This is a genomic window from Mycobacterium intermedium (genome assembly GCF_002086275.1).
GTDB classification, from domain to species: domain Bacteria; phylum Actinomycetota; class Actinomycetes; order Mycobacteriales; family Mycobacteriaceae; genus Mycobacterium; species Mycobacterium intermedium.
In genome coordinates this window covers 1-57,671 of the sequence record NZ_MVHT01000027.1, presented here as the reverse complement: position 1 = coordinate 57,671, position 57,671 = coordinate 1, and the positions used below count along the sequence as shown (strand labels likewise).

Here is a 57,671-nt window from a genome sequence, read left to right as displayed (position 1 = left end):
TGATCGTGTACCCGCACGCCTTGACATCGATGACCAGGTTCCACACCGCGCTCAGCGCCCGCTGGCAGGTCCAACCGCGCGCATTCTGCCGCGAATACGTCATCGCTATGGTCGGCACGTCTCCCACAAAATCGCCGAAGGTCCACCGGGTGGTGACGCCCCCAAGGGTGTCGTTAACGCTCTTCCCAGCGCAGGATTTCCACTTGGGGGCTGAGGCTTTCACAAACGCCAGGGCTTGTTGTGCTGACGGAAATGTCACCGCGGCCTGCTCGATATTGTGGGTGTACCGGTTTCCGGGCTGGTGCAGCACGTCGAACCTGATCGCCGTGTAGCCGCTGCCCGAATACACCGCAGGCTGCACAATATGGGCTGCGCCGAGACAATCCGGGATCGACGTGGTGAACAGGTTGGTGTCGGCGCCGTTGAAGCTGCCCTGGTCCTGCATGCCGGTGGCGCCCATGATGGCGTTGGCTTCGGCCGGAGTGACCAGAATCGTCCCCAAGCGATTGGGCCCCACCAGTGGCGGCGGCGAGGTGGGCGGCCGCGTGGTGGGCGGCGGCGGTTTGATAGCGCTTGAGGTGCCCGAGGTGCCTGAAGCCCCAGTCGCTCCCGACGTCGCCGGTGGCGCCGTCGCCTTCGGTGTCACTTTCTGTTCTTCCGGCCACGCGAGGTAGCCGGTGGCGCCGGCAACGACCGCGACGCTGACCACGATCCCGCCCGCGATCAAGCGCTTTCGCCTCTGATCGGGCTTACCCTGCTGCGCAGCAGCTCCGCCCCGGGGCAGGGTCTTGTCTAGTTTGAAAGGAACGGTTCGTCGCATTTCCAGCGGTAGGGTCCGCGGGAGTAAGAATGGCTCCGTCTTCGCGGTCGCGAGGCCAGGCAGGTTCTCGGTGAAGCCGAATCGGTCATGCAGGCGCACCAAAGGTTTCGGTGCCCACCAGTTGACCCGGCCGAGCACATGCATGAAGGCCGGGACCAGCAGCATCCGCACCAGCGTCGCGTCGGCCAGTACCGCCACCGTGAGCCCGAACCCGAACAAGCGCATGAACGACACCTGTGCGGCCATCAAGGCCGAGAACGAGATCGCCATGATGAGCGCCGCGGCGGTGATCACCCGCGCGGTATGCGCAACACCGAGCGCGACGCTCTCGTCGTTGGCGTCGGGACCGCGGTCTGAGGCCGCCCAGTATTCGCGGATCCGCGAGATCAGGAACACCTCGTAGTCCATCGACAGGCCAAAAGCGATGCAGAACAACAACACCGGAAGCTGCACCCCTAGTGTGCCTGTCGCCGCGGTGCCCAGCCCGCCCAGGTGGCCCTCCTGAAACACCCACACCAGCGCACCGAAGGCCGCGGTCAACGACAGGGTGTTCATCAGCACGGCCTTGGCGGGTAACACCGCGCTACCCGTGAGCAGGAAGACCAACACCATGGTGATCACCGCGATGAGCGTGAGGACCACCGGCAGGCGTGACGAGATGGCGTGCACGCTGTCCCGGTTGCTCTGCGCAACGCCGGTCAGTTGCACCGCGACGCCGCCGGGGGTCGGCACGGCGTGCAGCCGGTCCAGCTGAGCATCGGCCGCCGCCGTGTACGGGGGCGCCTCCGTGCCGATCGTCACGAATGCGCTGCCGTCCTTGATCGCGCCCGGCGCCGAGGCCGGACCATGGCGGCCGCCATCGACGAACGTGCCGCCCGGCGCGGACACCCACAGCACTTGCGGTACCCGCGACAGCGCCGCCGCATAGGCGTCCAACTCCGCCGGGCTCAAGTTGGGTGCGTCCGGTAGCACCGCGGTGATGTTGGGAATCCCCCGGTCCGGGAAGTTGTTTCGCAGCTCGTCGCCGACTTGGCGCGCCGACGCGGAGCTGGGCAGTATCCGGTCGTCCGCAAATCCCCAGCGCACGTTGAGAAATGGTGATCCCAGCAGCAACAGCAGGGCCGTGATCGCTACGCCGATCGGGACGGAGCGACGCATCACGGCTTTGGTCCACCGATACCAGGACCACCGCTCGGTCTTCCGCTGGTCTGATCCGAGGCGAACACGGGCCACCCACCGGCGGATGTTGAGCGAATCGAGCCGACTGCCCAACAGCATGATCGCCGCCGGCGTCACCACGATCGCCGCCGCCGCGGCGAACGCGACCACCGCGACCCCCGCGTAGGCAAAGGATTTCAGAAAGAACTGGGGAAACAGCACCAACGTCGCCATCGACAACGCGACCGTCATAGCGGAGAACAAGACGGTGCGCCCCGCCGTCAGCATCGTGCGGGCCAGTGCCCTGTCCCGTGAGTGGCCCGCGGCCAACTCATCCCGAAACCGGCTCAGGATCAGCAACGTATAGTCGACGGCCAATGCCATGCCCATCGCCACGGTCAGGTTCAACGAGAAGATCGACACGTCGGTGAAGAGCGCAATCAGGCGCAGCGACGCCAAGGCGCCGAGGATCGCGGAAATGCCCACGGCCACCGGCAATGCGCCGGCGACGAGGCCGCCGAACACCCAGACGAGAACCACGAAACTCATTGGCAGGGCCAACGCTTCCATGAAGAACAGGTCTCTTTGCGTCTGTGCGTTCACCTGCCAGTTGATCACGGCTTCCCCGCCGGCGCGCAGGGTCACCCCGTCCCGGTCGTGGACGAGCTCTTCAACCAGGCGCTTGGCGGTCAACTGGGCATCGGTCTCACTGCCGGAGATGCCGGCACTGATCAGCCCCGTCTTGCCGTCCTTGCTGACCAGTGATGACGCCGTCTCCGCCGGCACGGTCCACGTCGAGGAGACCTGTCGGACATGCTCCCAGTTCTGCAGTCGGTGAACGAGATCCATACCGACGGCCTTGGCCTGCGGTCCCAGCGCTCCGCCGTCGGAGGTGACGGTGATCAGTATGCCGGCGCCGCCCTGGTCGAACTTCTCGGACAGCAACGCCGACGCCCGCGACGATTCCGCGCCCGGATCGAGTCCACCGCCGGCCGACAGCGACTTGACCACCGGCACTCCGAAGATCGCTGCAGCGATGATCACCAACATCGCCCCGAGGATGACCCGGCGCGGGACGGTGATGGCCAGGCCGGCGATTCGCTGCAGCACGAGGCTCCTTCGCTAGTGTCCGGTGAGTTCGTGCTCGATGAGTTCGCGGTAGATCGGCTCGCGCAAGAGTTCGGTGTGAGTGCCCCTTGCCTGGATTCGACCCTGCCGGAGAACGAGGATCTGATCGGCGTTGGTGACCGTCGAGAGTCGGTGGGCGACGACGAGGACACTGCGCTCCTCGCGTGCCTGCAACAGATTGCTCATGACGTCGTACTCGTTGGCGCGGTCGAGGTGGGCGGTCGGTTCGTCCATGAGTATCAGCTGCGAGCGGGACAGAAATGCGCGTGCCAGGGCCAATCGTTGGCGTTGACCTCCGGAGAGGCTGCGCCCGCGTTCGAGCACCGGGGTGTCGAGTTGTTCCGGCAGGCGGGCTATTTCGTCGGCGAGGTTCACCTGCCGCAGGACGCGCCACAGGTCGTCTTCGTCGGCGTCCGGATTGGCGATGAGCAGGTTGTCGCGGATGGTTCCGTGCAGCACGGGCGCATCCTGTTCCAGCAGTCCGAGTCGGCGGCGCAGTTCCCGCACGGGGATGCCGCGAATGTCTTCTCCTGCCCACCGCAGCTGCCCGGCGGTGGGGTGGTGGAAGCGGCACAGCAAGGCCAGGATGGTCGATTTGCCGGCGCCGGACGGACCGATCAGCGCGGTGATTTGATTTCGGCCGAGGGTGAACGACACGTCGTCCAGGACAGGATGCGGCCCATAGGTGAACGACACCCGGTCGAACTCGACCAGCGCGCCGGCGGCGTGGGCGCTCTGGGCCGCCGTCGGATCGGCGGCGACGGCGGGTGGCGGCGAATCGTCTTCCGGCAGTTCCCGCAGCGTCGCCGTGAGGTGTTGACAGGCCCCGGCCGCGGTGCGCAACGCGGTCAACGCGATGAACGCGGCGTTGATGGGAAAGATCGCGTAGACGGCGAAGGCGAACAGGCTGACGAACTGGCCGACGGAGAGCTCTCCCCCGGCGACGCGGCGGCCGTCGACGATCATGATCGCCAGGAACGAACCGGTGATGCCCAACCGCACAATGCCGATGTTGATGGCGGTGGCGGATGCGACGCGGACGCCGGATTCATAGGCGGCGCGGGCGCGGGCGCCGATCGACCGCGCTTCGCGTTCCTCGGCGCCGAAAAGTTTGACGGTGCGCGCGGCGCCCAGCGCGCGGTCCAGGCCCGCTGTGTAATCGCCCAGCGCGGCTTGGCGATTCAACGATGCTCGCTGGATCAGGGTCAGGAACGGATTGCCCGCGCTGAAGGCCACCACCAGCGCCACGACGACAACGCCCACGGTGACCGGATCGATGGTCAGCATGAAAATCGTTGCGCCGAGCAATGTCAGCAGCCCGAACACCACATCGGCAACGGCGCGTGGCATATCACGCAGCAGACCCGCGTCGCTGGTTCCGCGCGCGAGCAGGTCTCCGGTGCGGCTCCGATCCAACAACCCGATGGGCAGGCGCACAACATGGTTGGTGAAGTCGTCCCGCAGCCCCAACACGATCTTCTCGCCGGTGCGATCGAGCCGGAAATGTCCCAACGACTCGAGCAGGAGTTGCCCGGCAAGCATGACCACCAAAGCGACGGTCAAACCGGAGATTGGTGCGCCGGCCGTGGCCCGGTCGACCAGTCGTCCTGCCAGCAGCGGCTGCAGCAGCGTCAGTGTGGTCGCCCCGGCGAGCAAGAACATGCTGGCGACCATCGAAACACGATGTGCGCGAAGCAAAGTCAGCATCGTCCGGCCTAAAGCAGCCCGAGACGCCGCAAGTCGGTGACGTACTTGATGATGATCGGCGCGCAGACGTGCGGGATGTCGCGGTCAGGGCCGATTTTCGCGTCCTGCACCGCCCGGCGGAACCGATCCGTGGGGGCGTAGGAACCGCGGGTCGACTTGAGGGGCTGCACTCGCCCGGAACTGCGCAGCAACAACATCTGCAGCACCGAGTGGCGACGCTGCCGCTCCGGCAGGGCGCGCAGTGCGGCCTCGAAGCGCGGCAGCCACTCGTGGAAGCCACCGACGCGCTCGATGGGGTAGCCGGCTTCGATCAACCAGTCGACGTACTCGTCGAGGCCGATGCCGTCGTCGTGCGGGTTCATGACGTGATAAGTGTGGAAACCCAGTGGGGACGAGGCGACCTGCGCTCCGAGCGTGGCAATGGCTTCGGCGACGAACCCGACCGGCAGCCCGTCGAAATGGGCGCGCCGCCGGTGACCGTCGGCGTCGAGCTCGTAGAAAGAGTCGGGCGCGATGCCGGTGGCCATCAGGCTCAACACCATCCGGGTGACGGTGTCGGAAATGTTGAGCTGACCCGCGAATGTCTCGTCGGCCAGGATCATGTCGCAGCGAAACACCGCCACCGGCAGTGCGCACAGGTCGTGCGCTTCACGCAACAGCACCTCGCCGGCCCACTTGCTGTTGCCATAGCCGTTGGCAAGGCTGCCGTCGATGGCGCGAGCGGGGCTGATGATCCGGATATCGGCGTCTTCGGTGAAGACTGATGGCTCGATCTGGTTGCCTACGTCGGCGGTCGACACATACGTGTAGGGCTTGAGCTTGGTGGTGAGCGCGATCCGGAGCAGTTCGGCGGTGCCGACGACGTTGGGCCCGAAGAGTTCGCCATAGGACAACACGGCGTTCACCACGGCCGCGGAGTCGACGATGACATCGACGGTGTCCGCCAGTCGTTGCCAGGTAGCCCGGTCCAGGCCCAGATTGGCCTCACCCTTGTCGCCGGCCAGGACCTCGAGGTGGTCGGTGGCCAAATCCTGGTAAAGCCAAAGCATTTCCGGATCGGCGGCAAACGTCTCGTGGAGCCGGCGTCGCGCGTCCTCGTCGGACTCGGCCCGCACCAGACAGATCAGCGTGCCGTCCACCAACTCCATCTGCTTGAGCCATTCCAGCACCAGGTAGCGACCCAGGAAGCCGGTCGCGCCCGTGAGCAGGACGGTCCGCACCTGCGCGCTCGGTCCGGGCAGCCGTGCAGCTTCCGCCAGCGTCGACGCGTCGAGGAACTTGTCCAGCGTGAGGTCGGCGGCACGCGCCTCGCGGGCATCGCTACCGTGCACCGACACGACGCGGGAATCCACCGGGATGGCGACGCTCAACTGCCGTCTCAAGGCGCGCACGGAGGGGGCACCCAGCAGGGTACGCACGGTGAGTTCGGCGTCGAGTGCGTTGTTGATGGCGGTTATTGCGCGCATCGCCGAAATGCTGTCGCCGCCGAGGTCGAAGAAGGAGTCGTCGACGCCGACGCGATCAACGCCCAGCACCTGGCTGTAGATGCCCGCCAAGATCTCTTCCGTCGCGCTGGTCGGAGCCCGGTAGGCGTCCGTGTCACGGTATTCCGGTGCCGGGAGGGCGCGGGAGTCGAGTTTGCCGTTGACGGTGAGCGGCAACGCATCCAGCTTCACTACGGCGGCCGGCACCATGTAGGACGGCAGCCGTTCGGCTATCGCCGGGCGGACCGCTGCGGGGTCAGCCGTCCCGGTGACGTAAGCGACCAGGCGCTTGTCTCCGGGGCGGTCCTCGCGGGCGATCACCGCGGCCTGATCCACTCCGTCCAAAGCGGCGAGCGTAGCGCGGATCTCGCCCAATTCGACTCGGAATCCCCGGATCTGGACCTGGTCGTCGGCGCGTCCGACGTAGCGCAGTTGACCGTCGACGCCCCAGTAGACCAGATCGCCGGTGCGATACATCCGCATACCGGGGCGACCGAAGGGGCTGGCGACGAACCGCGCGGCCGTCAGTGCACCGCGGCGCCAATAGCCCAGGCCGACGCCATCACCCGCCACATACAGTTCGCCGACCACACCCGCCGGTACCGGACGTAACCACCCGTCCAGCACGAACAGCGCGGCGCCGGGAACCGGCGACCCGATCGGCACAACCGAACCCGACGACTCCGCCGAGCTGGGCTGCCACGGCGTGCTTCGCGCCGCGTCCACGGTGGTCTCGGTCGGGCCGTAGGCATTGATCGCCACTCGCCCATCGGCGGCCCACCGGTCCGCTACGTCGGGCGGGCAGTTTTCACCGCCCAGTACCAACGTGAGCGATTCCAATCCCTCCGGCGAGAGTACCCCCGCGGCCGACGGGCTCAGGTCGAGGACGGTGACCTGTTCGGCGACCAGCAGCGCGTGAAAGTCGGTGGGCGACTCCATGATCGACTCGGGGACCACGACCAGTCGCCCGCCGCGCAACAGCGCACCCCAGATCTCCCACACCGAGACGTCGAACGCGTACGAGTGGCACTGTGCCCACACTCCCCCGCGTGGCAGCGACGCATCGAGCGATTCCGCCAACCGCGTGACGTTCTGGTGCGTTACGGCCACCCCCTTCGGCGGCCCGGTGGTGCCCGAGGTGTAGACGACGTAGGCGAGGTCGTCGGCGGCGGGTGCCGGCAAGTTCGTGCTCGGGTAGCTGTGCTGCCGCGGATCGTCGACATCGACGACCGGGAGGCCGTGGCCGTCGAGCCGTTCGGCCAGCTCGGCGGTGGTGATCGCGGCGACCGGTGCGGCGTCGGTGAGCATCTGATCGAGTCGTGCCGCCGGCAGCGCTGGGTCGATCGGCAGATACGCCGCACCGGTCTTGAGCACCGCCGCAATGGCCACCACCGCCTGGCTCGATCGTGAAAACAGCAGTGCGACAATAGTTCCGGGTCCAGCACCGTGATCGGCCAGCAGCCGGGCCAACCGGTTGGACGCCTCGTCGAGTTCGCGGTAGGTCATCGACGAGCCCGCGCAGGTCAGCGCCACCGCATCTGGGGTGCGCGCAACCTGGGCGGCGAATGCCTCGGGAACCGACGTGGTGACTGCGGTTGCGTGCAGCAACGCCGCCCGGCTGGCCCACTCATCCAGTTGGGCACGCTCGGCCACCTCCAGCGGATCCAGTGCCGACAGCGCGAGCCCCGGCTTGTCGGTCATCGCGGCCAACGTTCGCTGCAACCGCCCTGCCAGCGCCTCGATGGTCGCCACGTCGAACACATCGCTGCGATAGTCGAGGCGAAGGCTCAGTTCCGGACCGGCCGCGGGCGAGGCCGCCAGCACCAGGGGATAGTGCGTGTGTTCCCGGGTTGTCACCCCGGTGACGACGAGTCCGTCGTCACCCAACAGCGCGCCGGGGTCGACGGGATAGTTCTCATAGACGCACAGGGTGTCGAAAAGCCGGTGCTGACCGGTGATGCGGTGCATGTCGCGCAACGCCAGATGCTGATGCTCGACCGTTCGCTGGTGCAGGGAGTGCAACTGCTCCAGCAAACCCGCGGTGCTGGTCGACGCGGTGACGGTCACTCGCACCGGAATTGTGTTGATGAACAGCCCAACCATCGAATCGGCGCCGGCCAGTTCGGCGGGTCGCCCCGAGACCGGCACACCGAAGGCGACGTCCTGCCGACCTGTCAACCCCATCAGCAGCAGCGCCCACGCCGCCTGCAGCACGGTGCTGACGGTGGTCTGACGCTTGCGTGCCAGCTCGGTCAGCGCCCGGGTGGTGGCTGCGGGCACGCGAACGTGCACGACGGCCCGTGGGCCCAGCCCCAGCCGGTCCGACGGGCCGACCAGGGTCGGCGTGTCGAACCCGGCCAGCGCGTCGAGCCAGGCCGCCGTGGCGGCGTCCAGGTCCCGCGCGGCGACCCAGCTGACGAATCGGCGATACGGCGCCGCCGCGGGCAGCCGGTGCCGGTGGTAGCCGGCGAAGATCTCCCGCAGCAGGATCGCCATCGACCAGCCGTCGAGCACGATGTGATGGTTTGTCAGCACGAACCGGTAGCTGTGCGCAGCGGTGCGGATCAACATCACCCGAAACGCCTGTCCCCCATCGAGATTGCACACCGCGGCACGTTCGTCGGCGCAAAGTCGCTGAATCCGATCCTCGCCGTCGAGGGCATCGAGTTCCTCGTACCGCCACGGGGCCACGGGATCGGCCGTGATGATCTGCACCGGCTCGTCGAACTGCGCGCTGAAGCGGGCCACCAGGTGGGGATGCCGGCGAACGACCGCCTGCGCGGCCGCGCGCAGGCGGTCGGGGTCCACCGCACCGCGCAGCGCGATGTCCAGTTGCACCGTGTACAGCTCGCCCTCGTCCGCCGAGCGCGGCGCACTGCCGGAGTGAAACAGCAGCCCCTGCTGCATCGGGGTCAGCCGCAGCACGTCAACGATCGGGTGTTGGCGCTGTAGCTCGTCGATCTGGTACTGGTTCAGCCGGGCCGGAGCGATGTCCGACGGCGTCAAACCGCCGCCCCCGCGCCGCACATGAGCACAAATGCCGGCGAGGGCATCGAACCACAGTTGGTTGAGCCGGTTGATTTGTGTGGCATCGACTTTCGACGTGGCGTAAGTCCAGTTGGCGCGCAGCCGCGGTCCTGCGCCGCCCTCCACGGTGGCGGCGTTGACCTCGACGGTGTGCATAAGCGGCATGGCGATCGCAGTCGCGGCACCGGCCACCGGCGCGCCGTCCGGGCAGACCCGCCATTGAGTGCCGTCGCCCTGAGCGTAAGCGCCTAGGCGGCCAAGGTAATTGAAGCCGATCGACGGGTCGGGTCCGGCCAGGTCGACGTCGGGGTTCAGGTAACGCAACGCCCCGTAGCTCAGCGCATCCGGCACGGCGCGGAGCTGTTCCTTGGCGCTCTTGAACGCGACCCCGAGCGCCGCGTCGCCGCTGAGCACTTGCGCCCAGGACAGTCCCCCTACGCCCAGCGACACCGGGTACTTGGTGGTAAACCACCCGACCGTGCGGGACAGGTCGAGATCGGCGGCCAGCTCCTCGTGACGTCCATGGCCCTCGACATCGATGCCGATCGGCTGACCCGTGGTGCCCAGGAACTCGGCCCACGCCAACCCGAAAGCGATCAACAAAATGTCCTGCACCCCAACATGAAACGCCGTCGGCACCACACCGAGCAGCATGCTGGTGGTGTCGGCGTCCAACCATTCCGTCAGGTGTCCGGCGGTGACCAAGGTGTCCAGCGATGGCTGCACCGCCGGTAGCCCCGGCGCGGCCGCCGCTATGTTCCGCCAGGTGTCGGCGTGGCTCACCACCGCGGCCGAGCTCGCGTACTCCCCCAGCAGCGACGACCACCGCTGGAACGATGTGGCCGGCGCCGGCAACATGACCCGCTGGCCGCCGCGAAGCTGAGCCCACGCGATATTGACGTCTTCCAACAGGATCCGCCAGGACACCCCGTCGACAGCCAGGTGATGGATGAGCAAGGCCAGCTGGCCCGTTGGCGGCACCCATACCGCACTGACCACTGCCCCGGCAGCCGGATTCAGCCGCGACCGCGCCGCCACCAGTGCCTCGTCGGACAGCGCGTCCACCGTTTGCAGGCAGTCGCGCGCATCGACGGATCCCGGCGGCGGCACGGTCAGGGACCAACCCTCGTCGACCCGCAACCGCAGCATCGCGTGCCGGTCCAGCAGAGCTTGCAGCAGCACAACCACGTCCGCTTCGTCGGCATCGCCGGGTGCGCGCAGCACGACCGTCTGGCTGAAGTGCTCGATCGGGCCTTCGACCTCTTGTAGCCAGTGCATGATCGGGGTCGCTGAGACGGTTCCGACACCCTCGTTGACCGGCGCACCCAGACCGTCGACCGCGGTGGCTACCAGCGCCAGCCTGGCCACGGTCTGTTCTGCGAAGATGTCGCGCGGCTTGCACACCACGCCGGCCGCGCGCGCCCGCGCGACCACTTGCATGGACAGGATGCTGTCGCCGCCGAGTTCGAAGAAGGAGTCGTCGACCCCTACCCGCTCCAGGCCCAACACCTGGGCATAGATATCTGCGAGGATTTGCTCGACCGTGTTGTTCGGAGCGCGATAGCGGTCCGGGGCCTGGTAGTCCGGTTCCGGCAGCGCACGCACGTCGAGCTTGCCCGAGGTGGTCAGCGGGAACGCGTCGAGCACCACGAGCTGCGCGGGCACCATGTATTCCGGTAGTCGGGCGCTCAACTGGTTACGCACCGCGGTGAGCTTGGTGTTGGCGTGCGGGTCGTTGGCGTGGCAGCCAGGCCGGCGGCCTCTGGCGGGGGCGACATACACGTCGGTCAGCGGGCCGGCGTCCGTGGTGAAAACCGCATCGAGGGTGCCGCGTTCGGCGCCCCAGGTGACGGCAACGTGGTACCCCGTGGTCTCGCCCAGGCGGTGCAGCTGTTCGGGGGTCACGGCGTCGAAAGTGTCGGCGGCGAGCGCATCGGGCAGCGGCAAGCCGCCGGCGAGCGCGTCCTCGGTGCGGACGTCGGTGATCAGTCCGGCACGCGGAATCGCGGTGATGCGCACGGCGACAGGGCGTTCGCTCACCAGCTGTGCGTGCAGGCCGTCCAGCTGCCCGCATTGGGCCCACGTCCGGGTGGGTGCGTCTGCGACTGAGCGCACCGCAGTGGGTGCCTTGTGGACGACGACGTCATAGCGATACCGGTTGAGTTCGTTGTCCGCGTCGCCACGTTTGACCTGGATGTCGAGTCCGGCCACCGACCCGCATTTGGTCGCCCACGTGGTGAAAAAGTCCGGCGCCAAGAGCAATTCGGATTCGTTGGTGATTCCGCGCCTGACTCGTTGCCGGATCTCGGCGGCGTCGGCGGGGTCCCCAGGGTCGGTGGTGTGCGCCAGGGTGATCGCGGTCTGGAACGCACCCTGCAGGGCGTAATTGCGCACATCGCCGATGAACAGCGCGCCGCCGGGCGCCACCAGCTCCATGACGCGGTCGATCAGGTCCGCCAAATATCCCTCGTTGGGGAAATACTGGACGACCGAGTTGAGAATTACTGTGTCGAACTCGTTTTCGGGCAGTCCCTCGGTCACATGGGCCGGTCGGGTCAGCAACTGCACGCGGTCGCGCCAGGGAATGTGGGACTGCTCCAATGAGCGGGCCAGGTTGCCGATCGCGACCGCCGACATGTCTGTGGCGACATAGTGGTCACACTCCGGTGCGAGCTGTGACAGCAAGAGTCCGGAACCCACGCCGATCTCCAGCACGCGTCGTGGCCGCAACTCCTTGATCCGGGCGACCGTGGCCGAACGCCACTCCAGCATCTCCTCGAGCGGGATGGGAGCATCGCTGTAACTGCTGTTCCAACCCAGAAAGTCCATACCGAACTCGGGCGCTCCGGCGCGTGTTTCGTAGAGGTCGTCGTACAGGTCCTGCCACCGGTCGACGATTTCGTGGTCTCGCACCGTGTCCCGGTTCACGGTGTTGCGCTGCAGGGTGAGGTAGCCGACGAGGTGAGCACCGCCCGCGGGTGTCTGACGCATCCTGACGACGGCCTGACTGACCTCTGGGCATGCCACCAAGGCGTTTTCGATTTCGCCCAATTCGATGCGGTACCCGCGGAGCTTGACCTGTTCATCGGCACGCCCCACATACCGGAGCTGCCCGTCGGCATCCCACGACACCAGATCCCCGGTGCGATACATCCGCATGCCCGGCCGGTCCGGGCCCGCGAACGGACACGCCACGAAGCGTTCCGCGGTCAATCCGGCCCGGCGCCAATACCCCAGGCCGACACCATGACCCGCGACATACAGTTCGCCAACCATCCCGGCCGGCACGGGACGAAGCCACGCGTCCAGCACGAAGAACGCAAGATGGGTCAACGGCCCTCCGATGGGGCTGGCATTGTTGTCCAGGTCGCGAGGCTCGATCTCACGGTATGAGGCATGCACCGTGGTTTCGGTGGTGCCGTACAGGTTGATCAGGCGAGGTGATCGCGGCAGTTGGCGCAGCCATGTCCGAAGTCGATTGGGTTCCAACGACTCTCCGGCGAACAGTACTGCCTGCAGTTGCAGCTGATCTGAGAGTTCGGGAGCGAGGGCGCTTTGCAGCGCATAGAACGCCGACGGTGTCTGGCTGAGGACGCTGACGCGTTCCGTGACGAGCAGGGCGTGGAAATCGTGCGGTGAGCGGGCCACCGATTCGGGGACGATAACCAGCCGGCCGCCGCTGAGCAGCGCGCCCCAGGTCTCGCACACCGAGACGTCGAACGCCAGGGAATGCCACTGCGACCACACTCCCCGCGGTGGCAGCTGTCCCTGCAGCGTCTGCATCAGTTGCACGACGTTGTGGTGGCTGACGGCGACACCTTTCGGGTTACCGGTGGTGCCCGAGGTGTAGATGAAATACGCGATGTCGCCGGGGGCCGGCGTGGGCAGTCCGAGCCGTGGCTGGCTGGCGCTGCCAGGGTCGTTGACGTCGATGACCAACAGGTTGTGTTCGTCGAAGCGCGCGGCCTGATCGGCGGTTGTGATCGCGGCGACCGGGGCGGCATCGGCAAGCATGAAACCAACCCGCGCCGCCGGCAGGCTTGGATCGATCGGCAGGTAGGCCGCCCCGGTTTTCAGGACCGCCAAGATCGTCACGATCGCCTGCGGTGAACGTGAAAGCAGCAGCGCCACCGACTGTCCCGGACCTACGCCGTGACCGGCCAGCCGGTACGCCAACCGGTCCGAGGCCTCGTCGAGCTCGCGGTAGGTCACCGACCGTCCCTCGAAGGACAGCGCCACCGCTTCGGGCGTCTCGGCGGCTTGCCGGGCCCACAGCACCGGAATCGACACAGCGGCCGGCGCCGGCTGATCTACCGTGCTACGGTTGCCCCACTTGGCCAACCGCGAGTATTCCTCCGCGGCAAGCAAATCCACCGACCACAGCCGCCGGGTCGGGTCGGCGGTCATGGCCGCCAAGACCCGCTGGAACCGCTCGATCAACGCCTGGATGTCCGTAGCGTCGAAGACGTCCGCGTCGTATTCGACCCGGAACGCGAGTTCGGTCCGCGGCAGGGCCTGGATCGTCAGTGGGTAGTGGTTGTAGTCGTGGCTGGTGGTCTCCTTGACCGTCATTTCGTCCGGTCCCGCGGACGCACCTTGCAACGAGCCCAAGTCGATCGGATAGTTCTGGTACACGAACAGGGTGTCGAACAGTCTCTCGTGGCCGGCGATGCGGTGAATCTCGTTGAGCGCCAAATGCTGATGCTCGAGTGTGTCGTGGTGAATGGTGTGCAGCTGGTCGATCACGTCCGCGACCGTGGCCGCCGCCGTGCAATTCACCCGCACCGGCACGGTGTTGACCAGCAGACCGACCATGGATTCCGCGTCCACCAAGTCGGTTGGCCGCCCGGAAACGGGTACTCCGAAGGCGATGTCGTGCCGGCCGGTAAGCCACATCAGCAGCTGGGCGTAGGCGCCCTGCAGCACGATGTTGACGGTGGTGTGACGGGAACGCGCCAGCGCGCGGAGGGCCTCATTTTGCTCGGCGGGCAGCACAAACGAGGTCACGCCGCGCCGTCCCACCCCTAGCCGATCCTGCGGGCCGACCAGGGTCGGGGTGCCGAATCCGGCAAGCACGCGGCGCCAGGCGGCGTTGGCGGCATCGAGGTCTCGCTCGGCCAGCCAGGACACAAATCGCCGGTACGACCCGGGCGCAGGCAGCCGCCGCCCGTGGTAGCCGGCGAATATCTCGCGCAGCACAATCGGTATGGACCAACCGTCAACCACGATGTGGTGATTTGTCAGCACAAAGCGGTACCGGTCCGGCGCGGTGCGAATCAGTGCGACTCGAAATGCCGGCGGTTGGGCCAGGTCGCACACCGCGGCTCGTTCGGCGTTGCGCACCAGCCGCAGCTGATCTTCGACATCCGCGTCGCTGTCGAGCTCCACATAACGCCAACCGGCTTGGGGATCAGCTGGGATGAGCTGCACCGGTTCGTCGAATTGGCCGCAAAAGCGTGCCGCCAGATTGGGATGCCGGATGACCACCGTGTGGACCGCTTCGCGCAGCCGGTCGGGGTCAAGTGCGCCGGTCACCGCCAAGTCCAGCTGCACCGCATACACGTCATCGCCGGCGAGTGAAGTGCTGGCGTGAAAGAGCAGTCCCCGTTGCATGGGGGTCAGCGGCAGCACGTCGGCAACGCTGTATTGCCGCTGCAGCTCATCGATCTGGCGCTGGGTCAGCCGCGCCGGCACGATGTCCGACGGTGTCAAGCCGCCTCCGCCGCGACGCACCTGCGCGCAAATGCCGGCCAATGCGTCAAACCAAAGCCGGTTGAGTCGTTCCACCTGTGTTGCGTCGAATTGCGATGTGGCCCAGGTCCACTCGGCATGCAATAGCGGACCGGCCACGGTATCGACCGTCGCGGCGTTGAGCTCCATCGTGTGCATGAGCGGCATTTCCAACCCGGCGCTGCTGCTGGTACCGGGCCGGTGTGAGATCCGCCAGCCGTCCCCATCGGTTGTCGCCGCGCCGCCCAGACGGCCCAGGTAATTGAATCCGATCGGCGGCTCGGACCCGGATAGTTCTACGTCAACATTGAGGTAGCGCAGCACGCCATAGGTCAGGCCGGCCGGAAGGGCCCGGAGTTGTTCCTTCATGCTCTTGACGGCACCGCCCAGCGCTGCGTCGCCAGTCACCACCTGCGCCCAACTCACCTCGCCCGGGGCGAGCGCCACCGGATACTTGGCCGTGAACCACCCGACCGTGTGGGTCAGGTCGACCCCGGAGGCGACCTCATCGTCGCGCCCGTGGGCTTCGACATCGATGCCGATCGACTGACCCGGGGTGCCCAGGAATTCCGCCCACGCCAGGGCGAATGCGATCAATAGAATGTCCTGCACCCCAGCGTGGTACGCCGCTGGCACGTCACCCAGCAGCAGGCGAGTGCTCTCGCCGTCCAAGGTCGCCGAGAAGCGTCCGGCAGTCGCGAACGTGTCGACCGCGGGGGCGACGGCCGGCAGTGCAGCGGGCACCGCCAATACCGTCCGCCATGCTTCGGCGGTGTCGATCACCTCCGCCGCATGCGCGTACTCGTTCAGCAGCGACGCCCAGCGCCGAAACGATGTCCCCGTGACGGGCAACACCACCGGGTGGTGGTTGCGATGCTGGGCCCAGCCAACGTTGAGGTCTTCCAACAGGATCCGCCACGACACACCATCGACCGCCAGGTGGTGAATGCAGAGCACCAGTTGGTTGGCGTCGGAAACCCACAATGCGCGCACCATCGCGCCGGTGGCGGGGTTCAACCGAGAACGGGTCTCGAGCAATGCCGCATCCGACCAGGTGTCGACCGTGCGCAGGCAGTCGGCCGCATGCACGGATCCCGGCGGTTGCGTCGTCAATGACCAATCGGAGCTCACCCGCAACCGCAGCATGGCGTGTCGATCCAACAAGACCTGCAGCAGCACAGCCACATCCGCCTGGGTCACACCGGCGGGTGCCTGCAGCGACATCGTCTGGTTGAACTGCTCAGCCGAGTTACCGATGCTCTGCAGCCAGCGCATGATCGGCGTGGCCGGCACCGCACCGACACCCTCGTCCACCGTGGTGGCCGCGTCCCCGAGGACGCCGGCGACCCGGGCAACGCCGGCGACCGTTTGCTCGGTGAAGAGATCGCGCGGTCGGCAGAGCAGCCCGGCCGCCCGGGCCCGCGCGACCACCTGCATCGCCAGGATGCTGTCCCCGCCCAGATCGAAGAACGACTCCTCGACGCCGACGCGGTCCAGGCCGAGCACTTGCGCGTAGATGCCGGCCAAGACCTCCTCAACGGCGTCGGCGGGTGGGCAATACCGCTCGGCACTTTGGTATTCCGGCGCCGGCAGAGCGGCGGTGTCGAGTTTCCCGTTCACCGTGAGCGGCATCGCGTCCAGGACGACTATTGCGTTGGGCACCATGTAGGGCGGCAGGTGCTCGGCCAGCCCGCTGCGCAAGGCGGCGGGGTCTGTGTCGCCGGTGACGTAGCTGACCAGACGCCTGTCGCCGGGGCGGTCCTCGCGGACGATCACGACGGCTTGATGAACGCCGTCCAGCGCGGCCAGCGCCGCCTGAACCTCGCCGAGTTCGATTCGGTAGCCACGGATCTTGACCTGCTCGTCGGCCCGGCCGACGTACCTCAACTGGCCGTCGGCACCCCAGTAGACGAGGTCGCCGGTGCGATACATCCGTTGGCCTGGCGATTCCTGGCCGCCAAACGGACACGCCACGAACCGCGACGCCGTCAGCCCGGCCCGGCGCCAATACCCGACGCCGACTCCCCGGCCCGCCACGTACAACTCGCCCACCACACCGGGCGGCACCGGCTGGAGCCACCGGTCGAGCACGAACAGCGCCGCGCCCGATACCGGCGTGCCGATCGGAGGGACACCGGAACCGGGGGTGAGGGGCGCGCTCATGCACGCATAGATCGTTGTCTCCGTGGGGCCGTAGGCGTTGATCATGACGCGGCCGTTGGCCCAGTGGTCGACCAGTGCCGACGGGCAAGCCTCACCGGCTAACACCAACGCCGCCGATTCCAAACCCTCTGACGCCACAACACCCACCGCGGAGGGGGTTTGGCTGAGCACGTCGATCCGTTCGGCGGCCACCAGTGCCTGGAAATCGGCCGGTGATGTTGCTACCTCCTCGGGCACCACCACCAACCGGCCGCCGCTCAACAGCGTGCCCCAGATTTCCCACGCCGAGACGTCGAACGACAGCGAATGCCATTGCGTGGCGGCAAATTCCGTTGTGTTGGAGTGCGATTCGAAGAAGCTGCCAACCCGGAAGAGCTGGGTGAGGTTGTGGTGGGTGATCGCCACCCCCTTGGGAACGCCGGTGGTACCCGAGGTGTAGATCAGGTAGGCGATGTTCTGGGCAGACGGCGCTGGTGACACAGGGGTGCACGGTTGAGCTTGGATGCCGGGATCGTGAACATCGATGACCTGCAGGCCGTGCCCATTCAGTCGGTCGGCGAGTGCCGCGGTAGTGATCGCGGCGACCGGCTCGGCGTCGGCGACCATGAACCCGATTCGCGCCGACGGCAGCGCGGGATCGATCGGCAGGTAGGCAGCCCCTGCTTTGAGTACCGCCGCGATCGCGACGACTACCTCGGCAGACCGCGAGAACAGCAGTGCGACATAAGCGCCCGGGCCTACGCCCAAACTGGACAGTAAGTGGGCCAACCGGTTCGACGCCTGATCGAATTCGCGATACGTCATCGACAGCTCGCCGCATGTCAGCGCAACCGCATCCGGGGTGCGGGCCACCTGCGCGGCCAACGCCGCCGGGATCGACACGGCCGGCGGGACGGGTTGCCGCAGCACGCAACGGTTGCCCCAGCCATTCAGCCGCGCATGCTCAGCGACATCGAGTAAGTCCACCGACGCCAGCGCACGCCCCGGGTTGGCCGTAACCGCTTCCAGCACCCGGCCCAACCGGTCGACGAACGCCTGGATGGTAGCGGCATCGAAGACGTCCGTGCGGAACTCCACCGTCCCGCCGATGCCCGCCGCCTCCCCGGCGTCAGTCCAGCGCTCCCCCAGGGAGAATCGCAGATCCATCCGCGCCGTGCGGGTGTCGACGGGCAACACACTCACCTGCAGGTCACCGAGATTCAACTCGGGTGACGTGTTGTTCTGCCACGCCACGAGCACCTGGATCAGCGGATGATGGGTGAGTGAGCGGGCCGGGTTGAGCCGCTCGACCAGCATTTCGAATGGCACGTCCTGGTGTTCGTAGGCGGCCAGGCTGCGCTCGCGCACCTGGGCCAGCAACTCGGTGAAGGTCAGGTTGTCGGTCAGGTCGACGCGCAGCACCAATGTGTTGACGAAGAATCCGACCAAATCGTCCAGTGCCGGGTCACCACGGCCGGCGATCGAAAACCCCAATGCGACATCAGAGCTGGCGCTCAGCCGCGACAACAACAGCGCCAGCGCGGCCTGGACCACCATGAAACTCGTCGCACCGTTCGCACCGGCCACCCGACTGATCCGCTGCTGCACATGCCGCGGCCAGTCCACCCGCACGCTGGCACCGCGATGGTCGGCAACCGCTGGGTACGCCCGATCGGTCGGCAGCTCCAGCCGTTGCGGCAGGTCGGCCAGTGCCCGTTCCCAATACGCCAGCTGCGTGGCCAGCGGGCTGCCGTGATCCGTCAGATCCCCGAGGTTCTTTCGTTGCCACAGCGTGTAATCGACGTACTGCACCGGCAAGTCCGCCCAGCCCGGCGCGTGTCCCGCGCACCGGGACCCATATGCCACGCCCAGATCACGGACCAGCGGAGCCATCGACCAGCCGTCCGCGGCGATGTGGTGTGCGGTGGCCACCAGGACATGCTCCGTTTTGGAGATCTTGAACAGACGTGCCCGCAAGGGAATCTCGCTCGCCAGCTCGAACGGGCGACGCGCCTCGGCGCCAATGGCATCGGCAAGTTGGTCCTCCCGCCACCCGGCGGCGTCGACAACCACCCGACCCACGTCGGCTTGATTGGCCGCCAATACCACCTGTTGGGGTATGCCTTCCGGCGCAACGAATACCGTCCGAAGGGTTTCATGGCGGGCGACCACGTCGGCCAGAGCGGCCTGCAGCGCCTCGGCGTTCAGGGGCCCACTCAGTCGCAGCGCCGCCGCCATGTTGTAGACCACTGAGCCATCCTGCAACTGGTCCAGGAACCACAGTCGACTCTGCGCGTACGACAACGGAATCACCGCGGGCCGCTCGGCCGCCGTCAGCGGTTCGAGCGCAACCCCCGTATTCAGGCGGGGCGCCAACTCGGCGATCGCGGGTGCGTCGAACAAGGTGCGCACCACCAGGTGGGCGTCCAAGGCCTTGTTGATCGCGGCGATCGCGCGCATGGCCGACAACGAGTCCCCGCCCAGGTCGAAGAACGAATCGTCGACGCCGACGCGCTCGAGGCCCAGCACCTGGGCATAGATTCCGGCAAGGATCTCTTCGGTAGGCGTCGCCGGAGCGCGGTACTGTTCGGCGCCTTGATATGTCGGCTCTGGCAGGGCGGACGTGTCGAGCTTCCCGTTGACCGTGAGCGGCAACGCGTCGACGCGCACCACCGCCGCCGGCACCATGTAGGACGGCAGTCGGTCGGCCAATGCCGCGCGCGCCTGAACGGGATTTACGGTGCCCGTGACGTAGCCGACCAGCCGCTTGTCGCCGGGGTTGTCTTCGCGGGCGATGACGACCGCTTGATCCACCCCGTCCACCGCGGCGAGCGCCGATTGCACGTCACCGAGTTCGATGCGATATCCGCGAATCTTGACCTGCTCGTCGGCCCGCTCCACATAGCGCAGTTGGCCGTCGGCGCCCCAACAGACCAAGTCCCCGGTGCGATACATCCGTCGGCCGGTCCCGCCGAACGGACACGCGACGAACCGCGACGCCGTCAATCCTCCGCGACGCCAATAGCCCAGCCCCACTCCCCAACCCGCCACGTACAGCTCGCCCACGACGCCGGCGGGGACGGGCCGCAGCCACTCGTCGAGTACGAAAAGTGCCGCACCCGCCACCGGCGAGCCAATCGGCGGCACACCGGTGCCTGCCTGCAGCGGCGCGCTCACCGCCACGTAGATCGTGGTTTCGGTGGGCCCGTACGCGTTGATCATCACCCGGCCGGGGGCCCAGCGGTCCACCACCGCCGCGGGACACGCTTCACCACCCATCACCAACGCCACCGAGTCCAGGCTCTCCGGCAACAAAGTACCAACCGCAGAGGGGGTTTGGGTGAGTACGTTGACACGCTGCGAGACGACCAGATTGCCGAACTCGGCGGGTGAGGCAACCACGTCGTCGGGGATGACCACCAGCCGTCCGCCACGCAACAGGGCGGCCCACACTTCCCACACGGAGAAGTCGAAGGCATACGAATGCCAGTGCGACCAGACCTGTTTCGACGCGTCGGGCAACCCCGCACCGACACCATCGAAAGACAGAATCAGCTGGGTCAGATTCCGGTGGCTGATCGCCACACCCTTGGGCACACCGGTGGTTCCCGAGGTGTAGATGATGTAGGCGACGTCATCGGCGGCGGGCATCGGCAGAGCGGTGGCCGGGAATGCCCGGACGTGCGGGTCTTCGGCATCGATGATCGGCAGCTTGAGCCAGGCGAAATCCATTCCGGCGGAGGCGATTGCCGCTACGGGAACGGCATCATCGACGATGAACGCCAGCCGCTCCACCGGCATGCGCCGGTCCAGCGGCAAGTACGCCGCTCCTGCTTTGAGCACCGCCAGTATCGCGATGATCGCTTGCGGCGAACGCTCAACGAGCAGCGCCACGCAGCTGCCAGCATTCACACCCCGGTCAACAAGCAAGCGCGCCAGTCGGTTAGACGCCTCGTCGAGTTCTCGGTACGTCCAGGTCGAAGCTCCGAAATTCAACGCGACCGCATCGGGAGCATGCGCCGCCTGAGCCGCCAGCACCGCAGGGATCGACACACTGGTTGGTAGCGGCTCGGACAACACCGCGTGGTTACCCCAGTCGGCGAGCCGAGCGTGTTCCGCCGCGTCCAGCAGGTCCAGCGACGACAGCGGCTCCGTCGGCTGCGCCGTCAGCGCAGTCAACACCCGCTGTAACCGCCTGACGAGCGCTTCGATGGTCGCGGCGTCGTACACGTCGGTGCGGAACTCCACCGTCCCGCCGATTCCGGCGGGCTGACCGGTGTCGGCGAAGCGTTCGCCTAGAAAGAAAGCCAGGTCCATCCGCGCGGTGTGGGTGTCGATGGGCATGGGATGGACCTGGAGATCGGCCACCGCCAAGTCGAGAGGCGTTGCGTTCTGCCAAGACAGCGAGACCTGGATCAGTGGGTGGTGGGTCATCGACCGGGGTGGGTTGAGCCGTTCGACGAGGGCCTCGAAGGGCACGTCCTGGTGCTCGTAGGCGGCGAGGCTGCGCTCCCGAACCTGGGCCAGCAACTCGGCGAAAGTGGGATCCCCGACGACTTGCACCCGCAGGATCAAGGTGTTGACGAAGAAGCCCACCAGGCGATCCAGTGCGGGATCACCTCGTCCTGCGATCGGAAAGCCAACCGCAACATCGGAACTGGTGCTCAGTCGGGACAGCAGCACCGCGAGCGCGGCCTGTACCACCATGAAGCTGGTCGCGTTGTGTTCGCGGGCCACATCACGCACGCGCTGTTGCAGCTCCGCCGGCCACTGCACCGCCACACTGGCGCCGCGGTGGTCGGCAACGGGTGGATAGGGCCGGTCAGTGGGCAGCTCCAAGCGCTGCGGCATCCCGGCTAGCACCTCGTGCCAGAACCTCGCCTGCGCGGCCAACGGGCTCTTCTCGTCGGCAGGATCACCTAGGCTGTCCCGTTGCCACAGCGTGTAATCCGCGTACTGCACCGGCAATTCGGCCCAGTCGGGATCATGACCCGCCCAGCGGGCGGCGTAAGCCGAACTGATATCGGCGGCGAGGACCCCGACGGACCAGCCGTCTCCGGCGATGTGGTGCACGACAACCACCAGCACGTGGTCGTCCTCAGTGAGACTGAAAACCTTTGCTCGGATCGGTATTTCGGTGGCCAGGTCGAAGCTGTGGTGTGCGGCGTGTTCGATGGCTTCGGTCACCCGGTCGGGCGACCATCCACTGACGTCGACGACCGCCCAACCGAAGTCGGCCCCGGCCGCCGGCCGCACCACCTGCCGCGGTATCCCGTCGACCGCCACGAACACCGTGCGCAGGCTTTCGTGGCGTCCGACCACATCGGTCATCGCGGTGGCCAACGCCTCATGGCTCAGCCTGCCGGACAACCGCAAGGCAACCGCCCGGTTGTAAACCGGTGAGGGCCCCTGTAATTGGTCGATGAACCATAATCGACTCTGGGCGAACGACAGCGGAATCACTTCGGGCCGCTCACAGGCGACCAACGGTTTGGAGCCGCCCGAGTCGCCGCCGAGGCGTGCGGAGAGTTGGGCGATGGTGGGTGAGTTGAACACCGCACCCAATGGCAAGTTCGCGTCCAGGGTCGAATTTATGGCCACGACCACCCGCATCGCGGCGAGCGAATCCCCGCCGAGGTCGAAGAACGACTCCTCGGGCTCGACCCCTTCGACGCCAAGGACCTCGGCGAATATCGCCGCCAGCGCCTGCTCGATGGCGTGGTCACGAGGGGCGTCCGGGTACTGCGGCCTCGGCAGTGCCAGGATGTCGAGTTCGCCGAACGCCGTCACGGGCAAGGCATCCAGTACCAGCACAGCGGATGGCACCATGTAGGACGGCAGGCGCTCAGCCAACACGGCGCGTGCCGCCCCCGGGTCAACCGCTGCGGCAATCGACTCCGTGACATAACCGACCAGTCGCCTGTCCCCGGGGCGGTCCTCACGGGCGATCACGAGCGCTTGGTCAACACAATCCAATTCGGAGAGAGCCGCCTGCACCCGATCTAGTTCGATCTGTTGCCCCCGGATCTGGACCCGCTCATCCGTCGGGCCCAGCCGCCGCAGCCGCTCATAAGGTTTCATTCGAACGCCACCCCCCGACGGCCGGCAATTCAGTGACCCGCGGCCTGCGACAGTCGCTCGCGCAGTCGTCTCGGACGGATGTCGGTCCAATTGTCGTCGATGAAGTCCAGGCACGCGGCGCGTGCCGCTGCGCCGAAGACCACCCGCCAACCGGCCGGAACCTCGGCGAATACCGGCCAAAGACTGTGCTGCTCGTCGTCGTTAACCAAAACGAGGAAAGAGGCCTGGTCATCGAACGGATTGGTACACACTCGTTCTCACCGCCTACTACAGATAGGTCAAGGGCCAGACCAGCGTGCGCGGAACCGTTTAGCAGATTACGGACCGGCCAGACAAACTTAACACCAGTAATCTTCAAATCGCGTGTTAATGGTGAGGGCCGATATTGCCGGAGAGGCGGAGTTAGCCCACGGGTCAGCGTCGAACTCACTCGCGCTCCTCCTTTGGTTTCGGGTGCGCTGTATCTGTTTGTGATTTCAGACCTCCCGCCCTGCTACCGGTCCCAACATCGGGGCAGCCGTGAGGGTCGTCTGGCCATCGGCCAGCGTTGGCCGACTCCCCCAGGTTGAGTCGCGGCCCTTGCGATGTCTTCGCGAAGTCCTTGCGAAATTCTTGCGTCCATGGAACGCCATTCGAGGCCGGACAATGCGGTGCCGGTAATTGGCGCCGTCAAGGTTCTTAATCCGAACGGGCACCATTTGGCCATCGGACCGGCCGCACGCGAGCCTTTCGGCCCGATCTACCCTTGTTCCGTGCCCAACGAGAAAGTTCCGGGTGGGGTGGTGCACAAGCTTCCCGCAGACCTGCGCACGGCGCTCGTCACCAACTCCACAGCACTTGCAGCGTGGCGGGACATCACGCCGCTAGCACGCAACGAGTTCATCTGCTGGGTGGAAGACGCCAAGCAACCCAAGACCCGGGAGCGCCGGATTCGCCGGACCCAGGAGGAGTTGGAAGAAGGCAAGCGACGGCCCTGCTGTTGGCCCGGGTGCAAGCACCGCGAGCGCACCGGCAAGCCCTAGTCGTTAGTTCCGGCCGGGTAGTTTCATCACGGTACGCACGATGGGCAACAGCGACTTCTGCCACAGCGTCGACGGGATACCAAGTGGCGGATCGAGATTGAACACCCGAGCGGCCGCTATCGTCTGCGATTCGGTGTACTTCAGCAGCCCCTCCGGACCGTGCCTGCGTCCCACACCGGACGCGCCCATCCCGCCCATCGGTGCGCTGAGGCTGCCCCAGGCGAACGCGTACCCCTCGTCGACGTTGACGGTTCCGGAACGCAATCGGGCGGCGATCTTGCGGCCCTGTTCGGTGTTGGCCGCCCACACGCTGGCGTTGAGCCCGTACTCGGTGTCGTTCGCCTTCTCCACCGCTTCATCGACGTCGGCGACGGGATAGATGGACACGAGCGGTCCGAAGGTTTCGTTGGCCGCGCACTCCATTTCGGGGGTGACATCGGTCAACACGGTCGGCTCGTAGAACAGCGGCCCGATGTCGGGACGCGCCTTGCCGCCCGCAATGATTTTGGCGCCCTTGGTCGTCGCGTCGTCCACGTGCTGCGACACCGTCTTCAGCTGACCTTCTGAGATCAAGCTGCCCATGTCCACGGAGAAGTCGTATGTGGTGCCGAGCTTCATGTTCCGCACCGCTTCGCCGAACTTGCGGGTGAAGTCGTCGGCGATGTCCTTCTCGACGTAGATCCGCTCAATGGAAATGCACAATTGGCCGGCATTGGAGAAGCAGGCCCGGGTGGCGGCCTTGGCGACCTTGTCCAGGTTGGCGCCACGGGCCACGATCATGGCGTTCTTGCCGCCAAGTTCGGCCGAGAAGCCGATGAGACGACGGCCCGCGTGTTCGGCCAGCCGACTTCCGGTGGCCGTCGAACCGGTGAACATGAGAAAGTCGCAGTTCTCGGTGATCGCGGTCCCGACCACCGAGCCCGGGCCCGGCACGATCGCGTACAGCGCTCGCGGCAGGCCGGCGCGGTATAACAGTTCGGCACATGCGAGCGCGCAGTACGGCGTCTGGCTGTCCGGCTTGAGCACCACCGCGTTTCCGGCGATCAGCGCGGGCACCGAGTCCGACGCCGTCAGCGTCATCGGGTAGTTCCATGGCGAGATAACTCCGACCACGCCCTTGGGTTGATAGCAAACCGTGGTCTTGCCGATCGCCGGCAGCAGGGATTGAACATCACGCGGCTTCAACAGGTCTGCGGAGACGCGAGCGTAGTAGTTGGCGTTCGCCATCAGGTCCACGATTTCTTCTTGCGCCGCCCAACGCGCCTTGCCCGCCTCGGCCTGCAGCAGATCCATGAGGAACTCGCGGTTCTCGATCACCAGATCGCGGTAACGCTTGATCACCTCAACGCGATCCGCAACCGGCCGGTTGGCCCATTCAGTTTGCGCCGCACGGGCTTTGGCAAAAGCCGCCTCGACATCGGCGGCCGTACCGACCGGGATCGTGGTCATCGGCTTGCCCGTAAAGACCTCGTTGATCGTGATGGTCTCGCGCGCGGCGACGTCCTCGATTGCGGCCAAGTTACGCAAGCGCTCGAAGGCCTCAGCTGACGGTACGGGCATCTCGTTACCTCTCGAAAAGGATCTATTCACCCTATCGCCTGCCCAAAGTCGTTGTTTTCAAACAAAATTGTCCGCTGCGTAAGTAAATGGTCGAAGCGGTCGAGATCGAGCGGGACACCGTCGGCGAGTGCGTCACCAAGCACAATGGCAGCCACCCTGTCCGCCCACCCTGGCCCAGACGGCCAGGCTGGCGAGTCGCACTACGCCGCTGGTCAGGGCTATTTGCCCGCGGCAAGCCATCGCGCTTCGTTTCGACTGCTCAAGGCCAGGTAGCGGGCGAGCCACGGCTGCGGCGCCATCGCTGCCAGAGTCAGCTACCTGCGGAGATCGTGGTTTGGCGGCCGCCGGATGGTGGCCAAGCGGCTTCAGCAGAACTTGAAGAGCCCGCACGCGTGCGCCGGCTCGGACCATGCTCCGAGTCTCAAAGAGGCCAACCGCTAGCCTCATTTAGCAGGTCCAGGCAACAAAGGGGTAACAAACGGTGTCCCTTAAGTCCCATACGCCACTAAGGTGCTCATCGTGGGCAAAATCCGGTTAGCCAATGGCGTACGCCGCTGGCTGGCGTTTGCGGCCTCGCTCACCGTCGCCGGCGGCATGGTCTACGCCCAATCGCACGAGCATCGCACCCACGCCCAGAATGAAGCCGCACCCGTGGTGGGAACCGCACCGGCCAGCGCGGCCGCGGCCGCGGCGGGCGCGGCACCGCACACCGCCAGTCCCGGTGAGGCGCAGGCACTGGCCGCGGCGGCGGCCTCCGCACCGCTTGCGGCCCAGGACTTCCAATTCGCGCTGCCGGCCGGCCGTGGGTCCGAGGAGGGGTTGCAGGTCAAGACGATCTGGGCAGAGCGTGTTATCAGCCTGCTGTTTCCACAGATCACCACCATTGGCGGGTACCGGCAAGACGCTTTGCAGTGGCACCCCAATGGCCTGGCGATCGACGTGATGATTCCGAACCACAGCAGTCCCGAGGGCATCGAGCTCGGCAACCAGATCGCTGGATTCGCGTTGGCGAATGCAAAGCGGTGGGGCATCCTCCATGTGATCTGGAGGCAGAAGATCTACCCAGGTATCGGCTCGGGTAGCTGGACGGCCGACCTCGGCAACGAAACCCTCAACCACTATGACCACGTTCACATCGCCACCAATGGCGGCGGCTACCCGACCGGGCACGAGACGTACTACATCAGTTCTATGAGCCCAACCCCACCCAATTGACAGCCATTCCCAAGGTTCGACGGTCTCGTTTCGAAAACACTTGGCGCCGTGGGAGAACCGTTGCGCAACGGTGTCATTCACGTGCCGGAACGCAGTAAACACGAGTTGACTCGGGCATGAACACGTGCGACTCTTTCGCCGTGATCGAGTTGAAAGAACAGACGATCATCGCCGAGGTGGCCGATCGGTTGACCCGCAAGTATTCGGCCATCCCCCCGGACACAGTTAGAGCAGTTGTGCGGCACGCCCATGAACGGTTCGACGGCCGCCCGGTACGCGAGTACATTCCGCTGCTCGTCGAGAGATACGCGGAGAAGGAACTCTCGCTCGCGTCCTTCGACGCAGGTCTCATTGCGTAGGCGACGTTTGCCACCGATCACCCAGCGATGACCCCCAGCAGGGCAACTCGGATTCGCTCCCAGACTGTCTTGGGGTCCGTCCCCTTTAGTACCTCGATCGTCAGGACCGCCGTTCCGCGGTCTCGTCCCGCGTAGGACCCAAGAGATCCCGGCGTCGGGGCAAATGCGGTCGACTCCTCCACGGGCAGTCCACTGGACGCGGCGAAACGCTCCGCGAGCGCGCGGGCGGGTCCGTCGAAGTTGACGAATTGGCGACCTGTCCAGGAGTGCAAGGCGATTATCAGCGCCGGGTTCAGGCTCTCGATCAGGTCACGCACGATGCGTGACTCCGGTTGGCTAAGCGGCTCATGACCACTCGACGGATCGGCGGCGTCGAAGTTGGACGCGGGAAAATTCCGGTTGATGTCGATCCGGTTCGCGTTCTCGCGGGTGCCCGCGGCTCGGCCATCGGGGTTTGCGTCCTCGAGGATGGCGAGAGTGACGGCGTCGTCGAGGCGCGCCTCGGCGAAGGCCGCAGGCAACTCCCTGATCGAGTAAGCGCCTTCGGTCTCGTCGCCGTGAATACCTCCGATGACCAACACCTTGCGGGGCCCGTGCCCGAGGGTCAGCAGCCGAATGGGTCGTCCCTGAACCGAAGTGCCCACGGCCCTCCAGCCGTCGACGCTCGCGGCCGACGGGGGCGCCGGTTCCGCGGTTCCCGTCGGGGCCGTTGTCGCAGCCGTCGGCGCAGGATTGACCGGAATCGGCGGCGAAGCAGCAGGGTGATTGGATCTCTTTGAGGTGCAACGCATCACAGTGATCAAGAGGGCTGTGGTCGCTATAGCAAGTAGGACTACAAACACGGTCCTGGTCGTCCGCTTCACTGCGACGAACATTCCGGCACGGGGGTCGTCAGATTTGTGTAGACCGCGCCCACGTAGGCGCCGTTGGACAGGCGGAACCAAACCTTGCTCGGTGTGTGTCCCGCATTGGTGCGTAGATCACCAAGCGTCTGACAGACCACGATCACGGTCATGCCGTCCTGCAGGGCGTTGGGAACTAGGGGCGGTGCGTTGATGTACGGAGCGACGCGCTGCTGGACACCGCAGGTGCCGCCCTCGTCGCAGGTACCGACAATGACTGCGGGAAAACCGGTTCGCGGCGACGGCGTGGGTATTGGCGGTGACATCGTGGTGTAGGTCGTTGTTCGCGGTGTCGACGTTGTGGTGTACGAGGGCAACGACACCTCAGACGGCATTGCCCCGACGGTCAACGACGATGGTGCCGCAGTAGGCGTAGGGCCGCCGTCGTCTGAGCTCTGGATTACAACTACCGCTCCGATGATCGCTGTGGTGATGACTACCACCGCGCAGATGCAGACGGTCCAGATCAGGGTTGCCGGACGGCCCGTCGCCGAGATAGGCGGCCTCGCGCGCCACTCCCGCCCATCCCAGTAGAGCATCCTGGGCCCACCGCTGGGGTCGGGGTACCAGCCCGGCAAAAGCGGTGGCGGCGACTGGTGCGGCTTCGGCGGCGGGGCCGGCGCGCTTCGGGTTGGCTCAGACGCCGCCCTCTTCAGAGGTCTACGCGCTTCCATCGTCGGCTCAAGCCGTGTCGCCGCATCGTCGATGGTCAATGCGTGTGCAGCTAGATTACGGGCGAACTCGCTGCAGCTCGTGAATCTCTCATTCGGATCTTTGGCCAACGCTGTCGCCAGGACGGGATCGAGGGGAGCCAATTCGGGCCGTTTGTTGGCCAGCGGGGGCGGATCCATCGTGAGGTGGCGCCCTATCACCACTGCGGGACTGGACTCTCTGAACGGTGGAGAACCAGTCAGCAGATGGTAGGCCGTGGCTGCCAGCGAGTACTGGTCGGCGCGACCATCGATGTCATCACCCTTCAACTGCTCCGGCGCGGTGTACGCCACGGTACCGATGGTCATGTTAGTCGCAGTCAGTCCGCCCATGTCGTCAACAGCTCGAGCAATACCGAAGTCTGTCAACATGATCCGTCGCTCGTCTGCATCATCGACGCTAGTGATCAAGATGTTGGCGGGTTTGACATCACGATGGAGGAGCCCTTGCTTGTATGCGTAATCCAGGGCTGAGCCAACATCGTTAACGATGGCGATTACCAACTCCAACGGCATACCGACGGGATAGCGCTCCGCCATCAACTTGCCCGCGTCTGCACCGTCGACGAAGTCCATCGAGATCCACAGCCGCTCCTGGTATTCGCCGCGATCGTGCACTCCGACGATGTTCGGATGCCACAACGTCGATGCGAGGTTGGCTTCCCGAAGAAACCGTTCGCGAAAGCTGACGTCAGCGGACACTTGGCTTCCCAACAGCTTCAACGCATCGCTGCGAGGTAGCCGAGGATGCCGAGCGAGGTAAACCTCCCCCATTCCCCCCGCTCCGAGCGATCGCACGATGGTATAGCCAGCGAATCTGTCACCGGCGTCCAGCGGCATGTCCGGATCGTACCCGCAGGAGTTCAGTTAACACACCGCATCGCACGGCGACAGTCGCCCGCGGAGCAGCAGGATGGCCCTACTTCCTACCCCTTTACCGCAAAAGCTCGTAGGCTCCACGATGGCACACCCCATCGCACCTCAGGAGCCGCTATGAGCGCCGATACGAAGGAACAAGAGGAAGCCATCCGTCGGCGACGGGAGGAAGACGTCCGCCGGTTACGCAATTTCCCCGCATTTGAGAAGTTCTCGGATGGCGATCTGAAACGTCTCGTGTCGGCGGCGCATCACTCTTCGCAGTCGGTGCCATGGCCGCTGATTCGCGAGCAGACCCCGTCCGACGCGTGTTTCATCCTGCTCAGCGGTGAGGCCGGGGTGTATGTCGGGGACGCCCGCATAGCGGTGGTGGGCCCGGGCGAGGTAATCGGCGAATCTGCTTTGCGCCGAGGGCAATTGCGTTCGGCCACGGTGACGACGATCGGACCGGCCGAATTCCTGCGCATCGAGCGCAACGACCTGGCCCGCTTGCTCGACGAGATTCCCGCGCTACGGGAAACCATGGACTCGACCGCCGCGCGGCACACGCCGGTTACCCCCACGCCGAAGCCAAAGCCCGAGCGTTCTAAGTTAAACGCTTCAGTACCAACCGATTTGGTCGAGAGATTCGAGCAAGCCGCTAACGATGCGGGGGTCAGCGCCGGGGCCGCGCTCGAAGAGGCTCTCAGCCAGTGGCTCGAAAAGAAAGGCTCTTCGTAGGAAGCTTGTCGTCGTGGCCGAAGACCCTGCTTGCCACGGCGGTGATCACATCTTCGGCCCCTTGTCTGGCTGCCCGCATGAGTTGTCGGTGTCCGCGACGAACTTTGCACTCGACCGAACTCATTTGCGCCGGATCTACTACGGCGCGTAGTATTCGGCTTTATCCCCCTCCCTATCCTTCGGAGGTGCGAATGAAGTGGAGTTTCGCCCAACTCGGGCTACTGATCATCTGCGCGTTTCACGTCATCCAGGCGGTAATCGGCTTCATACTCGAACCGAGCTTCGCGACGGGACCCGACGCGCCAACCGTCCGCCTCCTCGGAATGGACTACAACGGCTGGCACGCCGTCGCAGGGCTGGCGTTGTTCGGACCGGGTCTGGTATTCGCGGTCCGCAAGTCGTGGTCCGTGCTCTATCTCATCCTGGCGGGGATAGCCGGTGCCGCACCCGGCATTTGGGCCTTTTTCTCCGATCAGGTCGCGTTCGTGTTCACCTTTCCCAACAACGTTGCTGATGCTGTGGTGCACTTGGCCACGGCTGCAGTGATGATCGGCGTGGCGGCTGTACAAATCCGCTTGGATGGCGGGGTGCGGAATTCGCTCGCCGACCTCCGAAAGGCGAGCGGTTCATAGTTACCGGACCGACGTACGCTGTCCGACATGGCCATCGAATCCACAATGCTCGCCCTCGGCACGCCCGCCCCGTCATTCTCGCTGCCCGAGCCGGCCACCGGTGCCCCCGTGAGCCTCGACGACCTGTCCGGCCCGGCACTCGTCGTGACCTTCATCTGCAATCACTGCCCCTACGTGCAGCATGTCGCGGCCGGCCTCGCCGCCCTTGGCCGAGACCTGAAGGAAAAAGGCGTCCCGATGGTGGGCATTTCCAGCAATGACGTCGTCACCTATCCGCAGGACGGGCCCGACCAGATGGTCGCCGAAGCTCGCCGCCAAGGCTGGACGTTCCCTTACCTCTACGACGAGACGCAGGACGTGGCCCGCGCGTTTTCGGCGGCCTGCACGCCCGACACCTTCGTGTTCGACGGCGAGCGACGACTCGTCTACCGCGGCCAACTCGACGACTCCCGACCCAAGAACGGCTTACCGGTAACCTGCGCTGACGTACGTGCGGCGGTCGACGCCGTGCTTGCCGGAGAGCCGGTCAACCCAAACCAGCGCCCGTCAATCGGGTGCGGCATCAAGTGGCGTTGAGTCCGACCTAGCACTAGTACGTTTCCGCGCGTTTATCGTCCTGCCATTGCTGCGCGCGCGGCGAAATCGTTTACGTGGATTTGCCCAATTCGCCCGGCGGACTGCCGCGCGCCGGCCGGATCGAGCCACCAAACATGGGGTTCCGATGGGCGCAAGCAAAGGGCAGAATCACACACGACGGCTGCGACCAGCAACTTTTTCACCGAACAACGGGTGAAGCGAAAGGACATGGTGGAGACTAATTCGCTGCTCCCCGTGGCCGCTATTGGGATAGTCTCCGTATTTCCAGTCTTCCTCCTCATTCTGCTGTGGAGATCACGTGCCGACCGTGGCAGGCGCACGGCCGCGGTCCCGGAATTGCCCCAAGGACCGAGGGTGACCGCCCCCGACCCGGACGACCACAACGATGGTCAACTTGTTTTGCGCCCCAGCGAGGCCGCCAGATTCAGGCGGGGCGGGTCGTCTCCCTGCTGCTGGGCGCGGTGCTGCTGGCGGTTGGCTGCTACCTGCTGGCGATGTACAGCCCGTTCCATGCGCTAATCAGCACCTGGCGTTACCACCACTGGCCGAAAGCCACCGCCACAATCGTCGAATACGACGGGAAGCGCAGTGGCAGAACAAGTCCCAGCTGGCGCGTCTATCACTACGAACTGCAGGGTCACCAATACGAGGGCCGCGGCCCCTACCTCGCCGGGTTCAAGAACCACCCGCTCGACATGCCCGTCGGAATGAAGGTGACGATCGCCTACAACCCCGACAATCCCGAGCAGGTGCTGAGCGAGGCTGATTCCCGAGTCGATCTGTTCCGTTATGACGGCCTGATATTGGGCGCTCCGAGTGCGCTTTTCGGCTTGTTCCTCGGTATTGCGGCCTTCCAAAGAGTACGTGTCCAGACAACACCGCAGCGACGCCGCGGCAGGCCCGGTCACCTCTAGCAGCTGCGATCTACACCCCGCGGATTCCGCTCTCGACGACCTTCACTCGCTTATGCGGATACCGGCGCTCGGCGTGCGCTTTGGCCGGCGAATTCGGCAACACATACAACGTTTCCTTCTTCTCCTGCAACGGCTTCAGCACCAAGTCCATGAAACCCTTGCGGTCGTCGAGGTAGGGTTCGATGACGTCCTCACCAGCCGGGCACACCGCCAGGCAATAGGCGGCCTTGTAGTTGGGTTTGAACGCCAAGCTCTGCCACATCGAGGCGTTCTCGGAATCGGTGACCCGCGAACGGAAATCGGCCGCGTCGTCGCTGTCCGCGATGGTCTGCACCCAGTCGGTGAATCCGCCCATGAATTCCCGGTAGTTGTGTACGGAGCACGCAAGGAAGTCGAACTCGCCGTTCTTCCCGATGGCGCCGACGGGGCACGCCGCGACACACAGCTTGCATTCCAGGCAGGGGCTGTAGTCCAATGGCTCGCCGTAGCTACTGATGGGCGCGTCCACCAGGATCGTGCCGAGCAGGATGAAGTTGCCGAACTTCGGGTGGATTACGTTGCGGTGGATGCCCATCACACCAAGGCCCGCGGCCACCGCAACCGGCTTGTGCGCGACCACCCAGATGCGGCCGGGGAATCGGTCCATCTCCATCGGAAAGGTAGCCGAGGGGTTCAGCGCGCGATAACCGGCGTCCTGCAGCTGACGCACGATGCGGTGGGCCGCCTCATTGAGCACCTCTCCGCTGCGATGGAATTCCTGATTGGCCACACTGCGCGCCGTCGAGCGGACATTGTCCCGGTTCATCCTCACCACCAGGGAGATGTAACTCCGCGCGCCCGGTAGTGCGGCCCGGACATGTTCGACCTCCGAGGCGAGGTCGGGATTGTCGACGCTGGCGAACGCGACGTCATCAACGCCGGCCGACAAGCACAATTCGCGAAGCCAACCCGCGTCGAGCGGCCCGGGCTTACGCGTCGCGCGTGAGCGCACCTTTTGGACGGTGGGGTGATCCGCCAGTCGGTCGGAAAGCTTGTTCGCCATACTGGGTATACTACACAATACTCAGCATTGGTGCACGGCATGAAGCGCTGCCCCTGGGGCCGCGACGTTCGACGCTTAAACAGGGAGCCGCACGGGAACCCAGGATCGCAGTGGCCCCCGACACAAGAAGGACGACGATGGCCAAGGCATCAGATGACCGCGGTGACAGCAGAAACGAGCCGAAGGGCGGCCGTCCCGGACCAGTCGATCATGGCCGCGAGGGCGGGATGGCAACGCGCGAGAAGGCTCCCGAACTCACCGAACCTTCCAACGACGACGGGTAGATCCCGGTCGCGCCGGGATGACGAGGCGACTACCCGATCGGTGTAATTACCTGTGCCAACTGGGGTCCGAAGCTCAGCAACCCTGGGATGAGTCCACCTACGGGGGTGTCGCCGGAGAGTTGTAGCGGCAGGAGGGTGCCGTCGAGGTCTACGAATATCTCGGGCAAACTCAACGGAGCGAGCAGGCCGCCCAGCGGAATGTTGGTTATCGACGGAAGACCAACACCGAACAGGCTGACCACCGCAGGAGGCAACGATATGACGGTGGTGCCGTTGAGGAACCCGTTGGCAACGTTGGCCGGTGCGGTTAGCACGGAGACCGCGGCCGCCGAGAGGTTTCCGGCCTGCAGGGCGCTGGCGAGGGCCGCCCCGCTGGAATTGAGCGAGCTCAGCGCATTCACCGGCGCGCCGAACACGTCCAGGGCCAACTGCAGTGGCACTCCGAAGTTGAGGTGCGCCTCACTGCTGATGGTGAGCGTAGTACCGAAATTAGTAAGGGCGGAAACCAAATTCGTCGCGTTCTGCGCCATCTGCGCCGGGATCGAGCCGGCGGGCAGCAGATTGGTGAAGTTCTGCGCCATCTGAGCCGGGAGGTTGAAGATCGGCGCTAAATCTCCCAGCGGACCCTGCGGGGTGATGGTGATCGTCGCTACCGACTCGTCCGGCGTAATCGACGTCGTGCTGTCGAAGCCGGGAAAGAAAGCGTTGACCAGCGCTGTGTTGATGTCGCCGTAAGCGGCCACGTTGTTGCCCGCCAGCAGATCCTGGAAGGCGGCCTGGAAGCCGGCGGGTAGCAGCTGCGCGCCGGTGCCGATGTCGCGAGCGGCGCTCGTCAGCCCGTTGGCGATGGTTTGAGTGGCGGCGATCTGGTTGTTGATGAAGCCTTGCACGTAGGGCACCGGGTTGAAGGACGCCAGTTGCTGCAGGCCTGTTTCGATTGTCGCCGGCGCATTTGCCAACTCGGACGGAAGGTTCTGAATGCCGGTTTGAATCGATGCGCCGATGGTTTGCGCATACCCGTTCTGATTGTTGATGATCGCGCGCAGCAGCGGGAACGGGTTGCTGTTCGCCGTGTTCCCGATGGCCTGCAGATTGGCGAGCGTGTTGGCGCCCAGCGCCTGGTAGGGCGCCGCGACGGCGCTGGCAAAGCTTTCCAACCCGGCGATCAAGCCGGTTGGCTCTCCGGCCGCCGCCGAAAGGCCCGCTGTCAACCCACTGGCAGCGGCATTGGCGGACTCGGCGCTCGTGTAAGCGTTCGCCCCGGCATTGATGAACGCGACGAACTGCTGGTGAAACGCCTGGGCCTGGGCGCTCAACGCCTGAAATTCATTGCCGAAATTGCCGAAAAGCGAAGCGACCGCCGCCGAAACTTCGTCTTGTGCGGCCGCAGCGATCCCTGTTGTGGATGGCGAGACGGCCGTGGTGGCTTCGGCCACCGAGGCACGGATACTCGCCAGTTCCTGAGCGGCGGCCTCTATCAGTTCGGGTGTTGCGATCACATACGACACGTGCATCCCCTTGATTTGATTGCGTGATGACTAGCGGTCACCCCCCCGATTCGCCTCAAGTTACTCGCGAGTTTCTTACTTTCAAGTAATGTGCGTGGACTCTGCGGAAATGCGCAGTTCATTCACAGCGGATCGCCAGGCTCGGCAGTTACTTGGCGGTCTATGGCAATCTCAACCGCGCAGCCAGCGATCACAATCCTTGAAAGATCCTGCACTGCAACCGATTACTGCTTGACTCCGCTCGGCCAGGGCGGATTTCGCAAGCGCGCGCTCGATGTGACTCTCCGAGAGGCTGTGAACGGCGTGGCTAGCAAAGATAGGTGAGGACCTCCGGTTTCGGCCTGGTTACCTAACCACTCCGATCACCGAGTATCCTCATATCTCGCGCTAGATATCGGCCGCAATCTGCGGCGACCGCAATTTATGGCTTGGTCACTTTCAACACGACTGTGTCGGCAGCGCTGACGGAGGTGCCGGGAGGCGGTTCAACACCGACAACCGTCCAGTTCGCTGGCACAAAGACATTTTGGTATTTCGGTGTCGCAGAAGCAAGCTCAACATCGGTGAATCCCAAGGCCTTGAGCTTGTTCTGGGCAATTTTTGCGTTTTGGCCGATCACATCTGGGATGGTGATGGCCACAGCGGTCGTTGCTGGCACGGCGTGAGTGTTTGACGGTTCGGCGCCTGGGCCTGGGGGCGGGGTACTGTTCGGCCAAGAGGGAGCACTAGACGCTGGTTGGGTTTGTGTAATCGTCACCGTGGCTGCTGGCGTTGATGTGTTGCCTCCACAACCAGCAACAGTCAATACTGCTGCTGCCCCGATGACGGTGCCCACTGGGACAACCTTTCGCTTCATGCTTCCTCCTGTAATGGATAGTGCGTTGACTGGCAGCGTGCAGCGAGATAGCTCCGGCTATCTGTCAAATTCGCACAATTCGCCGCGCAAATACGAGTCATGGTTCCTCTGTTCTGGGCACTGCGACTCGGAGCGTACGACGGGTTGTCATTACGCGCGACATAACTACCAAAATTTTGCATTACTGCAAAGGGCAGCGTGCGACGGTGCTGACCCTCACCCGTACACCCGTGCGTAGATCGCCTCAATCTGCTCGGCGGTCGGGACCACCGGGTTGTTCGCCGGCGAACCGGACGCCAGCGCTTGTTGAGCCATCAGGGGAGTTAACGAGTCCCAAGCCTGCCTGTCGATGCCATAAGACCGCGGTGTAGGAACCTCGAGTTCAGAACACAATTGAGCAAGTGCTTCCACGAGAGCCCGGGCGGCGACCGAGTCGCTGGCCTGAATGTCGACGGTGCCGTATGCACGTGCGCAGTCGGCGTACCGCCCCTCGGCACCATCAACGGAAAATTCCGTCACCGCGGGAAAGAGCATCGCGTTGGACAACCCGTGGGCCACATGGAAATGCGCCCCAATCGGGCGACTCATGCCGTGCACCAACGCGACGCTCGAATTGGAAAATGCCATGCCCGCTTGCGTGGCAGCGACCATCATGGCCTCGCGCGCCCCCGGATCCGAACCGTCCCGGTACGCCCGCTTGATGTTGCCGGCAATCAGCCGTATGGCCGACAGAGCAAAGGTGTCGCTGATGGGATTGGCCTTGCGGCTCACGTACGCCTCCACAGCGTGAGTGAGCGCATCGACACCGGTGTCGGCGGTCAGCCGCGGCGGCATCGACATGGTGAGTTCAAAGTCCACGATCGCGGCGACGGGTAGGAACGACAAACCGGGGCACAGCATCTTCTCGTTCGTCTCGCTGTCGCTGATCACCGTGAATTGTGTTGCTTCCGAGCCGCTTCCGGCCGTGGTCGGAATCGCGACGACAGGCAGCGCCGGCCCGGCATAGTTGCTCGGCGCCTTGAACTTTCGCATCGGGCCGCCTTGGTGCGCCAGCACAGCCAACGCTTTCGCGGAATCCATCGGGCTACCGCCGCCGAAGCCGATGACGCAGTCGGCACCGTGCGCACGAACCGCTTCCAGCCCGTCCTCCAACGACGCAGTGGTGGGGTCCGGGACCGTGCGATCGAAAAGTGCAACCGACATTCCCGCCTGGCTCAGCAGGTTGAGGACCCGCTCTGCCGCGCCGGTCGCGGTCAAATACGCGTCGGTGACCAGCAGCGGACGGCCCAGCTTCAGGCCTTCGAGCACGTCGGCTAGCTCGCGGATCGCGCCGGCCCCGATCCGGACGTAGCGGGGAAAGGAGATTACTGCTGACAACGGTTCACCTCTGGATGGCGCGAATGTGGCGGCAGTGCACGGTAAGCCGAGGGGACGCAAGTTTCCGCCAAGCTTTCACCAAGCACCGTCCTGGAATCTCTTTTCATCGCCCGCTGCATCAATCAGCGCTCCGGGAAAGGCAATGAGACATGGCAAGCGCCGTCGCGTTCACACTGGGTCTTCTTCTGAACATCTTCCTGATCATCGCACTGGTAATCCCCGCGCGGCGCCAATCTCGTCTAGCCGGCACAGTTCAAGAGAGCACCCAGCGTCCAACAGAGTCCCGACCCGCGCTGCGATTGAGTGTCGACAGTCTGGACACCACGCTTCTCTCCGGCACATTGATGAGCTCTCTCTAACCGTGCGCTAGGGCTTCTTTGCCAAACGGCCAGGTCCGGTTCCCCCCAACCATGACGGCCTCTGCCGGTGAAGGCGTCGACGTCGACCTCCTCCTCGGTGGCGATGCCATAGCCGGTCAGGACCGGCGCAAGGCCGCGGATCAGGCTCGTCGCGTTTTCCAGTACAGCGGCACCGGTGTTTGCCATGCACCGATCGTTGCACGCGGGAACCCTTTTACGCACGCCCTTCATACATCTGCCGCGGCGCGTGGTGATGCACATTGACGCGTGGACCACGTTGCGCCACATGGCCGTTGGACGCGTGCAACCGCAAGATCCGCCCACCGAGTTGCACATATGAGCCCGGGCGCCACAACGCTGGCTCCCACGGCTGCAACCTGGCCCAGTCGAGCTGGTCCGGGTCGCGCATGAAAACCCCATTGGTGGAGTTGCAATCGACGACGAGCACCTCTCCGTTGACGATTCGCACTTCCAGGTGGGCCCGGGACATCTCACCGGCATGATCGTCGATGGCGATCGGACGAAGTCCGCGTTGCACTGCTTCAGACCCGCGCGGGTCGCGGCCGATGATGCAGTCGTGGTCGATATCAAACCGAGAGTTGTCGTCCAGGACAACCCATCGCCTCAGGTGATCCGATTCACCCAGCGAAGGCTCGGGCATCCAGTCGCTGCGAGCTCGCGCGTCCCTGTTGAAAGGTCGGCTCGGTGGCACCGGTGGCGCGGGCTTCGGTGCCGACCTCGCCGGCGTCGACCACAGGACGGCGCCTTCTCCCGGCACGGTTCCTTCCGTCAGCTTGAAGACACCGCTCACACCGGGGGAAGCGTGTGATCGCTGGCCCAACTCGTCGACGGTGATCACCGTGGCTACCCGGGGTGTGGGCACGGATCGGTGCACCAAGCGCCCGCGCCCGCGCAGCACGGTCCGGTCGGCGCCGTCATCGAGCGTGACGGTGACGCTGCCACACAGCAAGATCTCCAAGCCTGTCGACGTCGGCATGATGATCCCGACGTCGACCATGGTGTGATCCCAGGGTTCCCGCGCGATCGCCTGGAATGCGGTGACCAACTTTTGCGGGCTCGTGTGCCGGACCATGTCGACGAGCGCGGCCAGTTGTTTTGCGGCCAAGGATTTTTGCGACAGCGGCTCCCGCTCGCGGTGCGCCACAACGATAACCGTGCCCTTGACATTTGCGACGAGGTGCCGACCGGGGATGACCTCGACCTCGGCTGGCTTCCCGGTCGGGATGGGGCCACTCGGAATACGTTCCTCGACAGTCTTTTTCGTCGGTGAAGCCGGGATCTCCACCGGCGGCGTAGCGGGCGGGGCTGCGGGCGAAGCGGCGGCCATCGCCGGCTCCACCGCCGATATGACTTCCTCCACCCCGGACGGCTCCTCGCTGATGCCAATGCGATCGTGCAGCCATCGCAACGGTTTCGGCGCCCACCAGTTGAGGTCGCCGGCAACGCGCAGGAACGCTGGCACCACGACGCCGCGAATGATCGATGCGTCAATCACCACAGCCAGCGCCGTGCCGATGCCGAACATCTTCATGAAGGACAACCCATTGGCGAAAGAGATCAAGGTGATCGTCAGCAAGAGCGCAGCGCTGGTGACGATTCGGCCCACCCGGCCCAGCCCGATGACCGTTGAAGCGTTGTTATCCAACCCTGAATCGCGGGCTTCCTTGATCCGCGAGAGCAGGAATATCTCGTAGTCGACCGAGAGGCTGAACGCGATAGCGCACAGCAAGACGACCATCGACGGGTTCAGCGGTGCCGGCGAGACACCGAGCGCCGACGCCAAGTGGCCCTCTTGGAAGATCCAGACCATCACACCCAGAACCGCGCTTAGCACAAGAAGATTCAGCGACAGCGCTTTGACCGGCACCACCACGCTGCCGGTGAACAGGAACAGCAGTATGAAGGTGGAAACGGCAATCAGGCCGATCGCAACGGGAAGTCTGTCGGCGATCGCGGCGCGACTGTCGATGAGTGTTGCGGTTGGGCCACCGACCTCAACCTGGCGATTGGTGATCTTGCCGCGAATGTCTCGGACCAGATCCTGGGCGGTGTCCGAATCGGCCTGAACCGTAAGGAAAACGGTGGCGTAGGCGGGCCCCGACCCCGGGACCGCGGGCTCCTCCCCCACCAACTGGCCGTGCTCATACCTGCCGAGCGGACCATTGACCAGCTTGACCCCGTTTATGCGGGAGACATCCGCGGAAAGCTTCTTTAATGCTTCAGGGTCATTGCGGGTGACCAGGGAGATCGCCTGCGAGGGATCCAGCGGGAAATCCTGCTGCAGAGACTCGGCCACCAGGCGCGCACTGGAATTCGTCGGCAGCGCGCGCTCGTCAGGGGTGGCGTACTGGGCACTGAGGAACGGGATGCCCAACGCCAACAGCACCGCGACAACCGGTAGCGCATACAGGAGTGGCCGGCGCGTCACCACCTCGGCGAACCGGCGCCAGAACAGCGAATCGGCCGACAACGCCGTCTTTCTGCGGATGATCGACAGCGAGTCGACCCGCTTGCCCAGCAGCGCAAGCATCGCGGGCAGCACAATGATCGCGCTCAACGCCGACAGCAAGACGGTGGCGGTCGCGGCCAACCCGACCGACCGCAGGAAGTAGGTGGGGAAGACCAGCAGGCTCATCATCGCCAGGGTGACCGTGGCGGCGCTGAACAAGATGGTTCGGCCGGCGGTGGTGACGGTGGCGATGATCGCGGGATGGTGGTCCTTGCCGTTGGCGCATTCCTCGCGGTATCTCGACACCATCAACAGTCCGAAGTCGATGGACAAGCCGAGGCCGAACGCGGTGGTGACGGTGAGGGCGTGCACGGACACGTCGGTGAGCGCCGTCATGAGCAGCAACACCGACAAGGTGGACACGATCGAGACGACACCGACGACCACGGGCAGCAATGCTGCGATCAGACCGCCGAACACGATGACCAGCACGGCCAGTGAAACCGGGACAGCGATGCTTTCGCTGGTCTTGAGATCCGCTTTGACCTTGTCCCTGATCTCCTGCTGCACACCGAGGGAGCCGCCCGCGCGCACATCGACATTCGGGTCATGTGGCAAAGCCGCGATGATACGTTTGGCCGTTTCGGCGGCCTCGTCTCCGGTTCCGCCGACGTGCACCAGCATCAGGCCAGAGCGGCCGTCCTTACTGCGCAGGTCGGTGGCACCCTGGTCCCCGAAAGACCTGGTGACCTTGGCATTTTTCTCGGCAGCGATCACCCGGAGCACTTGATCGCGCAGCGCGGCGACCTGAGGGCTTTCGACGTTCCCCTCGCGCGGGAGGAGCTGAATCACCAGATTCGACGTATTACCGAACTGCTGGTTCAAGAACTCGTCGGCCTGCGACGATTCCGACGACGGGTCGGTGTTTCCGCCGGTGCCGAGCTTGTCGGAGACCGAACCGCCGAGCACGATGCTGAGGACCATCACTGCCAGCACGAGGGCCAGGACCGCAATTGGGCGCCGCACGGTGAATGCGGCGAGGTGCCTCAACATGTCAGTTGCCCTTCCCCCGGATCATTGCTGATCGCGCACCTTTCAGATCGTCGCATTTCTCGCAAAGCATGTCGCGGGCGTCTTGGAAACTTTCTTTGCCGGTGAAGCCCGGTGGTCTGGCGTCAGTTGAGCGGCTCCCCTGCCAGCCACAAGCGGACCAGGCACCGCCGCGCCTCAACCTCGGTAGCGTCGACGAACGCGTGCCGGTTGTGCAGGGTCACGTGGTTGTCCGCAAACAGCACGTCGCCGGGTTGGAGCGTGAAGGTGACCGCCCGGCTGGGGTCGTTCAGGGCCCTGTCCAAAGCGTCGAGAGCTTGGCGCTGGCGGTCGCTGAGCGGCCGACCGCTCTTGTAGTGCCCCAGTTCGATGTGCAGGCGGTTGTAACGGAGGCGAACGCCGTCGGCGGTGTCGGTGAACACCGATCCGGTGGTTATCGGGTCTTCGCCCGGCTCGGTCTCGTGTGAGCGGTCGAAAAGGAACTCCCCGTAGAGCTCTTCCAGTAGCTCGGGCGACGTCTCGAGCAGCGCGTTGTATGCGGCGTGGCCGCTGACCATCAGCGACTCGCCGCCGGACACCGCTTTGCGCAGGCACAGCAGGCCGAGCACGTCGGGCCGGCTGCCGGCGTAGGCGCAGGCGGAGTCGGTGTGGAAGATCAATGCCGAGTTCGTCTTGGAGCCGCGGGCCTCACCGATCGACTGACCGGTGTCCTGGACGAGGTAGACGCGGTCGCCCTGCTTGTTCTGCGGCTGGGGGGCGCCCAGGTAGGTCCCCAAACCCCAGTACAGCATCGCCGCTTCCTCATCCGTCCAGCCTTCGAAAGAAAGCCCCCGCAGCACGGCGAAGCCGGGACCGAGGTGCAGGCAGTAGCGGATGCCGCGAGCGATCTCCGCGAGCGCCGGCTCCTGGAAGTCCGACGGCTCGACGGTGTCCAGCCGACGGCCCCGGCGACGCAGTTCGTCGCGGATGCGCAGGCAGGCCTCGGCCTGGTGCGGGTCGACCGCGATCATGTAGTCCCAGGCGTCCAGGCTGGCGGCATCCCACGCGGTCGGTCCGGCGACCGGATGACGGCGGATAGGTGACCTCATCTCTGCCCCCTCGTCACTCGACTGCTGCGGATTTGTCTCGTTGACGGTTGTCGTGAGCATTTCCGTTACTCCCCTTGGTTGTGCTTTTGGTGCTTTATATGAGTCTCACTTGGGCGACTTGTGCATTTCTTGCACATCTCTCAAAGCCGCTATGGCCCCCGCGACCTGGTGTTATTCGCCCGGACCCGGACCGGCGCCGAGTGTGTGGCCTATTAACCGTCCGACGAGTTCGACGGGTCATAGGGCCCACGTTCGGCGACGTGGGCGAGCCCGTCAGGCGGCGACTGGGATCAGCTCGCGGCGCGGCGCGCCCGCTGGCGCGCCTTGCGGCGCGAACCGCGTGAACAGCCGTGCGACAAAGGGCGCGGCGAACAGCATGATGACGACCCGGATGACCTGTGCCGCCATGACGAATGCGACGTTGGAGCCGGAACCCGCAGCGGTGCCAAGCACCGCGTAGATGCCGCCCGGGCTCGTCGCAAGGTATCCGTCGAGCATGCTCAGGCCGGCCTCGTCGGAAAGCACGACGCCTAGGCGGGCCGCCGCGACGTTGAGGATCATGATCAGCGCGAACGCGCCGGGCAGAATCCGGCGAACCGCCCGCAGCGACTCCCGGTCAAAGGTCAGCAACGTCTGCCAGACGATCATCATGATCCCGAACTGGACCAGGAGCATCGGAACCGCGAAGCCCTGCACGAGCCCGGTGAGTTCCAACGCGATCGTGATGGCCATCGGGCCGATCAACCCCGATCCCGGCAACCGCACGTACCGCCCGACCAGCACGCCGACCGACACGATGACCGCAATCAGCGGCAACTGGACGTACCAGGCGAGTGATCCCGTTTCGCTCATCTGCGTTGCATCTGCTGCGTTGGCGTGGAAGAAGATCGCCGCCACCGCCGGCATCGCGGCCGTGATCAGCGCAACGCGCAGGTATTGGACGGCGGCAACGACGCGGTCGTCGCCACCGAGGTCTTTTGCGATGGCGACCAGTCCAGACGAACCACCCGCGACCAGCGCGAGCCCACCCGTCAAGGGGCTGACGTCACGGTGCAGACCAAGCAGTGCGCCGCCCGCGACACTGACGACCAGGGTGCTGACGGTGATGCCGACGACGATGGGCCAGTGCGAGCCGAGCGCGCTGAATGAGATGTCGCGCACCATCAGGCCCGTGTAGACGCCAAGAACACCCTGGGCCGCCAGACCTGCTTTCGGCATCGCTGTCGGCGCGTACCGCGCCAACGTCCAAGCGAAAGCTCCGCATGCAACGGCTATGACGAGGAGATCGATCGGATTCATGCTTGCAGCGTCGAATGACGACCTTGGCGGATTCTTGCGTGATTCTTGTAGCGGCGACTTGCTACCGCGCGTGCAGCCCAAGAAAGCCGCCGTCGGCGTCGAAAAGCAGGTCGTAACGACCCAGTGCGCGCAGGCCGGTGTTGACGAAGGCGCCGCGCGACGCTCGCGCGTAGTTCACCCGGGACGGCGTCTGCGCGCCGCCGTCGCCGACGCGGAAGCGGTAGTTCACACCTCCCAGCGTGATCGACATGTCGGTACCGGCCGGCACCTCGCCGCCCGACGGTAGCCCATCGTCCTCGACGATCATGTTGAGCAGACCGGTGTCGATGAGCACCGTTCCCTCATGCCGCACGTCTGAGCCGACGGTGAAACCGCCGGTCAGCGGCGTCCAGTCGTGATGGGTACCGGAAGCCGGTTCCCCCGCGTCTTTCAGCGGCTGCATAGTCCATGCACCGACGGTGTTCGAGTCGGTGAGTCCCAGCACCAGCCCGCCCCGGCCGATGATGTAGCCGCGTCGCATCGTGCCGGCGACCATCTCGGTGAGGTTCAGGAAAGGGTTATGGTCGGGCGCGGTCCGCTCCGTCTTTCCGCGTCCGAATCCGACTCCCAACATGTGCGGGATGTGGTTTCGGCATCTGCTGGAATTCACGCCGGAACCAGTGCAACTCGCCTCGGTAACAGCGAGCACCGGAACGATCGCTTGTGCAGCCACGTTGGCGCCACGGGCGTTGACAGCTTGCGGAAAGCTGATCGGGAGCGTGGCCCACACTCCGGTCAGCTTCAGCCCGCTCGAACTGTAGGTGAGGCTGCCAGGTGGAGATCCAGGCGGAATGTTCGGCACTTCAGATGCGGGGACAACCAGCCCCACCGACCCGGTGTCGACGGTGTAGGAGGACACCTTGCCGCCGTTCACCGAGGCCTGGATCTTGAGCGTGCGGCGGAGGTCGGAAAAGTCGGGCGAATCGAGCCAGGGCACCGTATAGCTTTGGGTGAACCTGTCATACGTCTTGGTGACTGTGGTGGACGGTGCTTCGCGTCCACCGGACGCACATCCGGCCAACAGGCAAAGAGCCGTCACCATCGCCACCAGCCGGCCGATTCTCGCGATCACCGCAGTCAGCATGACGCATCAACGGCCAATGCACGGCAACAATTCACCAAGCATGCGTGCGGACCTGCCTGCGACGGTACCGACGTCAAGTTCCACCGCAGCGCGAAAGTCCGTGACGGAGGAGGTGAAAACCGAATTGGTGGTGCCGTAGCCGTCTCGACAACAAGTTGTGATGTTGCCGGGCGGATGAGGAATATCCGCAACTGTGCGGTAGGTTGGTTACAACGTTGGCCTTACGAACGATGCCAACGACGTCGTGGAACGCTAGTTCATCCCTCCGCTCGCCGGCCCGGAAATCGCGGCCCGAGCACCCGAGTCCCGATGATCCGTGCACCCAGCACACGCTTGTCTCGCGGCGATCGATTTTGCCCACCGGCAATCTCGCCAGCTGTGCCTATCCCGCGCCGACGCCGTCGCGGCGACCCGGCACCCCATGCCTGAAAGGCACCTAAGCAGTGACTACAACCAAATCCTTCGCCGACCTCGGCGTGCGCCGACCGCTGATCAAAGCCCTCGCCGCCGGCGGCATCACCCAGCCCTTCCCGATTCAGGCCGAAACGTTGCCTGACACCCTCGCCGGGCGCGATGTCCTGGGCCGCGGCAAGACGGGCAGCGGAAAGACGCTCGCCTTCTCAATTCCGTTGGCCAGCAGGCTATCTGGCGGCAATCGGCGGTCGTCGCGGCCATCGGGTCTGGTGCTTGCACCCACCCGCGAGTTGGCCACCCAGATCACGGCGACGCTCGAGCCGTTGGCTGCCGCCTGCGGCTTGCGGGTCACCACGATCTTCGGCGGCGTTCCACAAGGGCGGCAGGTGAGCGCGCTCAGATCGGGTGTCGATATCGTCGTGGCCTGCCCGGGTCGCCTCGAGGACTTGATGAAACAACGTCTGATCAGCCTCGAAGCGGTCGAGATCACCGTGATCGACGAAGCCGACCACATGGCGGACCTCGGGTTCCTGCCGGGCGTCACCCGGATCCTGGCGGCCACACCAGCGGGCGGCCAACGACTGCTGTTCTCCGCGACCCTCGACAACGGGGTCGACAAGCTCGTCAACCGGTTCCTCTGCAACGAGGTGTTGCATTCCGTTGACGAGGCCGACGCGGCGGTGCCCGAGATGACTCACCACGTGTTCCACGTCTCCGGAGCCGAGGCCAAGAAGGAGCTGGTACACCGGCTCGCCTCGGGCAGTGGACGGCGAATCCTGTTCCTGCGCACCAAGCATCAGGCCCGCAAGCTCGCCAAACAACTCACCGATGCGGGAGTGCCGTCAGTTGATCTGCACGGCAACCTGTCTCAGCCCGCGCGCGACCGAAACCTGGCCGCGTTCGCCGACGGCCAGGCCCGCGTTCTGGTCGCAACCGATATCGCCGCCCGCGGCGTCCATGTTGACGAGGTGGAACTGGTGGTACACGTCGATCCACCTAGCGAACACAAGGCTTACCTGCATCGATCGGGCCGCACGGCCCGAGCCGGAAACGCGGGAGACGTCGTCACCGTCGTACTGCCCGAGCAACGCAAGGACACCCAGGTGCTGCTGCGCCGCGCGGGCATTCAGGTGACCCCCCAGCAGGTGAACGCCGACTCGCCGGCTGTGCACACTCTGGTCGGTGAAATCGCCCCGTACCGCGCTCCTGCGCCTAAGGCCGCCCCGTCGCCGGCGGCCCAGCCTCGTCGACACGGCACGGACGGGCGTCGGCGCCGCCGCGGCGGCGCTCAGTCGACGGTGACAGGCGGCCGCCCGCAGGTGGGGTCGGTTGCGTCGCACCGCGGAAGTCTAGGAGCGCCGCGCGCAGCGGGTCGTCGGCGCGCTCGGCGCCAGCAGGGCTCAATCGCCTAGCGACCTTCCTTCGCCATACCTACCAATCCGCGAGGCATCTCAGCGCGGTCTCGGCACCTCGCCGCTATGCCGACGCCCTTGTCACTGCACTCAGCAGGCTCCCCAGGTGTTCAAGGGCAGCGCCGTACCGGTGTCGGGCCGGCGTCCCGTAACCGACGACGATTCCCTCTGCACCACGATTTCGGCTGTGCCAGAACGGGGTTAACCCCGTGAGGGCGATGCTGCGGTGCCGTGCCTCCGCCAGGACCTCGGCCTCCGAGATGCCCTCCGGTAGCGAAACGACGGCATGGAGTCCTGCAGCGATTCCTTGAACCGATAGGGCGGGTGCGTGCTGGTTGAGGTTGGCGACGAGCGCGTCGCGTCGCTGACGGTAGAGCCGTCGCATCCGTCGGATATGGCGATCGAGACCGCCCGACTCGATCATCTCCGCCAGTGCCAACTGCGCGAACACGTCCGTGCCGCGATCGGCGCGTCGTTTGGCTTCGGTCACCGCATCGATAAGGGCCGTGGGTAAAGCCAACCACCCCAAGCGAAGTCCCGGGGCGAGACTCTTGCTGGCGCTGCCAGCATAAATCGTGCGCTCGGGCGCCAGCCCCTGCAACACTCCGACGGGATGGCGGTCGTAGCGGAACTCGCCGTCGTAGTCGTCTTCGACGAGGTACACGTCCCGCGCCGTCGCGACGCGGATGAATTCGGCACGCCGGTCGGCCTCAAGCGTCGCCCCCAGCGGCGCCTGATGCGCCGGGGTGAGGACTACCGCCGCAACAGCCGCGGGAAACCGTTCCGGCCGGGCACCGCGGCCGTCGACCTCCAGCGCCGTGACGGTAAGTCCGCTCGCGGCTGGGATTTTGCGATGGTCGGGTAGACATGGGTTTTCCAGTGCGATCGACTGCGCGCCACTGGCCGCTAGCGCATCGCACACCAGGCGAAGGCCCTGGGTGTAGCCACTGCAGATCACAATGCGCTCCGGGGTGGTGAGTACTCCGCGCACACGTCCCAGGTAGTTGGCCAGCGCCGCGCGCAGCCGCGGCGATCCGCGCGGATCTGCCGGCCCTAGTTCGGAATGCGCCGTCACCTGTAGAGCCCGGCGCAGCGCGCGCAACCATTCGGCGCGCGGGAACATGCTCAGGTCGGGACGGCCGAGGCTGAAGTCTGCCACGTGACGTGGGACGGCCGGCTCGGCGTTCACCGATGCCGGGAGGTGCAGCCCATGCGCGACCTCGGTGGCCGCACCCGGCCGAGTACGTAGATATCCCTCTGCCGCCAGTTGTGCATAGACCTCGACGACCGTTCCGCGCGCGAGCTCTAGCTGCGCGGCTAGCGCGCGCGAGGACGGCAAGGACTCCCCGGGCGCCAGACGGCCGTCTCGAATAGCTTGGCGCAGAGCACTTTCGAGCGCCGAACGGAGACCGCGGCGGGCCGGGAGATCCAAGTGAAGGTCGATGCCGCCGCCCTCACTGGTCCACGAATTCGGCATGTAACTGGACCTTACCGTCGGACCGGTACCACTCCTAGTGTCGGTAGCGCACCGACCCCTGCACTCAGAGGAGGCGAGAATGGTTGCTGTAGCCGATCGGCGTCTCGACCGGACGGCGAGCCTGACCGCGCAACTCAATGCTGCCCAGCGCGCGGCGGAAACCTTGCGGCCGCCGGGCCGTCGTCTCATCGATGATCCGTACTCCCGGCACTTCGTCGAGCACCCCGCTTTGCGCGCAGTGCTGGCGCACCCGCGTTTGGCTGATGCCGCACTGCGCGGAATCGACCGTCTCTGGGGCGGATTGCACGCTCACATCATGCTGCGAGTGCGCTACGCCGACGATGCGTTCGATGCCGTCATCCGCGACGGCATCGACCAAGTCGTCCTGCTCGGTGCGGGCTTCGACACCACCAGCCTGCGCCGCGGGACTACCGGGGTGCGGGTGTTCGAGGTGGATGCGCCGACCACCCAAGCACACAAATGGCCCGTGGTCCAACGACTCTTGTCAGCACGTCGTGAATGTGAAATCACATGGGTGCCATGTGATTTTGAGCATCGCGTGCTGCGCGAGTGCCTCATCGGCAGCGGATATGATCCGTCCCGGCCGAGCCTGATCATTTGGCTTGGTGTCACGCCGTATCTGACCCGCGGCGCCATCGACGCAACACTGGCCGACCTGGCCGAAATCTGCGCACCCGGCAGCCGTCTGGTAGTCGACTACATCCGTGCCGGTGTCGCCGCTGGACGCACCCCCTGGAAGAGCGCGGACCGCGTTGCCCGCATGGTCGCCCGGCGCGGAGAACCATATCGGAGCGATTTCACCGAGGCCGGGTTCGACGCCGTGCTCACCGACCACCTCTTCAAGCCGCGCGAGCATCTCCCCGTCGAAGGGTTGCTGAACCGATATGACCCGGCGCGCCGCAGTGGCCTGTCCGGCGACAGCTGGCTAGCGGTCGCGACGGCAATTCGTGTGTGAAACATGTTTGATGACAATCAAATTCACTATTTAGCAGCGGTGGTTGACCCGCTGAGTACGATGACGTGATGATAAAGATCTGGTGTGCGGCGGTGCTGGCGGCCGGTTCGCTTGCATTCGTGCCGACGGGGGCTGCCCGCGCCGACGTGTGCGCTGACGCTGGTGGCCGGCACGTCTCGGTGGGCGGGTGCACGGACCCGGCGGCCACGGTGAACACCGCCGGCGACGTCGAGGCTGCTACACAGGCGGCCAACGGGCAGCCGCCGTGCTACACGGCCGAGGGGGTGCCGTACTACACCCCTAACGGCGATCCCTGCTAGTTCGCCGTCGGGAATCTCTGGCCGGCCAAGGTGACGCCGCCGGGGAAGACGCGCGGTGGCGCGGCCCGCGGGCAAGGATGCGCCACATCAGCACGTCCTCAGCTTTCCAGTATGGCGGATGACTATGCCCGCCATGCCCTTTCGCAACGTGCCGCGTTCGAAGCGACCCACCCTGCGGTGCTGGTCGCCGCGGAAGAGCTGGGGACCGAACCGGTGCTGCGGGTGGCCGATCTGGGTGCGGCGGACGGCGTGAACTCGCACGACCTCATTCGCGATCTCACGGTCCTACGTAGCGGACGCCCGCTGGTCTATGCCCTCGTCGATCTGCCCACCAACGCATGGACTGTCGCCGCCCGCCATCTGCGGGACGCTTTCGGTCCTGCGGTGGATCAGGGCGAGTTCGCCGTGATCCCCGCATCGGGCGTGACCGGCGCCGGGATCGCCGATACCGGCACCGGCGCCCACTACGCCGCGCCGGACGCGCACGGCGAGGCGTGCCGGCGAGCGTTCGATGCCCATCCAACGCCTGCAACGGTTCTCTCGATGGCCGGAATCCCGCTTCACCAGGCGCCCTCCCTCCCCCACGGCACGGTGCACATCGCGGTGACGGGAACGTGCATGCACTGGGTTGCCGACGCCGCTGGACTCCCCTCGACAGGCTCGGTATTCCCCGGCTACCCCGACCACGCGGACGAGGACGAGCGCCGCGCATGGCGCCGTGCGGCGGAACGTAACTGGGAACAACTACTTGAGATGCGCGCCGCAGAACTGGCACCGGGAGGGTCGTTCATCGCCGCCATCCCGGCCTCGCCTGCTGCCTGCCCCAACCGGACAGGGCTCTACGCCGAACTCATCGGCGACATGAATCGGCTCCTCGCCGAGTGGCATCGTCAAGGTCGCCTCCGCGCCGACACCGTCGAGGCGGCCGTCGTTCCGGTGTGGTCACGCACCCTCGACGAGTTCCGAGCTCCGTTCGAAGCGAGCGGCGGGCAGTTTGCGGGACTAGAGCTGGAAAGCGCCGAACTGTTCCGGCTCGACAACCCCTACTGGCACGACGATCCGGCGGTATTCGCCCGGGATTACGTCAAGAGTGCGACCGCGTGGGGCGGGCCGCTGTTCCTGCGTGCGTTCGCCCGTGAGGGTGAGACACGTGCTGGGGGTCTGCTCGCCGAGTTCCTCGGAGAGCTTGAGGAGCGCGTCGCGCAAGACCCCGGCCGCCATCGCTGCGATTACATCGAGGCCCTGCTCATTTGCCGCAAGCGGGACTAGCGGCTCGACCCCGGCTCGGGTTGGGGTGCCGACTCGCCCACCAGCACGGCCGCGGTCAAGCCGCCGCGAACGGGCAGTGTCGCCGCGCCCTCACGTGCGACCGCATGAGCCTGCCGGGCGAAGAAGGTCGCGTAGAAGGCGCACACGAAACCGACCGTCGCACCGATGATCAGTGGCCCGAAGACCAACGGATGGCGTGCCATGACATCGGCCAGATAGCGGCAACACAGCACCAGGACGGTCAGGAAGGCCGCACCAAACGCCACAAACCCCAGCCGCGTCCAAACGCGACCGCGCACCGGTTCGCGCAAGACCGACTCGGCCGTCAGGCACAACACTGCGCCCGCCACGAGGTCGACGCCGTAGTGGTAGCCGAAGCCCAATGTCGCAGCAATCGTGCATACCAGCCAGAACGAGCCGCCCGCGCGTAACCAACGCGGGCCGGGACGGGAGTGGATGAAAACCGCGAGCGCCCAAGCCGTGTGCATCGACGGCATGCAGTTGCGCGGAGTCTTGCTGTCGAAGGGCACGGCTGCCGGCGCGAGGTCGATCGGGGGCAGGGTGTGCGGCCAATAGTCGCCGACTTGGAAGCCCGCACCGCCCGCGCCGAAGGCGAAGGCGGGTCCTACCAGCGGAAACAGCAGGTAGATCAAGGGGCCGACCAATCCGAGCACGAGGAACGTCGGCACCAGAAAGTGCCGGGGCCAACCTTCGGTGCGCACATTGCGCAGCTGGTAGAACGCAACCACCAGGGCTGCGGCAGGCAACTCGATGTACACCCAGTGCAGCGCCCCGTAGAGAACGGGCCCGCCCGCTTCGACAAGCCGACCGAATAACCAAGACGGTTGCGCCAGGGCGTGATCGGCGAGCAGCGCAAACTCGTCGACGACCTTTGGCCGCGTGATCGCGGTGATGCTCAGCCAGCTATCGCCGACTTTCGTCGCGATGATCAGCAGCAGGCCGAAACCGACTCCTCGGAAGGCGGGGATGGACTCCCCCTTCAGCCAGCGGTAGACGGCCACTGCGGCCAATCCGGTGATGACGATCAGCGGACCGTTGCCAAACGCCAACGCGCCGCCGCGCAGCAGTCGCTCGGCCGCGAAAGCCAGGTCGAGAACCACGGCGAGGGAAAGTGCGGCGATCCGCCAGCGGTTGGGCAATCCGGCCATGGCCAGGACGAAACCGACCCAGGGCACCGTGATCGACTTGGGAGCGGCTACGTAGTCGCTGAGCAGGCTGTGCAGTGGGCCTTGGAATCCAGATCTGAGCGCGGTGACCTGCAACGCGACCAGGATCAGGGCAATCGCCGCGACGGCGAGCGGCGGCCAGATGCGCGCGAGTGGAGCGCGTGTCGGAACGCGTCGCAACTCGTCGGTGAACACCCGCAGAAGTTTAAGTGTCAGATCGACGTCACAGGTAGAAACCCTGCAGGAACGCTCGACCGGTTGACGAGAGATTTCGCCTGCGACTATCCGTCGTTGACGAGGTCTGCGAAAAATGCGGGCAAGCGGCCCGCGCCAAAGTCATAGAACCGCGCCCAGAGCGGCTCGATCGAGATGCGCACCATCTGCTTGTAGGTCGACCGCACGTTGTCTTCGAATTCGGCGGCCTGGGGTTCGTCCATTGAACTCCTTGCCGCCGCGAGGTACTCCTCGGTGACGCCGTCGACGGTTTTGAGCGTGGCGAGGCCTCGCACCAAGAGCGCCTTGGCTTCTTCGGGGGTGGAGCCGGTATCGATCGTCACTGCGACTTGCGGACGGGATGACAGCGCGCGGGCTTTCGGGGACGTCGGTGCCGTGGAGACGACGATGCGTTCGCCGGTCCAGTAAAACCCGACGGGGATGACCCTCGGGAAGCCGTCGTGTCCGTTGTAGGCGAGCCGGGCCATCGAACCTGAGAGAAGCTGCTGGGCACCGGGGTGGCCGAGTTCCTGAGCCAATTCCTGGGCGTTCATCACACCCTTAGTCCTACCCCCGCAGGCTTTCGCTCAGGTACGCCGATGCCCGTCCTGGAGCCGGCATCACCCGAAACAAAGACATCTAGTGCTGCGCGGAGGTTTGGGCCGGCGACCTCGGGTTATGCCACACATGTGCGGTATGTCCCAGCCGGGTGACCGCGCGGCGAATCACGAAGGAAATCAAGGGAGCTCATCGTGAGATTCACAAACACCACATTCAAGGCGGCCATTGGTGCCGTGGGAATAGCTACGGCGGGCTTTTTCGGCGTAGCAGACTCTTCAGCGGCGCCGCCGAATGTCCAGCCGTTCGGCACCAGCCAACGGCTGATCAGCGGACCCATGATTACCACCTACACGGTGAGCAACCTGCGGCCGAGCGACATCGCAATTCCTGGTTACACCCCGAAAGGCACGCTCTACCAGGCAGAAATCACGGCCAGGTCGGACGCCGGCACCGTCACGCCCATGGTCAAGAACTTCAGCGCCCGCGGGCCCAACGGTCAGACCTACGAACTGATCGACAACGTTCAGGTTCCGAATGGACTCAATCCGTCACCGATCCCGCAGGGCAACGAATCGACCGGCACGCTCTACTTCGATGTCACGGGTGCGCCGGCCAACGGCGTCGTCTACAACGACGGGCTGCAAGACATCCTGATTTGGACGTCGAACATACCCGGATCCGCGACACCTGGTGAGCCGTCGAGTTCGAACCCGATGCCGGGTGCGCCTCCGACCCCAACGAGGTAAGCGCAAGCGTCGCGCGCTCATCCCACTGAGCGCGTATCGCGGTTGTTGAAGAAGTCCGCCCACGACACGACGTCGGGGTGCTGCTTGAGCAGTGCCCTGCGCCGGCGCTCGGTCATACCGCCCCAGACGCCGTACTCAACCTGATTGTCTAGCGCGTCCGCCCCGCACTCCCGCAGTACGGGGCAGTAGCGGCAAATCGCAATAGCCTTGCGTTGAGCCGCTCCCCGCACAAAGAGTTCGTCGGGATCTCTATCCCTGCATTGCGCGTTGGCAACCCAGGCGCGCTGTTCTGCGGTCACTGCGCGTGAATTGCCGTTGGCATTCTTAAAACTGAACGGCCGCAGGTTCGGTCGTGATTCTGACAACGAGCTGTTCCTTTCGCCCAGCCGCAGGGATACACCCGTTCGCCGACTACTGGTCGATGGCTGTATTTCGTGATGTTCGAAATATCGGGAAGGGCCGTTACCCGTCCCCACGCGGTAACCAGCAAACTAGCGCGGGGCGGTCGCGCAGACATCGTCACGAGAGCCCAACAATGGCCGGCATCGTTGTGCGCAGGCTACGACGAGGCGGTTGGCCGGGCCGGCCCTGTTTCGCTCATCTCACGGTTCTTCGTAACTGGCTATTTGGCGCTGAAGGCGAAAACCGTTGTCGAGTCGTAGCTGTCGCCTGGGTTCAGCACGGTGGTCGGAAAGTTCGGGTGATTCGGCGAGTCCGGGTAGTGCTGGGTTTCCATGGTGAATCCCGCGCCCTGTCGATAGATATGGCCGCTGGTGCCCGTTAACGTCCCGTCGATGAAGTTGGAGGTGTAGAACTGCACACCGGGTTCCGTTGTGGAGACGGTCAGGGTGCGACCCGTCTGCGGGTCCTCGGCCCTGGCGGCCTACACCAGCCCAGTCTTGTTGCCGCGGTTGATCACCCAGTTGTGGTCGTAGCCTCGGGCCAGCAGCAACTGGGGGTCGCTTGTATTGATGCGCGCGCCGATGGTGGTCGGTGAGGTGAAGTCGAACGGAGTGCCCTTCACCGAGGCGATCTCCCCCGTCGGGATCTGGGTGGCGTCGGTAGGCAGATAATCGTCGGCGTTGATGGTGACCTGTTGCGCGTAGACGTCGGGCGTACCTTCACCGGCCAGATTGAAGTAGCTGTGATTGGTCAGGTTGATCACCGTCGGCGCGTCGGTGGTCGCGTGGTAGTCGATGCGCAATTCGTTTTGCTGGGTCAGTGTGTAGGTGACGGTCGTCGTGAGCATTCCGGGGTAGCCCATTTCGCCTGCGGGACTTACGTATCGCAGCTCCAGGCTGACCACGTCTTTACCGCTCTGCTGACGTGCCTGCCACACCTTCGCATCGAAACCCGCGGTGCCGCCATGCAAGCTGTTGCCGTTGTTGTTGATCGGCACGTGGTACTCGGTGCCGTTCAGTGAGAAGGCGCCTTTGGCGATCCGATTGCCATAGCGACCAATGATGGCACCGAAGTAGGTCTTGGCAGATCCGGTGTTGTCCACGTAGCCGGTCAGGGTCGGAAAGCCCAGCACCACGTTGTCCACGTGGCCGCTGCGGTCGGGCACCTCCAGCGACTGAATTATGCCGCCGTAGGTGAGAATTCGCACCCGCATGTCGTGCCCGTTGGAAAGTGTGTAGCGCTGCACCGGGGTATCGCCGACGTGACCGAACGGTTCGCTCGTGATCGACGGCGCGCCCACGGGTTTCGACGCCACGTTGCTACACGCCGCCAAACCCACCGCACCGGCGATGGCGAACAGTTGACGCAACAGTGCGTAGCGCATGCGCTCCCCGTAGGCTCGGTCGGGTCCTTCGTCGGCGCCGACACCTCGACGAGGATAACGCGTGCATCGACGCGATCGGCGGTCAGCGCGCTCGTGCGACGTTGTCCGATAAGCGAAAACGTGCGCGTTTGCGCACGGGCCCAGCGCCGGTTGCCCGTAGTATCCGACGGTGCTCACCGAACTCATTGCTGAGCCCTGCCAACTTTGGTATGGCTTCGACCCCTCGATTGTGGCCAGAAGCTACGCGCAGTTCACCGCCGTTCTTGCAGGCTTTGCTTTCGTCGTCATCAATCTGGTGCTGGATCGTGCGTATCGACGGCGCGGAGAGGGCCGTTCGCCGGGACCCCGGGAGGCCGCGCATGAAACCCAAGTGGGGCTTGCGCTGGTGTGCGCGTTTCTGGGCCTGGTGTTGACGACCCTGCGCTACAGCCTGCTCGCCGGTGAGAGCGGATGCGCTATCACCGAGGGACGTGCCGGATCTGCGGCGGTGCTGGCCGCCGTGTCATTGGCGGCTTCCATCTATACGTTGCTTTACGCGGTGGTGCAGTTCTTTTCGGGTACATCGGGGACACTCGCCAAGCACTGTGTCTTCATACTGGCGGTGCTCGCTCCCGCGCTTACCGTGTCGTTTGTTCAACAGACGCTCGGGCATCTTGCACTCGCGCTGGGCAATTCGGAGACGCGGCAGCCGCTTCAACCGCTGTGGGATCAGGCCAATCGTCTGGCGGTTCCCATACCAGCGGCGATTGCGATCGCGTGCGCCGTCCTGTGGGTACTGGGGCGAAAGAGGCGGCAGTCGGAATCGCCTGTCGGCGGCGTTGCACAACACATCCAGACGTTCGTCCCCTACACGACGATCGCCGTCGCTGTTGCGGTGATAATGCGCTCGGTCGCGCTCTTGGGATACGCGAATCCCGCCGTGCACATTTCCCCGGGCGAGGCCTGGCTATGGCTAGGCGTACTGGCTGCCGCGCTGGTACTCCAGAGCGCGGCGTTGTCATTTCAACGTGGTGTGGAAGTCCCTTTCACCGGCTCCCCTTCTGCGACCCAGAAATCGTTATGACGTCCGCTGTCGGGTTCTAGTTCGTTCGGCGGAACCTGGACGCCGTAGGTTCTGAGATATTCAGTGCAGCAACGTTAATGACAGTGAGCAATGCGGACGCGGCACTCTGCCTTCTGACAACCCGCGTCACGACAAGCGCCAAGTCTGCCACCGGTAGCAAAGCCGGGATCTTTCCCAGCGCCACACTTGAGTACCGCACTACTCAAGACAAGGTCGCCGCATGGTCGGAGGCTGACTAGCACGAGACATCTACGTTCGTCCACCGCACTGGATGCGCGGTCTCGTCCCGATCAGACCTGCGAGCTAAGGGGTGAACGTACATGTCGTTCGTAATCGCGGCGCCAGAGCTGATGACAGCGGCGGCAACGGATTTGGCCGCAACTGTGTCGGCGCTCGAATCGGCCCACACCGCGGCAGCCGCCTCGACGACTCAACTGCTGGCCGCGGCTGGCGATGAGGTCTCTGCCGCTATAGCCGCGTTGTTCTCCGCCCACGGACAGCAGTTTCAGGCGCTCGGCGCGCAGGCAACGGCGTTCCAAGCGCAGTTTCTGCGTGCCTTGGCGGCCAGTGCCAGCTCGTATGCCAGTGCCGAGAGCGCGGCCGCCTCGCCCCTCCAGGATCTGCTCAACACGATCAACGCGCCGGTTGTGGCACTTACCGGACGACCGCTGATCGGCGATGGCGCGGACGCGCCCGCGGGCAGTGGCCTGCCAGGCGGCAACGGCGGGTGGCTTTCCGGTAATGGCGGCAACGGCGGATCGGGCGCCCCAGGGCAAGCCGGCGGGGCTGGCGGTTCCGCGTTCCTGTGGGGTCACGGCGGAAATGGCGGGGCCGGCGGCAATGCCGTCGTTGCTGGTCAGGCGGGTGGTCATGGCGGTGCTGGCGGCGCGAACGGGCTGTTTGGCGGCGGTAACGGCGGGGCGGGAGGGATTGGCGGCGCCGGCGCGGCCGGCACGCTCGGTGATAACGGACCGACCAGCGGAGCCAACGGTATCGGTGGCGGGGCT

At 65.2% G+C, this 57,671-nt stretch carries 34 protein-coding genes and 3 pseudogenes (1 of these 37 running past the window's edge); 15 read left to right on the top strand and 22 right to left on the bottom strand.

Annotated features, from left to right (window positions below; genetic code table 11):
- The 5 genes and pseudogenes from BST27_RS34495 to BST27_RS12000 form a co-directional block, all read right to left on the bottom strand.
- Nucleotides 1-820, bottom strand: partial view of a sensor domain-containing protein gene (locus BST27_RS34495; protein WP_264000813.1) — the 5' portion only. Its footprint begins 53 nt before the window's first position; only the first 820 of its 873 coding nucleotides appear in the window; its start codon is at nucleotides 818-820; its stop codon lies off the left edge, out of view.
- Between the two features lie 63 nt (nucleotides 821-883).
- A pseudogene (locus BST27_RS12015) lies at nucleotides 884-3,088 on the bottom strand (MMPL family transporter); the annotation flags it as partial.
- A 12-nt stretch (nucleotides 3,089-3,100) separates the two neighbouring features.
- Nucleotides 3,101-4,780 (bottom strand): ABC transporter ATP-binding protein, encoded by a 1,680-nt coding sequence (locus BST27_RS12010; protein ID WP_170062304.1) that lies wholly within the window; start codon nucleotides 4,778-4,780, stop codon nucleotides 3,101-3,103.
- 41 nt (nucleotides 4,781-4,821) lie between these two features.
- Nucleotides 4,822-23,247 (bottom strand): annotated as a pseudogene (locus BST27_RS12005) (amino acid adenylation domain-containing protein); the annotation flags it as partial.
- A gap of 59 nt (nucleotides 23,248-23,306) precedes the next feature.
- Nucleotides 23,307-23,528 (bottom strand): MbtH family protein, encoded by a 222-nt coding sequence (locus tag BST27_RS12000; RefSeq protein ID WP_069418255.1) that lies wholly within the window; start codon nucleotides 23,526-23,528, stop codon nucleotides 23,307-23,309.
- A 501-nt stretch (nucleotides 23,529-24,029) separates the two neighbouring features.
- On the opposite strand from BST27_RS12000, the gene BST27_RS11995 reads away from it, so the two are divergent.
- On the top strand, nucleotides 24,030-24,299 hold the full coding sequence (locus BST27_RS11995) for a YdeI/OmpD-associated family protein (RefSeq protein WP_069418317.1): 270 nt from the start codon (nucleotides 24,030-24,032) through the stop codon (nucleotides 24,297-24,299).
- A 3-nt stretch (nucleotides 24,300-24,302) separates the two neighbouring features.
- Here the strand turns inward: BST27_RS11995 and BST27_RS11990 are convergent, their stop codons facing one another.
- Together BST27_RS11990 and BST27_RS34490 are read right to left on the bottom strand one after the other, a co-directional pair.
- Nucleotides 24,303-25,859, bottom strand: a complete 1,557-nt coding sequence (locus tag BST27_RS11990) for a succinic semialdehyde dehydrogenase (protein WP_069418254.1) — start codon at nucleotides 25,857-25,859, stop codon at nucleotides 24,303-24,305.
- A 26-nt stretch (nucleotides 25,860-25,885) separates the two neighbouring features.
- Complete coding sequence (locus BST27_RS34490; protein WP_264000808.1) at nucleotides 25,886-26,014, bottom strand: hypothetical protein; 129 nt, start codon at nucleotides 26,012-26,014, stop codon at nucleotides 25,886-25,888.
- 355 nt (nucleotides 26,015-26,369) lie between these two features.
- Between BST27_RS34490 and BST27_RS11985 the strand changes: the two genes are divergently transcribed.
- Both BST27_RS11985 and BST27_RS11980 read left to right on the top strand, forming a co-directional pair.
- Nucleotides 26,370-27,074, top strand: coding sequence for a VldE C-terminal domain-containing protein (locus BST27_RS11985; RefSeq protein ID WP_139805118.1), 705 nt, complete (start codon nucleotides 26,370-26,372; stop codon nucleotides 27,072-27,074).
- 140 nt (nucleotides 27,075-27,214) lie between these two features.
- Nucleotides 27,215-27,433, top strand: coding sequence for a three-helix bundle dimerization domain-containing protein (locus BST27_RS11980; RefSeq protein ID WP_139805117.1), 219 nt, complete (start codon nucleotides 27,215-27,217; stop codon nucleotides 27,431-27,433).
- A gap of 17 nt (nucleotides 27,434-27,450) precedes the next feature.
- Here BST27_RS11980 and BST27_RS11975 read toward each other — a convergent pair whose 3' ends face one another.
- Together BST27_RS11975 and BST27_RS11965 are read right to left on the bottom strand one after the other, a co-directional pair.
- Entirely contained in the window at nucleotides 27,451-28,077 is a 627-nt protein-coding gene (locus tag BST27_RS11975; RefSeq protein WP_069418252.1) for a M14 family zinc carboxypeptidase, read from the bottom strand.
- Nucleotides 28,078-28,292: 215 nt separating this feature from the next.
- Nucleotides 28,293-29,885: a protein kinase domain-containing protein gene (locus tag BST27_RS11965; protein ID WP_069418251.1), complete on the bottom strand. Its 1,593-nt coding sequence runs from the start codon at nucleotides 29,883-29,885 to the stop codon at nucleotides 28,293-28,295.
- 153 nt (nucleotides 29,886-30,038) lie between these two features.
- Here BST27_RS11965 and BST27_RS11960 point away from each other — a divergent pair, with 153 nt between their 5' ends.
- From BST27_RS11960 to BST27_RS11945, 4 genes are all read left to right on the top strand, one after another.
- Nucleotides 30,039-30,641 (top strand): cyclic nucleotide-binding domain-containing protein, encoded by a 603-nt coding sequence (locus BST27_RS11960; RefSeq protein WP_069418250.1) that lies wholly within the window; start codon nucleotides 30,039-30,041, stop codon nucleotides 30,639-30,641.
- A 191-nt stretch (nucleotides 30,642-30,832) separates the two neighbouring features.
- Nucleotides 30,833-31,273, top strand: a complete 441-nt coding sequence (locus tag BST27_RS11955) for a DUF4383 domain-containing protein (protein WP_069418249.1) — start codon at nucleotides 30,833-30,835, stop codon at nucleotides 31,271-31,273.
- Nucleotides 31,274-31,300: 27 nt separating this feature from the next.
- The gene (locus BST27_RS11950; RefSeq protein WP_069418248.1) at nucleotides 31,301-31,849 is read left to right on the top strand and encodes a thioredoxin family protein; all 549 of its coding nucleotides are present in this window, start codon (nucleotides 31,301-31,303) and stop codon (nucleotides 31,847-31,849) included.
- Nucleotides 31,850-32,331: 482 nt separating this feature from the next.
- The gene (locus BST27_RS11945; protein ID WP_069418247.1) at nucleotides 32,332-32,784 is read left to right on the top strand and encodes a DUF3592 domain-containing protein; all 453 of its coding nucleotides are present in this window, start codon (nucleotides 32,332-32,334) and stop codon (nucleotides 32,782-32,784) included.
- A 10-nt stretch (nucleotides 32,785-32,794) separates the two neighbouring features.
- Here the strand turns inward: BST27_RS11945 and BST27_RS11940 are convergent, their stop codons facing one another.
- Nucleotides 32,795-33,826 carry an epoxyqueuosine reductase gene (locus BST27_RS11940; protein WP_069418246.1) on the bottom strand — a complete coding sequence of 344 codons (1,032 nt, stop codon included), beginning with the start codon at nucleotides 33,824-33,826 and terminating at the stop codon, nucleotides 32,795-32,797.
- 137 nt (nucleotides 33,827-33,963) lie between these two features.
- Here BST27_RS11940 and BST27_RS32395 point away from each other — a divergent pair, with 137 nt between their 5' ends.
- Nucleotides 33,964-34,110 (top strand): hypothetical protein, encoded by a 147-nt coding sequence (locus tag BST27_RS32395; protein WP_170062303.1) that lies wholly within the window; start codon nucleotides 33,964-33,966, stop codon nucleotides 34,108-34,110.
- Nucleotides 34,111-34,139: 29 nt separating this feature from the next.
- Here BST27_RS32395 and BST27_RS11935 read toward each other — a convergent pair whose 3' ends face one another.
- From BST27_RS11935 to BST27_RS11900, 7 genes are all read right to left on the bottom strand, one after another.
- Nucleotides 34,140-35,618, bottom strand: coding sequence for a PE family protein (locus BST27_RS11935; RefSeq protein WP_170062302.1), 1,479 nt, complete (start codon nucleotides 35,616-35,618; stop codon nucleotides 34,140-34,142).
- Between the two features lie 421 nt (nucleotides 35,619-36,039).
- The gene (locus tag BST27_RS32390; protein ID WP_069418244.1) at nucleotides 36,040-36,258 is read right to left on the bottom strand and encodes a PASTA domain-containing protein; all 219 of its coding nucleotides are present in this window, start codon (nucleotides 36,256-36,258) and stop codon (nucleotides 36,040-36,042) included.
- Between the two features lie 432 nt (nucleotides 36,259-36,690).
- Nucleotides 36,691-37,851, bottom strand: a complete 1,161-nt coding sequence (locus tag BST27_RS11925; RefSeq protein ID WP_069418243.1) for an iron-containing alcohol dehydrogenase — start codon at nucleotides 37,849-37,851, stop codon at nucleotides 36,691-36,693.
- A 573-nt stretch (nucleotides 37,852-38,424) separates the two neighbouring features.
- Nucleotides 38,425-41,733, bottom strand: a complete 3,309-nt coding sequence (locus tag BST27_RS11915) for an MMPL family transporter (protein WP_069418241.1) — start codon at nucleotides 41,731-41,733, stop codon at nucleotides 38,425-38,427.
- Nucleotides 41,734-41,855: 122 nt separating this feature from the next.
- Complete coding sequence (locus tag BST27_RS11910) at nucleotides 41,856-42,878, bottom strand: TauD/TfdA family dioxygenase (RefSeq protein ID WP_079219672.1); 1,023 nt, start codon at nucleotides 42,876-42,878, stop codon at nucleotides 41,856-41,858.
- A 213-nt stretch (nucleotides 42,879-43,091) separates the two neighbouring features.
- Nucleotides 43,092-44,117 carry an AbrB family transcriptional regulator gene (locus BST27_RS11905; protein WP_083148485.1) on the bottom strand — a complete coding sequence of 342 codons (1,026 nt, stop codon included), beginning with the start codon at nucleotides 44,115-44,117 and terminating at the stop codon, nucleotides 43,092-43,094.
- 61 nt (nucleotides 44,118-44,178) lie between these two features.
- Nucleotides 44,179-45,228 carry a hypothetical protein gene (locus tag BST27_RS11900; RefSeq protein WP_139805116.1) on the bottom strand — a complete coding sequence of 350 codons (1,050 nt, stop codon included), beginning with the start codon at nucleotides 45,226-45,228 and terminating at the stop codon, nucleotides 44,179-44,181.
- Nucleotides 45,229-45,683: 455 nt separating this feature from the next.
- On the opposite strand from BST27_RS11900, the gene BST27_RS11895 reads away from it, so the two are divergent.
- Complete coding sequence (locus BST27_RS11895) at nucleotides 45,684-47,066, top strand: DEAD/DEAH box helicase (RefSeq protein WP_069418237.1); 1,383 nt, start codon at nucleotides 45,684-45,686, stop codon at nucleotides 47,064-47,066.
- Nucleotides 47,067-47,130: 64 nt separating this feature from the next.
- Here BST27_RS11895 and pdxR read toward each other — a convergent pair whose 3' ends face one another.
- Nucleotides 47,131-48,510, bottom strand: a complete 1,380-nt coding sequence (pdxR, locus tag BST27_RS11890; protein WP_069418315.1) for a MocR-like pyridoxine biosynthesis transcription factor PdxR — start codon at nucleotides 48,508-48,510, stop codon at nucleotides 47,131-47,133.
- Nucleotides 48,511-48,622: 112 nt separating this feature from the next.
- Between pdxR and BST27_RS11885 the strand changes: the two genes are divergently transcribed.
- The 3 genes from BST27_RS11885 to BST27_RS11875 all read left to right on the top strand — a co-directional run bounded on the left by BST27_RS11885 (nucleotide 48,623) and on the right by BST27_RS11875 (nucleotide 51,108).
- Nucleotides 48,623-49,519 (top strand): SAM-dependent methyltransferase, encoded by an 897-nt coding sequence (locus tag BST27_RS11885; RefSeq protein WP_069418236.1) that lies wholly within the window; start codon nucleotides 48,623-48,625, stop codon nucleotides 49,517-49,519.
- 68 nt (nucleotides 49,520-49,587) lie between these two features.
- On the top strand, nucleotides 49,588-49,839 hold the full coding sequence (locus BST27_RS11880) for a hypothetical protein (RefSeq protein ID WP_069418235.1): 252 nt from the start codon (nucleotides 49,588-49,590) through the stop codon (nucleotides 49,837-49,839).
- A 111-nt stretch (nucleotides 49,840-49,950) separates the two neighbouring features.
- Nucleotides 49,951-51,108, top strand: coding sequence for a hypothetical protein (locus BST27_RS11875; protein ID WP_069418234.1), 1,158 nt, complete (start codon nucleotides 49,951-49,953; stop codon nucleotides 51,106-51,108).
- Here BST27_RS11875 and BST27_RS11870 read toward each other — a convergent pair.
- Together BST27_RS11870 and BST27_RS11865 are read right to left on the bottom strand one after the other, a co-directional pair.
- Nucleotides 51,105-52,490, bottom strand: coding sequence for a DUF5933 domain-containing protein (locus BST27_RS11870; protein WP_069418233.1), 1,386 nt, complete (start codon nucleotides 52,488-52,490; stop codon nucleotides 51,105-51,107). The two genes, BST27_RS11875 and BST27_RS11870, sit on opposite strands and share 4 nt — an antisense overlap.
- A gap of 86 nt (nucleotides 52,491-52,576) precedes the next feature.
- Nucleotides 52,577-53,062, bottom strand: a complete 486-nt coding sequence (locus BST27_RS11865; protein ID WP_069418232.1) for a pyridoxamine 5'-phosphate oxidase family protein — start codon at nucleotides 53,060-53,062, stop codon at nucleotides 52,577-52,579.
- A gap of 198 nt (nucleotides 53,063-53,260) precedes the next feature.
- Between BST27_RS11865 and BST27_RS11860 the strand changes: the two genes are divergently transcribed.
- Nucleotides 53,261-53,815 (top strand): MPT63 family protein, encoded by a 555-nt coding sequence (locus BST27_RS11860; protein ID WP_069418231.1) that lies wholly within the window; start codon nucleotides 53,261-53,263, stop codon nucleotides 53,813-53,815.
- A 17-nt stretch (nucleotides 53,816-53,832) separates the two neighbouring features.
- On the opposite strand, the gene BST27_RS11855 is transcribed toward BST27_RS11860, so the two are convergent.
- The gene (locus BST27_RS11855) at nucleotides 53,833-54,159 is read right to left on the bottom strand and encodes a WhiB family transcriptional regulator (protein WP_069418314.1); all 327 of its coding nucleotides are present in this window, start codon (nucleotides 54,157-54,159) and stop codon (nucleotides 53,833-53,835) included.
- 278 nt (nucleotides 54,160-54,437) lie between these two features.
- Nucleotides 54,438-55,601 (bottom strand): annotated as a pseudogene (locus BST27_RS11850) (aldose epimerase family protein).
- A gap of 169 nt (nucleotides 55,602-55,770) precedes the next feature.
- Between BST27_RS11850 and BST27_RS11845 the strand changes: the two are divergent.
- Both BST27_RS11845 and BST27_RS11840 read left to right on the top strand, forming a co-directional pair.
- Nucleotides 55,771-56,664: a hypothetical protein gene (locus BST27_RS11845; RefSeq protein WP_069418230.1), complete on the top strand. Its 894-nt coding sequence runs from the start codon at nucleotides 55,771-55,773 to the stop codon at nucleotides 56,662-56,664.
- 320 nt (nucleotides 56,665-56,984) lie between these two features.
- Nucleotides 56,985-57,671: PE family protein (locus BST27_RS11840; protein ID WP_139805115.1), on the top strand; the 687-nt coding region annotated here is incomplete at its 3' end.

Bases quoted from the DNA above. Each gene is read 5' to 3' on its own strand.
- BST27_RS12010 (WP_170062304.1), bottom strand. From the start codon at position 4,780: ATGGTCGCCAGCATGTTCTTGCTCGCCGGGGCGACCACACTGACGCTG.
- BST27_RS11990 (WP_069418254.1), bottom strand. From the start codon at position 25,859: ATGCCCGTACCGTCAGCTGAGGCCTTCGAGCGCTTGCGTAACTTGGCC.
- BST27_RS11965 (WP_069418251.1), bottom strand. From the start codon at position 29,885: ATGCCGCTGGACGCCGGTGACAGATTCGCTGGCTATACCATCGTGCGA.
- BST27_RS11960 (WP_069418250.1), top strand. From the start codon at position 30,039: ATGAGCGCCGATACGAAGGAACAAGAGGAAGCCATCCGTCGGCGACGG.
- BST27_RS11955 (WP_069418249.1), top strand. From the start codon at position 30,833: ATGAAGTGGAGTTTCGCCCAACTCGGGCTACTGATCATCTGCGCGTTT.
- BST27_RS11950 (WP_069418248.1), top strand. From the start codon at position 31,301: ATGGCCATCGAATCCACAATGCTCGCCCTCGGCACGCCCGCCCCGTCA.
- BST27_RS11940 (WP_069418246.1), bottom strand. From the start codon at position 33,826: ATGGCGAACAAGCTTTCCGACCGACTGGCGGATCACCCCACCGTCCAA.
- BST27_RS32395 (WP_170062303.1), top strand. From the start codon at position 33,964: ATGGCCAAGGCATCAGATGACCGCGGTGACAGCAGAAACGAGCCGAAG.
- BST27_RS11915 (WP_069418241.1), bottom strand. From the start codon at position 41,733: ATGTTGAGGCACCTCGCCGCATTCACCGTGCGGCGCCCAATTGCGGTC.
- BST27_RS11910 (WP_079219672.1), bottom strand. From the start codon at position 42,878: ATGCTCACGACAACCGTCAACGAGACAAATCCGCAGCAGTCGAGTGAC.
- BST27_RS11905 (WP_083148485.1), bottom strand. From the start codon at position 44,117: ATGAATCCGATCGATCTCCTCGTCATAGCCGTTGCATGCGGAGCTTTC.
- BST27_RS11885 (WP_069418236.1), top strand. From the start codon at position 48,623: ATGGTTGCTGTAGCCGATCGGCGTCTCGACCGGACGGCGAGCCTGACC.
- BST27_RS11880 (WP_069418235.1), top strand. From the start codon at position 49,588: ATGATAAAGATCTGGTGTGCGGCGGTGCTGGCGGCCGGTTCGCTTGCA.
- BST27_RS11875 (WP_069418234.1), top strand. From the start codon at position 49,951: ATGGCGGATGACTATGCCCGCCATGCCCTTTCGCAACGTGCCGCGTTC.
- BST27_RS11865 (WP_069418232.1), bottom strand. From the start codon at position 53,062: ATGAACGCCCAGGAATTGGCTCAGGAACTCGGCCACCCCGGTGCCCAG.